The 57,671-nt window shown below is 30.4% G+C and carries 51 protein-coding genes, 19 tRNA genes and 1 riboswitch (2 of these 71 cut by a window edge); of the genes, 5 read left to right on the top strand and 65 right to left on the bottom strand.

What is annotated here, in order from left to right; translation table 11 throughout:
• The 13 genes from KEC93_RS02060 to KEC93_RS02000 all read right to left on the bottom strand — a co-directional run.
• Positions 1–414 carry the 5' portion of a hypothetical protein gene (locus KEC93_RS02060; protein WP_039771125.1) on the bottom strand. Its footprint begins 216 nt before the window's first position, so the window shows 414 of its 630 coding nt (coding positions 1–414); the start codon lies at positions 412–414; its stop codon lies beyond the left edge, outside the window.
• A gap of 6 nt (positions 415–420) precedes the next feature.
• The gene (locus KEC93_RS02055; RefSeq protein WP_077303980.1) at positions 421–804 is read right to left on the bottom strand and encodes a hypothetical protein; all 384 of its coding nucleotides are present in this window, start codon (positions 802–804) and stop codon (positions 421–423) included.
• 102 nt (positions 805–906) lie between these two features.
• Positions 907–2,955: an MASE3 domain-containing sensor histidine kinase gene (locus KEC93_RS02050; RefSeq protein WP_077868546.1), complete on the bottom strand. Its 2,049-nt coding sequence runs from the start codon at positions 2,953–2,955 to the stop codon at positions 907–909.
• Between the two features lie 297 nt (positions 2,956–3,252).
• A complete protein-coding gene (locus KEC93_RS02045) occupies positions 3,253–4,365 on the bottom strand; it encodes a glycoside hydrolase family 113 (RefSeq protein WP_077868545.1) in 1,113 nt (370 codons plus the stop codon).
• A gap of 1,236 nt (positions 4,366–5,601) precedes the next feature.
• The gene (locus KEC93_RS02040; protein ID WP_077868544.1) at positions 5,602–5,934 is read right to left on the bottom strand and encodes a hypothetical protein; all 333 of its coding nucleotides are present in this window, start codon (positions 5,932–5,934) and stop codon (positions 5,602–5,604) included.
• Positions 5,935–5,977: 43 nt separating this feature from the next.
• Positions 5,978–6,310: a hypothetical protein gene (locus KEC93_RS02035; protein ID WP_077868543.1), complete on the bottom strand. Its 333-nt coding sequence runs from the start codon at positions 6,308–6,310 to the stop codon at positions 5,978–5,980.
• Between the two features lie 195 nt (positions 6,311–6,505).
• Positions 6,506–7,318 carry a hypothetical protein gene (locus tag KEC93_RS02030; RefSeq protein ID WP_077868542.1) on the bottom strand — a complete coding sequence of 271 codons (813 nt, stop codon included), beginning with the start codon at positions 7,316–7,318 and terminating at the stop codon, positions 6,506–6,508.
• Between the two features lie 253 nt (positions 7,319–7,571).
• On the bottom strand, positions 7,572–8,765 hold the full coding sequence (locus KEC93_RS02025) for a phage major capsid protein (RefSeq protein ID WP_077868541.1): 1,194 nt from the start codon (positions 8,763–8,765) through the stop codon (positions 7,572–7,574).
• 16 nt (positions 8,766–8,781) lie between these two features.
• Positions 8,782–9,066: a hypothetical protein gene (locus tag KEC93_RS02020; protein WP_077868540.1), complete on the bottom strand. Its 285-nt coding sequence runs from the start codon at positions 9,064–9,066 to the stop codon at positions 8,782–8,784.
• 179 nt (positions 9,067–9,245) lie between these two features.
• Positions 9,246–9,770 carry a DUF722 domain-containing protein gene (locus KEC93_RS02015; protein WP_172462781.1) on the bottom strand — a complete coding sequence of 175 codons (525 nt, stop codon included), beginning with the start codon at positions 9,768–9,770 and terminating at the stop codon, positions 9,246–9,248.
• Positions 9,771–9,894: 124 nt separating this feature from the next.
• Positions 9,895–12,042 (bottom strand): phage/plasmid primase, P4 family, encoded by a 2,148-nt coding sequence (locus KEC93_RS02010; protein ID WP_077868538.1) that lies wholly within the window; start codon positions 12,040–12,042, stop codon positions 9,895–9,897.
• Between the two features lie 15 nt (positions 12,043–12,057).
• Complete coding sequence (locus KEC93_RS02005) at positions 12,058–12,243, bottom strand: helix-turn-helix domain-containing protein (protein ID WP_077868537.1); 186 nt, start codon at positions 12,241–12,243, stop codon at positions 12,058–12,060.
• A 45-nt stretch (positions 12,244–12,288) separates the two neighbouring features.
• Complete coding sequence (locus KEC93_RS02000) at positions 12,289–12,468, bottom strand: helix-turn-helix domain-containing protein (RefSeq protein WP_077868536.1); 180 nt, start codon at positions 12,466–12,468, stop codon at positions 12,289–12,291.
• Positions 12,469–12,600: 132 nt separating this feature from the next.
• Here KEC93_RS02000 and KEC93_RS01995 point away from each other — a divergent pair, with 132 nt between their 5' ends.
• Positions 12,601–12,933, top strand: a complete 333-nt coding sequence (locus KEC93_RS01995) for a helix-turn-helix domain-containing protein (protein ID WP_077868535.1) — start codon at positions 12,601–12,603, stop codon at positions 12,931–12,933.
• 21 nt (positions 12,934–12,954) lie between these two features.
• Positions 12,955–14,154, top strand: a complete 1,200-nt coding sequence (locus tag KEC93_RS01990; RefSeq protein ID WP_077868534.1) for a tyrosine-type recombinase/integrase — start codon at positions 12,955–12,957, stop codon at positions 14,152–14,154.
• 254 nt (positions 14,155–14,408) lie between these two features.
• On the opposite strand, the gene KEC93_RS01985 is transcribed toward KEC93_RS01990, so the two are convergent.
• The 22 genes from KEC93_RS01985 to KEC93_RS01880 form a co-directional block, all read right to left on the bottom strand.
• Positions 14,409–14,485: transfer RNA gene (locus KEC93_RS01985), tRNA-Arg, on the bottom strand.
• Positions 14,486–14,531: 46 nt separating this feature from the next.
• Positions 14,532–14,605, bottom strand: a tRNA-Gly gene (locus KEC93_RS01980).
• 23 nt (positions 14,606–14,628) lie between these two features.
• Positions 14,629–14,703, bottom strand: a tRNA-Gly gene (locus KEC93_RS01975).
• A 5-nt stretch (positions 14,704–14,708) separates the two neighbouring features.
• A tRNA-Leu gene (locus KEC93_RS01970) sits at positions 14,709–14,793 on the bottom strand.
• Between the two features lie 19 nt (positions 14,794–14,812).
• Positions 14,813–14,888, bottom strand: a tRNA-Lys gene (locus KEC93_RS01965).
• Positions 14,889–14,895: 7 nt separating this feature from the next.
• Positions 14,896–14,970: transfer RNA gene (locus tag KEC93_RS01960), tRNA-Gln, on the bottom strand.
• 57 nt (positions 14,971–15,027) lie between these two features.
• Positions 15,028–15,103: transfer RNA gene (locus tag KEC93_RS01955), tRNA-Lys, on the bottom strand.
• A gap of 5 nt (positions 15,104–15,108) precedes the next feature.
• Positions 15,109–15,182, bottom strand: a tRNA-Gly gene (locus KEC93_RS01950).
• Between the two features lie 23 nt (positions 15,183–15,205).
• Positions 15,206–15,280: transfer RNA gene (locus KEC93_RS01945), tRNA-Gly, on the bottom strand.
• Positions 15,281–15,285: 5 nt separating this feature from the next.
• Positions 15,286–15,370: transfer RNA gene (locus KEC93_RS01940), tRNA-Leu, on the bottom strand.
• A 17-nt stretch (positions 15,371–15,387) separates the two neighbouring features.
• Positions 15,388–15,463 (bottom strand) — tRNA-Lys (locus tag KEC93_RS01935).
• Between the two features lie 7 nt (positions 15,464–15,470).
• A tRNA-Gln gene (locus tag KEC93_RS01930) sits at positions 15,471–15,545 on the bottom strand.
• A gap of 3 nt (positions 15,546–15,548) precedes the next feature.
• A tRNA-His gene (locus tag KEC93_RS01925) sits at positions 15,549–15,624 on the bottom strand.
• A gap of 5 nt (positions 15,625–15,629) precedes the next feature.
• Positions 15,630–15,706, bottom strand: a tRNA-Arg gene (locus tag KEC93_RS01920).
• A 35-nt stretch (positions 15,707–15,741) separates the two neighbouring features.
• A tRNA-Gly gene (locus tag KEC93_RS01915) sits at positions 15,742–15,815 on the bottom strand.
• Between the two features lie 16 nt (positions 15,816–15,831).
• Positions 15,832–15,907 (bottom strand) — tRNA-Pro (locus KEC93_RS01910).
• A gap of 6 nt (positions 15,908–15,913) precedes the next feature.
• Positions 15,914–15,990 (bottom strand) — tRNA-Arg (locus KEC93_RS01905).
• Positions 15,991–16,140: 150 nt separating this feature from the next.
• Positions 16,141–16,214 (bottom strand) — tRNA-Gly (locus KEC93_RS01900).
• A gap of 17 nt (positions 16,215–16,231) precedes the next feature.
• A tRNA-Pro gene (locus tag KEC93_RS01895) sits at positions 16,232–16,307 on the bottom strand.
• A gap of 125 nt (positions 16,308–16,432) precedes the next feature.
• Positions 16,433–16,912 (bottom strand): metallophosphoesterase, encoded by a 480-nt coding sequence (locus KEC93_RS01890; protein WP_017209853.1) that lies wholly within the window; start codon positions 16,910–16,912, stop codon positions 16,433–16,435.
• A 76-nt stretch (positions 16,913–16,988) separates the two neighbouring features.
• The gene (locus KEC93_RS01885) at positions 16,989–17,603 is read right to left on the bottom strand and encodes an XTP/dITP diphosphatase (RefSeq protein ID WP_077868533.1); all 615 of its coding nucleotides are present in this window, start codon (positions 17,601–17,603) and stop codon (positions 16,989–16,991) included.
• A gap of 216 nt (positions 17,604–17,819) precedes the next feature.
• Positions 17,820–18,794, bottom strand: a complete 975-nt coding sequence (locus tag KEC93_RS01880; RefSeq protein ID WP_023976007.1) for an AIR synthase family protein — start codon at positions 18,792–18,794, stop codon at positions 17,820–17,822.
• 96 nt (positions 18,795–18,890) lie between these two features.
• On the opposite strand from KEC93_RS01880, the gene KEC93_RS01875 reads away from it, so the two are divergent.
• Positions 18,891–20,630: a hypothetical protein gene (locus tag KEC93_RS01875; RefSeq protein ID WP_077868532.1), complete on the top strand. Its 1,740-nt coding sequence runs from the start codon at positions 18,891–18,893 to the stop codon at positions 20,628–20,630.
• A 140-nt stretch (positions 20,631–20,770) separates the two neighbouring features.
• On the opposite strand, the gene KEC93_RS01870 is transcribed toward KEC93_RS01875, so the two are convergent.
• The 8 genes from KEC93_RS01870 to KEC93_RS01835 form a co-directional block, all read right to left on the bottom strand.
• Positions 20,771–22,267: an ABC transporter substrate-binding protein gene (locus KEC93_RS01870; protein WP_077868531.1), complete on the bottom strand. Its 1,497-nt coding sequence runs from the start codon at positions 22,265–22,267 to the stop codon at positions 20,771–20,773.
• 165 nt (positions 22,268–22,432) lie between these two features.
• Positions 22,433–22,705, bottom strand: a complete 273-nt coding sequence (locus KEC93_RS01865; RefSeq protein ID WP_017209848.1) for a hypothetical protein — start codon at positions 22,703–22,705, stop codon at positions 22,433–22,435.
• 3 nt (positions 22,706–22,708) lie between these two features.
• Positions 22,709–24,700, bottom strand: coding sequence for an NAD-dependent DNA ligase LigA (gene ligA, locus KEC93_RS01860; protein WP_077868530.1), 1,992 nt, complete (start codon positions 24,698–24,700; stop codon positions 22,709–22,711).
• A 19-nt stretch (positions 24,701–24,719) separates the two neighbouring features.
• Positions 24,720–26,987, bottom strand: a complete 2,268-nt coding sequence (gene pcrA, locus KEC93_RS01855; RefSeq protein ID WP_023976010.1) for a DNA helicase PcrA — start codon at positions 26,985–26,987, stop codon at positions 24,720–24,722.
• Between the two features lie 270 nt (positions 26,988–27,257).
• The gene (locus KEC93_RS01850; RefSeq protein ID WP_077868529.1) at positions 27,258–28,895 is read right to left on the bottom strand and encodes a methyl-accepting chemotaxis protein; all 1,638 of its coding nucleotides are present in this window, start codon (positions 28,893–28,895) and stop codon (positions 27,258–27,260) included.
• A gap of 179 nt (positions 28,896–29,074) precedes the next feature.
• On the bottom strand, positions 29,075–29,296 hold the full coding sequence (locus KEC93_RS01845) for a NifU family protein (RefSeq protein WP_077868528.1): 222 nt from the start codon (positions 29,294–29,296) through the stop codon (positions 29,075–29,077).
• A 64-nt stretch (positions 29,297–29,360) separates the two neighbouring features.
• On the bottom strand, positions 29,361–29,795 hold the full coding sequence (locus tag KEC93_RS01840; protein WP_017209844.1) for a helix-turn-helix domain-containing protein: 435 nt from the start codon (positions 29,793–29,795) through the stop codon (positions 29,361–29,363).
• A 135-nt stretch (positions 29,796–29,930) separates the two neighbouring features.
• Complete coding sequence (locus KEC93_RS01835; protein ID WP_023976012.1) at positions 29,931–30,275, bottom strand: winged helix-turn-helix transcriptional regulator; 345 nt, start codon at positions 30,273–30,275, stop codon at positions 29,931–29,933.
• A 134-nt stretch (positions 30,276–30,409) separates the two neighbouring features.
• Between KEC93_RS01835 and KEC93_RS01830 the strand changes: the two genes are divergently transcribed.
• Together KEC93_RS01830 and KEC93_RS01825 are read left to right on the top strand one after the other, a co-directional pair.
• Entirely contained in the window at positions 30,410–31,075 is a 666-nt protein-coding gene (locus KEC93_RS01830; RefSeq protein ID WP_077868527.1) for an NAD(P)H-dependent oxidoreductase, read from the top strand.
• A gap of 216 nt (positions 31,076–31,291) precedes the next feature.
• Positions 31,292–32,008, top strand: coding sequence for a pseudouridine synthase (locus KEC93_RS01825; protein ID WP_017209841.1), 717 nt, complete (start codon positions 31,292–31,294; stop codon positions 32,006–32,008).
• Between the two features lie 411 nt (positions 32,009–32,419).
• On the opposite strand, the gene KEC93_RS01820 is transcribed toward KEC93_RS01825, so the two are convergent.
• The 22 genes from KEC93_RS01820 to KEC93_RS01715 all read right to left on the bottom strand — a co-directional run.
• Complete coding sequence (locus KEC93_RS01820) at positions 32,420–33,232, bottom strand: lytic transglycosylase domain-containing protein (RefSeq protein ID WP_077868526.1); 813 nt, start codon at positions 33,230–33,232, stop codon at positions 32,420–32,422.
• A 46-nt stretch (positions 33,233–33,278) separates the two neighbouring features.
• Positions 33,279–35,684, bottom strand: a complete 2,406-nt coding sequence (locus KEC93_RS01815) for a triple tyrosine motif-containing protein (RefSeq protein ID WP_077868525.1) — start codon at positions 35,682–35,684, stop codon at positions 33,279–33,281.
• Positions 35,685–35,935: 251 nt separating this feature from the next.
• Positions 35,936–36,367: a YaiI/YqxD family protein gene (locus tag KEC93_RS01810; protein ID WP_017209838.1), complete on the bottom strand. Its 432-nt coding sequence runs from the start codon at positions 36,365–36,367 to the stop codon at positions 35,936–35,938.
• 7 nt (positions 36,368–36,374) lie between these two features.
• Entirely contained in the window at positions 36,375–37,724 is a 1,350-nt protein-coding gene (locus KEC93_RS01805; RefSeq protein WP_017209837.1) for a glucose-6-phosphate isomerase, read from the bottom strand.
• A gap of 413 nt (positions 37,725–38,137) precedes the next feature.
• Positions 38,138–38,953, bottom strand: coding sequence for an SDR family oxidoreductase (locus tag KEC93_RS01800; RefSeq protein WP_011967689.1), 816 nt, complete (start codon positions 38,951–38,953; stop codon positions 38,138–38,140).
• A gap of 81 nt (positions 38,954–39,034) precedes the next feature.
• Positions 39,035–39,403 carry a glucitol/sorbitol-specific PTS transporter subunit IIA gene (locus KEC93_RS01795; RefSeq protein WP_031276098.1) on the bottom strand — a complete coding sequence of 123 codons (369 nt, stop codon included), beginning with the start codon at positions 39,401–39,403 and terminating at the stop codon, positions 39,035–39,037.
• Between the two features lie 64 nt (positions 39,404–39,467).
• Positions 39,468–40,148, bottom strand: coding sequence for a fructose-6-phosphate aldolase (locus KEC93_RS01790; protein ID WP_077868523.1), 681 nt, complete (start codon positions 40,146–40,148; stop codon positions 39,468–39,470).
• 116 nt (positions 40,149–40,264) lie between these two features.
• Complete coding sequence (gene srlE / locus KEC93_RS01785) at positions 40,265–41,275, bottom strand: PTS glucitol/sorbitol transporter subunit IIB (protein ID WP_077830911.1); 1,011 nt, start codon at positions 41,273–41,275, stop codon at positions 40,265–40,267.
• A 17-nt stretch (positions 41,276–41,292) separates the two neighbouring features.
• On the bottom strand, positions 41,293–41,841 hold the full coding sequence (gene srlA, locus KEC93_RS01780) for a PTS glucitol/sorbitol transporter subunit IIC (RefSeq protein WP_011967685.1): 549 nt from the start codon (positions 41,839–41,841) through the stop codon (positions 41,293–41,295).
• 15 nt (positions 41,842–41,856) lie between these two features.
• Positions 41,857–42,309, bottom strand: a complete 453-nt coding sequence (locus KEC93_RS01775) for a transcriptional regulator GutM (protein WP_077868522.1) — start codon at positions 42,307–42,309, stop codon at positions 41,857–41,859.
• Positions 42,310–42,323: 14 nt separating this feature from the next.
• The gene (locus tag KEC93_RS01770) at positions 42,324–44,249 is read right to left on the bottom strand and encodes a BglG family transcription antiterminator (protein WP_077868521.1); all 1,926 of its coding nucleotides are present in this window, start codon (positions 44,247–44,249) and stop codon (positions 42,324–42,326) included.
• A 442-nt stretch (positions 44,250–44,691) separates the two neighbouring features.
• A complete protein-coding gene (locus KEC93_RS01765) occupies positions 44,692–45,015 on the bottom strand; it encodes a FliH/SctL family protein (protein WP_023976021.1) in 324 nt (107 codons plus the stop codon).
• Positions 45,016–45,410: 395 nt separating this feature from the next.
• Entirely contained in the window at positions 45,411–46,943 is a 1,533-nt protein-coding gene (gene guaA / locus KEC93_RS01760; RefSeq protein WP_023976022.1) for a glutamine-hydrolyzing GMP synthase, read from the bottom strand.
• 187 nt (positions 46,944–47,130) lie between these two features.
• Positions 47,131–48,588 (bottom strand): IMP dehydrogenase, encoded by a 1,458-nt coding sequence (guaB, locus tag KEC93_RS01755; protein ID WP_011967680.1) that lies wholly within the window; start codon positions 48,586–48,588, stop codon positions 47,131–47,133.
• A gap of 146 nt (positions 48,589–48,734) precedes the next feature.
• A riboswitch (purine riboswitch) is annotated at positions 48,735–48,832 on the bottom strand.
• Positions 48,833–48,944: 112 nt separating this feature from the next.
• A complete protein-coding gene (locus KEC93_RS01750) occupies positions 48,945–49,376 on the bottom strand; it encodes a type II secretion system protein (protein ID WP_031276100.1) in 432 nt (143 codons plus the stop codon).
• Positions 49,377–49,745: 369 nt separating this feature from the next.
• On the bottom strand, positions 49,746–51,371 hold the full coding sequence (gene groL / locus KEC93_RS01745; protein ID WP_011967678.1) for a chaperonin GroEL: 1,626 nt from the start codon (positions 51,369–51,371) through the stop codon (positions 49,746–49,748).
• Between the two features lie 91 nt (positions 51,372–51,462).
• Positions 51,463–51,747 carry a co-chaperone GroES gene (gene groES, locus KEC93_RS01740; protein WP_008427174.1) on the bottom strand — a complete coding sequence of 95 codons (285 nt, stop codon included), beginning with the start codon at positions 51,745–51,747 and terminating at the stop codon, positions 51,463–51,465.
• 406 nt (positions 51,748–52,153) lie between these two features.
• Entirely contained in the window at positions 52,154–53,644 is a 1,491-nt protein-coding gene (locus KEC93_RS01735; RefSeq protein ID WP_017209826.1) for a 4Fe-4S dicluster domain-containing protein, read from the bottom strand.
• Between the two features lie 382 nt (positions 53,645–54,026).
• Positions 54,027–54,953 carry a DNA-3-methyladenine glycosylase family protein gene (locus tag KEC93_RS01730; protein WP_077870036.1) on the bottom strand — a complete coding sequence of 309 codons (927 nt, stop codon included), beginning with the start codon at positions 54,951–54,953 and terminating at the stop codon, positions 54,027–54,029.
• Between the two features lie 522 nt (positions 54,954–55,475).
• A complete protein-coding gene (locus tag KEC93_RS01725; protein WP_011967675.1) occupies positions 55,476–56,324 on the bottom strand; it encodes a 3-hydroxybutyryl-CoA dehydrogenase in 849 nt (282 codons plus the stop codon).
• Between the two features lie 191 nt (positions 56,325–56,515).
• Positions 56,516–57,523 (bottom strand): electron transfer flavoprotein subunit alpha/FixB family protein, encoded by a 1,008-nt coding sequence (locus tag KEC93_RS01720; RefSeq protein WP_012058265.1) that lies wholly within the window; start codon positions 57,521–57,523, stop codon positions 56,516–56,518.
• 22 nt (positions 57,524–57,545) lie between these two features.
• Positions 57,546–57,671, bottom strand: the 3' end of a protein-coding gene (locus tag KEC93_RS01715; RefSeq protein WP_011967673.1) for an electron transfer flavoprotein subunit beta/FixA family protein. 654 nt of this gene lie beyond the right edge of the window; only the last 126 of its 780 coding nucleotides appear in the window; its start codon lies beyond the right edge, outside the window — the gene reads right to left on this strand; the stop codon is at positions 57,546–57,548.

The following is a 57,671-nucleotide window of genomic DNA, read 5'->3' as shown; positions in this document are numbered from 1 at the left end:
CCTATCATACGGTATCAGCATAATAAACTTTTCAGTACTTATTTTCTTTAAATTCAAACCATTATTTATCAATTTATTAATATTCTCTTTTGTCCCTATTATTCCAAATGGATGGAATAATAAATTAATATTTAGAATCGGTTTTATAAAATATTCATTATTTAATAAAAATGCTAAATTTAAAATCTCATCAATAGGCAAATCAACAATCAAAAAATTATTCTCGCTGCAGTTTTCCACTATTATATTCAATGCACCTTGATTGCATTGACATGTATTTTCTTCTTTTAATATGAAATTATCATAGGTTTGAAGGGAAACAAACGGTGTACTTCTGAAGAACCCTTGAAATGGCCCTAAATTTGACTTCCATATTCTATACACCTTTCTTAAATCTATATCTTGTAGATACATATAATCCTACCTTTCATATGTTACTGCATAAATTCCACATAAAGATATGCACTGCTTAAACCCCTCTTGAGTTATAAAGACTAAGTGACTATCTGTGGATTCACTTTCACATACTTCTCCCATAATAGTAATTTCCGGATTAGAGTTTTGCCAAGAATTAAAATTTGAATAAATATTGATTTCTCTAGCATACGATAAAAAACCATATGAAAGTTTATAAACAATTGCAAAGTTGTTTCTCAACGAAAGTATTTGCCTATACTTCTTGAAGTCTTCCAATGTATCAATAACTAAAACTCCATTGTATATAGAATTCACCTCGCCCTCCAAGGTCTCAGTTGGTTTATCATCAAACCACTCATTATAAGTCCTATAAATAAAAATCTCCATTATTTACTCCTCATTTACTTTATAATACTAAATAAATATTACTCATATCTATCATCACTTACATGTCGTGCTCTGCACAGATCATTACGCAAATTTACAAATTTAATAATATATATCTGAAAACTCAATACTTATCTTTTCTACTTTGCTTTCATATAAACGTCCATCTGATGATAGTTTATCTTCGACAGATCTAACAGGCAGCTTGACTACAAATTCGCTTCCTTTTCCAAGTTCACTAAAAGCCTTAATATCGCCATTATGCATATCTACAATAGATTTTACAAGGGATAGTCCTATACCACTGCCCTGGCTATTGCGCGCAAGCGTTTTGTCTACTTGCCCGAATCTTTCAAAAATAATATTTAGTTTATCCTTAGGCATTCCAACGCCATTATCTTTAACAGATATTACAATATTATCTTTTTTATCATACATATTAACTAATATTTTTCCTCCTTTATCAGTAAATTTAATAGCATTAGATAGTAAGTTTAACATTATCCTTTCAATTTTATCCAAATCGATTGCCATATCCTTTTCTTCCACATCTGTATCAAATATTAAGTCAATCCCCTTATTATTTGCATAATCTGCAATTGATAATGTTATATCTTCAATGACACTTACAACATTGTAGTTTTGGAGATTCATTTTAAAGTATCCAGAATCAAATTTTGATATGTCAATAAGGTTATTTACAAGTCTTACAAGCCTATAACAATTTTGTTTCATTGTTTTTAAGTATTTACCTGATTCTAACTTATTTTTATCATTGCCTGACAATGATAAGATCTGAACAGCACCCAGAAGTACATTCAATGGTGTTTTAAGTTCATGGGATATATTAGAAAAGAATTCTGTCATCATCTTATTAAGTTCTGTAGCCTTACTTATCAATTTTTTATTTTCCTCAATATTGTTTTCCAAAAGTTGTATTTGTTTTCTTGAGGTAATATCCCTAAGCATAACCATAGCCGAAGGCTGTCCTTTATAAATACAAAAGCTATTTGTAACTTCAATATCCACTTGTTTACCATCAAGTCTCAATAACTTGCTTTCAACAAATGGTGTACTTAATCTATTACATATAGCATTATCTATTCTTTTATAAACTTCATTTTTAACTTCATCTGTAATTATTTTCTTAATATCTATACCTATTATTTCTTCAACCTTTTCCGCTCCCAAGAGTTCAGCCATTTTCTTGTTCGCAAATATAAACTTATTATCACTAATAACAAATATTGCATTATCCGAGTTGTTTATTATCATATTAAGACATTCTTCATTATTAAATATTATTTCTTCAAATAATTTTACTTTATTATCAGCCGTATATAAATCGCTATTCATAAGATTATAGGGTTTTCTAAGTCCTGTCTCTACAACTCCTTTGTACAAAAAATATGCAGCTAAAATCATTACAGTATGTCCTATTATAGTGGTAAATTCTGACGGAACTACATAACTTACAAAAAACATTTCGCATACTCCAGATAATATAAGAAAACATTCAAAACATACAAATAAATACTTATCAATATTTTTTCCGAATATAAAAAATACAGTAGCAATTATTAAAAATGCAGTGCACAATACATATTCACTAACTATTTTAAAGGAGGTCAACCCCACATTTTCCACATAACAATCTGGAAAAACTTTAAATATACATATTGACGATATCAAAAATATTGTTATGCAAAAATAAGCTATGAATAGCGCGTACGGATTTATATTCCTTTGTAGGCTTATTTTAAATATTATTGCAATCAAACATGTAAAAGCACTCATGTATCTTGAAGCAATCCAAAATTGAGTTGCTATCTTTAATCCATCCATACTGCTTAAAAAAGGCATTCCAGTATAAGTAAACGTATGGAATATTCCCAGTACTGCTACAAAAAAGTATCCAATCCCCAATATTAATAAAAAGTTGTTCTTATTAATTCTATAAGTATTAAAAGAAAATACAAATACTACTGCAAAAATAAAATTAATAAATAACTCAATTCCAGTATGAAAAAATAAATTACTGTAGTTGTTCATAATGACCAGGAACCCCATAAAAATAAAAAAAAAGCTCCATTCTATCAACAACTCAAATTTGATAGATTTTGAAAGCCTTCTAATTCCTCCTGTACTCACAATGTGTACCTCCTTATAAACGTTTCTTAATAAAATTATCTTTAGATTTGTTTAATCATCTCACTATTCTTTATTTTACTACTTATACATAAATATGTAAATGTATTCGTTGCTATAGGAAAACTCTAAAAGCTTTATAACTTCTTTTAGAAAGTTATATATAGGCTCTAAAAAAATACTAATCATAAAAACATCTCATGAATATCATATTCTTCACAATAACTCTATATACTGTAAACTTTATAAGTTAGAGCCTATATACATTTTTATTAAACTTCCTATAAACATATCCTTTTATTAGCTTTCATTTTTTGTATACCATTTTCTTATAATTTCAGCACTTTCCTCACTTGGATAATACTTTTTATCGTCACTAGTTTCACCTATTGCAAATATAGAGAATCCAAGGTTCCAAGGTTCATTCTCAAACACGCTTCTATATGCCTCAAAGCAATTTGCCTGTTCCTTATTATTTACAATATCAGAAATCAACGGATTATGTGGCTGAACAGAAGCCTTATTAGTTCTTGGAAAACCTAATTCTCCAAAGAAAATTGGCTTATTCCATTTATCATAGAAGTTTTTTACTTCCTGTTTTATATTTTGTTTTCTATCATATATTTGGCTACGCTCTAATGAACTTATTAAATTTTCTACCGTATTCGTGTCATTAGAAGTAAGTTCAAAATAAGCTGCTATAGAAATGAAATCTACCTTTGAAAATATCCTATTATTTAATTTTTCATTATACTTATCTGTAAATTCTGGTGAGAAATCTTTCGCTGTAACCCAAAAATTTGTTCTATAAGTTAATAGACCTTTATATCGATCTCTAACATAATCAACCATATCACACATTTTCTGCTCATTAGATTCCATATACACAAAACTAGTCCCTATGTTTAATGCGTCAACATGATATGGTATAGCTATATCTTTAATTAAATTTCTCAAAACATTATTAGTCCAGTTATTAAAAAACTCATCTATATTATCTGGTTTCCAATCTGTTTCTCCCACACTTCCGTTTTCAATCCATGGATAAGGTTCTAATATTATGTTTATTTTCTTCCATCTTAATTTTTTAAGTAATTCAATAGCCCTCTTTTCACTTCCTTTATCTATTATCATATTACTAGAAGTTCTACTATCTATATTTATAACTACTGGAACATTTAAAGTATTCAACTGCAATTTATCTATATCTTTAAGCACTTGATCTATATTATAGTCAGTTGATAAATTCCCAGATTTAATTTTTGTTTGAAATTTTGAATTTAATGTTTTTCCCTCTATTTTATTAATCATCTCATTAATAAATCCTCTTGACTCTACGTTAATGTTATAAGCATAAAAAGCAAATGTAATCATACTTAAAGTAATAAATATTAATACTCCTCTTTTAGTCATTTTATCACCTACCACCTACTCTATCAGTTAATTGTATATTATTTCCATACACCTTCATTACTCAGTTTGCGTATTTCTCAAATTACTTTTTCAAAAATCTCAATAACTAGGAAAATCCTACATTATATTAATAACATTAAGCCTTCAAGCTCTAAATATAGCAACTTAATATTCAACACGACTTACAGTAAGTACTTCAGAAAACAAACTCTTTTACAATATAGGCGCGTTTATATTAGATATTTTTTCATTCCCTCTTACAAATATTATACCTAAATTCTTACTGTCTACTATTAGTCCTTTCTCTGAATTTCCTCAAAATAACTCTTTATCAGACTAGATAGAATTTTAGTTCCACCATCACATATTTTATCGAGCAAAATAGAAATAACAAAGATTTACATAGTTCTTCTAAATAACCTTATTATTACTTCTCATCAATATATCATCTTCTAATATATTACTATATAACGAAAAATTAGGCAAAAATGTAATGACAGCCCAACCCTGATTTTTATTTTTTATGCTCTATAAATAGAAAACGCCAACAATTTAGAAAAACTCTAAATTGTTGGCATCACCATTATTAATGGTGCACTTGGTGAGATTCGAACTCACGACTTCTGGAAATAAGAGAATTACACCCATATACTTTTATATTGTTGTCAAAGCCTTTTATACTGTCATTTCCTTTTTATTTGAGTACTTTTTCTTTTATCTTTTCCCCTTCTATACGGTGTAAAAAACGGTGTAAAACCTATTCCAGTATAAAATCTTCTTTTTTTCATTAATATATTTTTTCTTATTTCCTGTAAATATTCATTTTTAGTGTACTTAATGTACTATAATAAATAAACCTAGATATATAGCTACTTCAAAGCCATAGTACACAAAATTCTTTCTGTACTATTAGTGTACTTATTGTACTGACATTATTCCCCCCGCATTTCCTATAAAATCTTATTAAGCATCTCAACACCACAACGCCCTCAACTATATACAAAAAATCTGTAAAATAAAATTTTAGAAATTATTTTATAATCAACGCTTTTGCTTGGTCTCACCAAATGATCCGCCCTCCTTTCTTAAATTTCATTTAGTGAAAAATTTATAAATAAATGTTGGGTAGTATAAATTTTCTCAAAAATACCGCAAATTCATTTGAATAATGCGATATTTTAACTAGTTATTTATTCTTACTAATACACTATATTAGAAGTTAAACAAAATCACTATTTAGGGTGATTTTGGAGTGATAGTTACTTCACCACCACCAGTTACTACAAATATGTACTCAGACGTCATCGGTATTGTATCGACATTTAATGAACCAGGGTCTAACTTTATATCTTGAATTGGAATATAATCTTTATCGAAAATGAATACACGAACACTATCGGTCTTTGAAATATTACTAACACTATAAATATTACCTGATGAAATATTAAAATCAGACAAGTTGTAAATACCTTGCTTAAATGTGCCAGAAACTGCAAATGTAGATTTTAGTCCGATTATATTAAAGAATAAGCATAAAAAAATTAAGAATAAGATAGTAAACTTCTTCATAAATACATCCCCTTTAAATTAAAGCGTTAAACAAAATCACTATTTAAGATGATTTTGGATTAAGATATACTTCTCCTTTACCAATTATTAAAACGATATAGTTAGGCTTGATAGGTACTGTATCGAGTTTTTGTGTACTTGGTCTTAATCGTATTGATTCCATTACAACTTGATTTTCATCTAAAATATATAGATACATACCCTCGGTATTAGAAATATTTTGAATAGTAAAAATACCAGTCTTTGAAAAATTAAAATCAGATAATTTATAGATACCTTGGGTAAATATATTTCCAACTGCAAATGCAGGTATTAATCTAATTACACTAAAGGTTAAACATAAAAAAATTAAGAATAGGATAGTAAATCTTTTCATTGTTCACCCACCTTTCGGTTTTATTTTACGTAATAAGCATATTAATATTCGTTCATATGCTTTTTTTAATACTTCCTTTTTCTTAAAATTTCATTTAGGGAAAATTGTGTGTCTAAATGGGGGCTGTGTGGTGTCAGCATCTTTATGAAGAAATAAGCAAAAATAGGGGGGATATAAATTAAATAATACATATTATTAAACTTTTTCTATTAACCTCGTATTTCCAATTTTACTTAATCTAAATGTAGGTCTATAACAATTTAATATCAACTCATTTCCAGCACACTCATATCTATAATTCACATTCATAGATATTGCTATATCTTGTTCATATTGATTATCAATTAAATCCTTATACCCAATTGTAAATGACAATACTCCTTCTTTTCTACTTGGAGACGTATTCATATCATCATTTGAATTTGTTATTTCATCTAGTCTTAATTCTAAAACTATTCTCATAAGCCATTTATTATTCTTTTCCAAAATATCAATTGATCCTAAACTATAATCTAATCCTACATTATTATATTTTATATTATGCGTTCTTAAATATAGCAGTGGTCCCATTCCAATGTTTTTCAATTCTATTGTAGCACGTATGATCTGATTAGGATCTCTGTCTACTGTATGAATGATTGCTGTATTATGTTTCTCTGACGATTCTCTTTCATAAACAGTATATTTCAAATATGGTGCTAGTGATAATCTTCTATCTTCATTAGCTTGTTCCCTTTGAAATTCTCTATCTTTTCTTGCTTGGTCTAGTTGAAATTGTCTATCTTCTTTAGCCTGTTCTCTAGTAAATCCTATAGTTATCCAGACTCCAACAAGTGTAATTATTCCTCCCATTATCGCTCCGATATAACTTCCATTGAAGCTTGCCCATTCTGAACTAGTTAAATGTGACACATATATACGTGTAGAATACAACTCATCTAATATAAAAGGCATTAAAATAATTCCTATACCTATAAAAAACCACTTCCACATAGATTTCTTACTCATACCATTTCCTCCAATACCACATAATGTAACTATATAGTATTGTACCATAATTATGAAATAGCTATGTAATACTTGATTTAAACGTCTCACATATGATATATTTAACATAATAATTCTAAGCCATTTTTGCAACGGCTAGGAATTTGCCTATTTGAAGTGCGAGATTGGTTAGAGCGTCGAAAACTTACCCAATCTCTTTTTAATTTAAAATGAAAAAGGTGTATAGATAACCCATACACCGATTAATATAATATTAAGTTGTTGAAGTAACTAAGCTTATACCTTTTTCATTTACTATTCCTAAATCACATCTTATATAAATCCTTAATGCCTTAATCATTCTTTGGAATCCATCTTGAGTGTAACCCCATTCCATTTGTATATCCTTATTAACTCCTAATAACATACATTCTCTATGATAAACTAGCGCTTGATTATCTGCTATGTTATTACTTTCAGATATTGTGTAATTATCTATTGCTCTTGGAGGAACTATATATTGACCGTTAGCATCCGTAAGCATCGATAACTCAGTTCCTACGGTTGTATTATATACTATGTCACTAGGCACTATATTAGCCCCCTTAGTTGCTCCTATACCCTTAATAAGCATATTATAATCAACATTACCAGTATGAGCGACTTTATTTATATTTTCATGTGCTGTAATACCTTTGATCTCCGCTCCTGTTCCAGTACCATATAATAAATTCTTATCTAATGCAACGGCAATAGCCTTTGAACAAGCATTCATTAATACATCTGATATATTAGCACTTGCAAGTAATTGCTCTGTTACTGGTACATACATAGCTAAAGTTTTACCCTCTAATTTAACTCCTATGAATTCCGTTGAACTCTCGGGGATCAAATCACCCTCGGCTACGAATGACGCTGACGCATCTTTTGAAATTCTAGCAACTGTTAAATTATTATTCTCCATTACTGTAACTGGTATCTTACCAAATATCGCTGATTGTTCCCTTGCTTTATCTAATATCTGATTAGCTAATTTTTGTGGAATTACAACCGATCCTGTGGCTGAACTCATATCTCTAAGATATTGTGCCCCTTCGCCTGTCTTTTCAATTCCGCTCATGGCTCTGACTAATTTACCTATGCTTAAATTAACATCCTTACCTCTAGTTTCAATATCGATCTTTTCGCCCTCTTTAAATACTCGTAATTCCTTATCATCTGTAGTGTACCCTTCTTTTTTCTTACCGGGTACCCACTCAATATGGCTTCTTTGCTCTTCCTCGATCTTTAATGTTTCGTCAATGGATTTTATTTCTCCTTTAATAGCATTAAATCTATTTATTTCATTTACATTCAACGCCCTTTTTTCTTGTTTCGCTTTATCGGTTAAAGCCTCCATTTCTTCAATTAAATCATTTCTCTTTTCTATTAATGGTGGTAATGCTCTTGTTTCTAATACTTTCATCATTGGTATAAAGTCCTCCCTAATTATTACTTTCTATTTCTTCGACTATTTCTGAATCTAGATCTTCAACGTAAAATGATATTGTTTCCCCATCTATCATGTTTTCTAGCTTTTCTGTTAATTTTTCAGTTCTTAACTCTTTCATAGTTGTACTATCCTCCTTTAATTCTGTTTTAAATTCTTCTTCTTGTCCTAAAGCCTTACGTTCCCAGTATTTTTCTTGAATTTCTTTAATTTTTTCTTTATTATTCTTTCTATACTCACGCATATATGCGTTTCTTTTTTGCTTTGCCAATTCAGTCATGCTATCACACTCCTAATAAATATATAAATTTAAGCCTATAGGGAAAATCCCCTATAGGCTTATGATTGAAAAAGGAAAACACCATATGTTAAATGTTGTGAAAGATCAAGGAAACATTCCTTAAAAGATCTCATAAAGATTTATTATCATAATCTTTATATTAATATATTACCATCTTTTCAACCTATAAAAGCGGCAGAAAAGTCGCAAGAAAGTGACGAAAAACTGATCAAAAATTGATCTAGTTTATTTAGTATTCTTCGATTGAATCTACAACATGTAGATTTATCAATCCCAAGTGTCATTCCTATTTCAATCCATGACTTTTTTGGCTTTGAAAAATATCTTAATTCGACTAACTTTAATTCTTCGGGTTCTAAACTAGTTAAGGCAACTTTAATTAATCGATCTAATTCAATTAACCTTTGTTTTTTACTTTGCAATATTTCTAATAGTTTCTCTCTTTTAATTACTTCACTCTCAACACTACTCGAAAATGCATTTGTAGGGCTTGATCTTTCTCCATATGATACTCCCGCTATACCTACGTCATTTATAATTGAATTAATATGTATATCTAAGCTTTCTATTTCTAACCCAAAATTTTTGTAGTTATATAGTGTCTTTTCAACTTCTTTCATTCTTACCTTATGTGATATTTTAAATCCAATCATATTCTTTTGTCTATTTATTGTTATTGTCATCTTTTGTATTCCCCTTGCTATTTTAATTCCGTTAGTTATAATTTCTTGACATAGCATTTCATACAAGGTAAACTTATATTGTCAGATATAAGTAGTGTTTCAATGTTTTTGAAATGCTATTTTTTTATTTAAAATATTTTTCTGTATTTCTTACTAATTCTAAATCGTCAACTTCAATGCTTAGATAATATCTAATACTATTACTTACTTTTGAATTGATTCCAAAGCTTTTAAATTGCCTTCCTAAATGAGTCGGATTCATTGGCATTATGCTATTTAATATACACCAATCTTTATAATTCTTGTAGACCTCACCTATAGGGATTCTAATGTTTTTATTGTGAATTTTTTTTATCTTTGCTTTAAAAAATGCGTATGCCGAATCGACTTCTTCTCTATATTCTTCCATCTCCTGTTCTGCTAATTTACTTACTGTTACTTTCCAATTATTTTTTTTCACTCTATCTAAGCCGTAATATGCCCAAGTAAACACTATATCTAATTCATTTTTAATTATCTTATCTGCAATCTGAGGGTCTTTTATTTTATCTCTAATACCATTTATAACCTCTCGTTCAGTTCCAAATGAATTATTAAATGGAATTATAATAGGTCTTCTGAAAAAACCTGTTGATTTATCTGAGGCACTAGGCATCCTGTTAAGTCCAAAAAACATGGTCATATTAAAGCCTAATCTAACTAAATCTTTATTTTTTCTATTAACTGTAATTGGTTCTCCACAACACATTGACTTAAAAGCCTTATTAACAGTTTTTCCGCTAAGTTCATCATCACGAACTATATTAACATGCTTTCCTTCTGCTACTGATATTGCAAACGTTTCTCCAAAATCACCCAATCCAATGCTACATACATGTTTGTTATCATCAATTAAAGCTTCTTGAATATCAAATGCAACGCTTTTTCCATTACTACCTTCTCCCTTATATATAAAACAATTTTGAACTTCTTTTGCGTGAGGTGATAACATAAGCCCCCAACTCTCTTGAAGTGTTTCTAAGCTATCTTCATCCAACGTACTATATAAAAATTTTTTAAAATCTGATTTATCAAATAGTTCTTTCCATCTTTCATAGTCTTCAATAAAATTAGCTTTGAACTGAACTTCTGTTTTATATCTATGGTTATGCTCTAATAACTCACCATTATTAATATGAATAATCCCATTCAAACAATTAATATAATTCTTTTCATCATATATTTCTTTTGCGTCTTCACTAATTAACATTAATGATTCTGCAAAGTTTTTTGCTTTCCCAGGCGTCATATCCTCATCATTTACTGCATAATCAAAATACATTCTTTGCACTTCTCTAAATTCCATATATTTATAAAAACCTTCTTCATTATCATACATAAACCATAAATTACCCTTTAGATAGCTTGGCCGTTCTTGAATTATGTATTTAGCTAACGAATGACAAATTACATTACCTTTTTCATTACAATAAGATGGATGCAATCTTTGTGCTATACTTCCAATAATACTTTGAACTTCATTATCATCCAAAGGCGGATTACATTTAAGCAAGTTTAGCCCTTTTGCAATTGACATTATTGTTGTAATATCTCTTATACTTGATTTACTTACTATTCCAATAACTTCTTTAAAAAGTTCTTGATTTCTAGTCCCCTCTTTATATGTATAACCAGTACTTAAAGTTATTGATTCAACTGTTTTAATTTTAACTGAATTATCCAATTGCATGAACCTATCAAACAATCCTTTTGGCATTTCATTTATATTAGTATCATTTATTATTGTATATTCTCTGACTTTTCCGCTTTTTATCTTTGCTTTACTACCAGGTAATACAATCAATCCTCCGTCAGTTCTAATATCAATACCACTTGCATAATTAGGCCTATTTTTTAGCCCTTCTTGATATTTAAAATATAAATGCTTTCCACCGTTAGGTGTTCCAACTGTAAATGTACTCTTTATTTGTTGCTTATCATCTTCAGTAAAGTCTTTTATTAAATTTTCAAATACTTCTATACCGTCAATTGAGTTTTCGCCATGGTTTCTATCTAAATCCACAACCATAATATTGCTATTCTTTCCTGTTAGAATAGAAAATCCAGTGACACTTTTACTTGATGAAATTTGAAAATCTTCGAGTGATTGTGCATCTTTTATCCAATTTTCCTCATTGCCCCATTTTACTATCGGTCTTTTAGAATAGTTGTTCAATTGAACCATTGGAAATAAATTTTTATTCTCTATAGTTTTAAAAATAACTTTATCCATCAATTCCCCCACTTTTTATCTACATTGTTTATCTGCCCATTCTTGGAGCTTATCTTTATTAATATAAAATTTAGTCCCGATTTTAAATGCCGGAAAGTTCCTATCTTTTAATAAGACTTCATACATTGTATTTCTTCCAACGCCTAAGATCGGCATTGCCTCCTTTGGTGATATTACTATTTTATCTTCTGTTTTATTCATTAGCATACCTCTCCTTAATCTAACTTAAAATTTATAGTCTTCTTTTTATAACAAATAAGAAACTTCAATATCCAAAGCTAATGCAAGTTTCTTTAATAAGCCAACTTGTACTGTGTCAATATGACCGTTCTCTATTTTAGATATTACAGACGTGCATACCCCTGACTTACTGGATAAATCACACTGAGACCACTTTTTTCTAGTCCTAAATAATTTTAAATTCACTTTACCACCTCCATTTCGACCGTATTGTTATTTATAATATACACCGCCATTGTGAACGTGTCAATAATTTTCCTGTATTTTTATATAGCCATTTTGAATGTGCTGTTATATAATGTATTCGAGGTGATTATTATGGACTTTGGAAAGAATATAGGAGATCTAAGACGCGACAAGGGATTAACTCAAGAAGAATTAGCTAATGCAATAGGTGTTGCAACTAGCTCTATTCAAAATTATGAACTTAACAAAAGAAAACCTAACTATGAAACATTAAATATGATTGCACAAATTCTTGAAGTATCTATAGATGAATTAATAAATGGTCAATCTTCCGCATACATTAACAAATTAAACCGTGAGGGTGCAACAATCAAAAGAGATTTATCCGAATTATCAACCTGGCAGTTAATAACTGAGTTAAATAGTCGTGAAGACTTTCCAATTAAAATAGAAATTAAAAAATAGATTTTAAGAAAAGGTGAGTATATGGCAAAAACTAATTATCTTAAAAGAACTATCAATGGTAAAGAATATTATTACTTTAGATTGAGACATAATAACTTAAATAAACCCAAAGATGTATATGCAACAACTGTCAAAGAACTTGATCAAAAAATACGAAAAATTAGAAATGAACTTGAGAATAACATTATTAATAATAAGGAGGTCTTTGAAACTTTTTTTGCTAACTGGCTCTTTGATGTAAAGTTTTTAACTTTAAAGCCTTCTACTAAGGAAAGGTATGAAATAATTTATAGAAACTATATAAAAAATAGTCCTTTATCTAAAATTAAGATTAAAGATATAACCTTAACCGATATCCAGGAGTATTATAATGCACTAATTAAAAGAGGTTCAACTGTAAGTTGTATATTAGCATTAAACAAACTAATAGCTCCATGCATCCGATATGCTTATAATAATAGCATTTTAATTAGAGATTTCACTGGAGCCATTGTACTCCCTAAAGAGAGCGAAGAAACTAAATTGAATAAGGCAAACAAAGTTCAACCATTTTCTTTAGATGAACATCGACGGTTTATTACAACTATCAAGGGGCATGAATTAGAAATGTTATTTCTCACTGCTCTAAATACTGGTATGCGTCAAGGTGAATTATTTGCTCTTACATGGAATGATATCAATTTTCAAGGATGCTATGTCAGTGTTAATAAAACTGCAAAGAACGTAGCTGAAGTATCGAGAGAAGGGCGTGAACCTTCAAAAGTAATAATACAAACGCCTAAAACAGTAAAGAGTAATAGACGTGTATCGATTCCTAACGCATTATCAGAACAACTTAAGCAGTACAAATTAAAGCAGTCAGAATATAAATTAAAACTTGCTAATTTATACGAAAATAATAACCTAGTATTTTGCACTATTGATGGTAAATATTTGGATAGCAGTAATGTAAGAAAAAGATTTAAGAAAATAATTGATACTATTAATTCTAATAAAAGTGACGATTCTAAAATAATAAAAACTAGAACATTCCATGATTTACGACATACTTATGCAACACGTCTTTTTGAACTTGGAGAATCTCCAAAAACAGTTCAAGAATTATTAGGACATAGTGATATCTCTATTACTTTAGATACTTATACTCATGTGCTCGAAAATATAAAAGTTATGGCTACATCAAAATTAAATGACCTATATATATCCATGAAGGCTAAATAAGCCTTCTTTTTTTATTCTTTTAAAAAAGTACACTAAATTTTATAATTATTTAGTGCACTTAATTCATCTATACCAGTATTAGCAATGCTTTGCATCTTTCAGTACGCTAAGTACACTATTTTTAGAATAGTATGAGTTTATGATACTACTATTTTAGATAAAAGGTGTAAAAATTTTTATACGGTGTAAAAAGTGGTGTAAAATCAAAATACCAACGATTTAAATTTCTCTAAACCGTTGGTATTTCTCATGTTTGGTACACTTGGTGGGATTCGAACCCACGACTTCTGGATTCGAAGTCCAACGCTCTATCCAACTGAACTACAAGTGCATATTAATTTTTATATAAATAAAAACAACTGAAATCAGTTGTTTTTTGGAGCGGGTAGTGGGAATCGAACCCACCTTTCCAGCTTGGAAGGCTGGAGTATTACCGATATACGATACCCGCATATTTATTTATTTTTATATAAATGGAGCGGAAAACGGGATTCGAACCCGCAGCCTCCACCTTGGCAAGGTGGCACTCTACCGTTGAGTCATTTCCGCTCATTTGGTGCAGATGAAGAGAGTCGAACTCTTACACCGTTAGGCGCTAGATCCTAAGTCTAGTGCGTCTGCCAATTCCGCCACACCTGCATAAGTTTTTTTATAAATTTGGTGGCTCACCCGGGAATCGAACCCGGGACACCATGATTAAAAGTCATGTGCTCTACCGACTGAGCTAGTGAACCAAAATAATGGCAGGGATAGCAGGATTTGAACCTACGAATAATGGAGTCAAAGTCCATTGCCTTACCGCTTGGCGATATCCCTGTAATGGAATGAACTACATGTTATCCCAAATTTTTAAGTAAATAATAAGTTTACTATTGGTGCGTCATCAGGGATTCGAACCCTGGACACCCTGATTAAGAGTCAGGTGCTCTACCAACTGAGCTAATCACGCATAATTGGAGCGGGTAGTGGGAATCGAACCCACCTTTCCAGCTTGGAAGGCTGGAGTATTACCGATATACGATACCCGCATATTCATTTATTCTTATATAAATGGAGCGGAAAACGGGATTCGAACCCGCAGCCTCCACCTTGGCAAGGTGGCACTCTACCGTTGAGTCATTTCCGCTCATTTGGTGCAGATGAAGAGAGTCGAACTCTTACACCGTTAGGCGCTAGATCCTAAGTCTAGTGCGTCTGCCAATTCCGCCACACCTGCATAAATTTTTATGAATTTGGTGGCTCACCCGGGAATCGAACCCGGGACACCATGATTAAAAGTCATGTGCTCTACCGACTGAGCTAGTGAACCAAAATAATGGCAGGGATAGCAGGATTTGAACCTACGAATAATGGAGTCAAAGTCCATTGCCTTACCGCTTGGCGATATCCCTGTATGGGGTGAACGATGGGACTCGAACCCACGACAACCAGTGCCACAAACTGGCGCTCTACCAACTGAACTACGTTCACCATAATGGTGCGTTTTAAGGGATTCGAACCCCTGGCCCACGCCTTAGAAGGGCGTTGCTCTATCCAGCTGAGCTAAAAACGCATATCTTTTATTATGTTACAAATATTAAATTTGTATGGAGCGGGTAGTGGGAATCGAACCCACCTTTCCAGCTTGGAAGGCTGGAGTATTACCGATATACGATACCCGCATATTTATTTTTTAAATGGTCGGGGTGACAGGGATTGAACCTGCGACCTCATGGTCCCAAACCACGCGCGCTCCCATCTGCGCCACACCCCGATTTAATGGTGCGTTTTAAGGGATTCGAACCCCTGGCCCACGCCTTAGAAGGGCGTTGCTCTATCCAGCTGAGCTAAAAACGCATATTTAATTGCTTTTCAGACTTTTTCATTTTACTCTATTCAAGCAATCTTGTCAAGAACTTTTTCTTCGGAACGTTTTTTATTTTACATGTTCCTTCAAACTTTGTCAAGGCTTTTTTTAACCACTTTGATTAATATCATAATTTTTAATGGAGCGGGTAGTGGGAATCGAACCCACCTTTCCAGCTTGGAAGGCTGGAGTATTACCGATATACGATACCCGCAAATATTAATCTTTAAATGGTCGGGGTGACAGGGATTGAACCTGCGACCTCATGGTCCCAAACCACGCGCGCTCCCATCTGCGCCACACCCCGAGAATCTTAACTAGTTTTTCAACTTGTCACTCATCTCTCAGCGACAATGATTATTCTACAATATCAAATCTGTTTCGTCAATACCTTTTTTATAATTTTTCATAATAAATTTAAATATTTAATCATTATTCCCTAATTTCTTTTAAATATGCATCTACTTCCCCATTATTATCGATGTTTATAAAACCTATACATCTCCCTTTAAATTTAGGTAATGATATACTTCCTGGATTCATTAATATCATATCATCTTCTTTCTCTACTAATTGCTGATGTGTATGACCGAATAACACAATGTCAGCATTTAATTCTCTTCCCCTATAATAGATATTATTCATAGAACTCTTTACCCCATATAGGTCACCATGTGTAAAAAATATCTTTTTTCCATTCACTTCTATAACAGATTCCTTTGGATACTTAGTTGAATAATCGCAATTACCTGCAACAGCATATACTTTTCCTTTAAAAGTATTTTCCAATAATTCTGCATCATCAATGTTATCTCCTAAATGTATCAAAATATCAGCATCCTTTATTAGCCTCTTAGCCAAATTAATATATTTAGTCATCCTATGTGTATCACTTACAACTGCAATTAACATAATTTAATTTCTCCTCCTGCATTATTATTTATTTAACTCTTATATAGTAAAGAGCCTATTTACCTGGAATAACTTTCTAATAAATTAATTTATTAATTACCTTTTTTAATTCCTTTAATGCCTTTCCTCTGTGACTTATTTCATTTTTCTCCTCTGAAGTTAACTCTGCAAAAGTTTTATCTAATGGCTCGTAGAAAAATAATGGATCATATCCAAATCCCCCATCTCCATGTAGTTCTTCTATAATATATCCTTCTACTTCACCTGTAACTTTAAAATACTCCCCCTTATCTGTGAACATAGCTAATTGACAAATAAACTTAGCTCCTCTATTGCTTTTTAAAACTCCTTTTAACTTGTTTAAAAGCTTTTCATTATTTTTTGAATCATTTCCATGTTCCCCTGCATATCTAGCAGAATAAATTCCAGGCTCCCCATTTAAGTAATTTACTTCTAATCCCGAATCATCTGCTAATACAATAAAATTACTATCTTTTCTTTCCACCAGATATTCATATATTTCCTTTGCTTTCTTTTTTGCATTCTCTTCAAATGTTTTTCCATCTTCAACTACATCTATGTTTATACGCTCATCTTCCAATGATCTAACTTCTATATCTATCTCTTTTAATATTTCTTTCATTTCTTTAATCTTTTTCTTATTATTACTAGCTAATATTAATTTTTTCATTATATATCTCCTTTTGCTCATTTACAATAAAAATTTCAAATTTCATAATTACTCTATAAAGTGCTTTAAACCCACTGGTTCTTTTGCTTTTCTATCACTAATAATATTATCACTTTTTCATTTTTAAGTAACCTAATTAACACTATATATTCCTAAATAACCTTTATATGATTCCAACTAATTTACTTGAAACACATTAATCTTTTAGCATTCTTACTATATATTAAATAATTCATCTCTTTTAGGTGCTTCAACCTCTATTTCAATATCATCATCTATTAATAATGCTCCACTCTCACATATCTTTCCTATTATACTAGCCTCAATTCCACTTTCATTTAGAAGTTTTATAAGCCCTCCACCATTTTTAGTAGTAATAAGCATACTCCCAGATGATATGAGCCTAAGTGGATCTATTTTGAATTCTTCGCAAACCTTTTTAGTTATATCCAACATTGGTATTTTCTCTTTAAATATTTTAAAGCCTTTATTTGATGCCATAGCAACCTCAAAAAGTCCTCCAAGTAGTCCTCCTTCTGTTATATCATGCATTGAATTAACGCCAAATTCTCCGCCTATTTTTCCTTCTCTAAGAACACTTAGCTTATTGATTAAATTACTTCCAAATTCTATCTCTTCTTTTGATAAAATTTTCTCGATTCTTGCTTTATGGTCATTTATTAAGATATATGTGCCCTCTAACCCTAATGTTTTAGTTACTATTATGTCATCTCCTAATTGCGCTCCTGCAGTTTTTACAGATTTACCTTTTAAATTCTTTCCTATCACTGTTACGGATATAACCATCTTATTTACTGCACTTGTTACTTCTGTATGTCCTCCTATAATCTCTACATTAATCTTAGCTGCTTCTTCATTAATTTCCTTCATGATTTCGTTTATCTCTTGTAATGTTGATGATGTTGGCGCCAATATTGTAACTAAAATACCTATAGGCTCTCCACCTGCTGATGCTATATCATTACAATTAATATGTACTGCTAGTTTCCCAACATTCTCACTTGCTCCTGTTATCGGATCTGTAGAAAATATTCCTTCATATTCTCCAAAATCAATAATAGAGCAATCTTCTCCAACATCATTTCTAATTTTTACCTCCTTTCTCTTAATTGTTTTATTATTTAATATGATATTTCTCAAATCCTCGAAATCTAATTTTCCTTCCTTCATTATAAAAAATCTCCTTTTATTTTTATTTTATGTACTTTTTGTTTACAAATTTCATATTAATGAATAAGATGAGAATTTTATGAGAGGTGTTATACATTGAGATATATAGGACCATTTTTTAGGATGAACAGTCTTTCCCAAAAAGAAATTAGTGGTCAACTTTTTTACTTATCCAAAGAATCAATAAAGACTTTGGTTCTAAACTCTAAATGCGGAATTTTAGCTCAAACTAGAGCTTCAAAAAAATCTCCTATAGAAGATATTAGCATATTAAATAATTTTTCTCCACTATTATGCTTATATAGAAAAGCTTCACCGTTATTTATTCATAGTAAAAGCAGCCCTAGTTTTGATGAGGCAAGTTTTAAAAAGGAAATAAGCCCTTCTACTAGTGCTCTTATGACTTTATGTTTACTTGAATTAAGCGAATATTATTCACATTATAGTGATGGAAAAAGAAATATAGTATCTCTTGAGAAACCATTTAAATTCCTTGCTAGAGAGCAGTTACAATTCTATTCTGAAAACTTACGAAATAATGAAGGCTTATTTGTAGATAAAAAAAATATATCTGATGGAAATTCTAAGGGATTTTCTTTAATAGATAAAGATGATAAATTTAAATTTTCAGATCAAGCTTTTATGATGGCTGCTTACTTACTATACTCACATTATAATGATAGTGATGAACTTAGCAAAGATTATGCTGCATTTTCAAACGAAATTCTAGATATGTTTAAAACTTATAATTCTGTATTATATGATTTATCGTTTAGTGAATGTATACAAATTTTTCTCGCTCTAAATATTCATTATAAATATTCGTGTTCACAAAATGCGAAAGAATTAATTTTAGACTTGGGTGACTTTTTGATTTCTAAATTTCAAGAAAAAGATTACTATATTGATTCTATAGATGATTGTGCATTATTTTCTATCTGTCTAATGGAAGCTTATAAACATACAGAAATAATTTCTTTTAAAGAATTCTCTAAAGAGATTACTGAAAAACTGATTAGTTTATATGATACAGATAAAAATATATTTATAAAATTGTCTGATAAGAAAGATAGTAAATACTCTTGCATTGAAATTAATCTATATCTTTTATGTTTACTTATGTATTCATTTCAAGAAGACAGGATTTCAGAACTACGACCTATTATTTCTGGTCTTTATAGAAAATTCTTCGTAAACGGCGGACTTTTAACGAGTTGGCCTGAAGCTCCAACCTTAGATGAGGTAGAACGATATAAGAAATTAAGCCTACGTTCTAATGATATGTTAGATGAAATATATTTTAGAATGCCAGTATTACCTACTCCTAAAAGCACAGGTTTAGCTCCTGTATTTGTTAAGAGCTTAAGTTATTCAAAGAAAAAAGATTCATTAAATACTAAAAGGACTTCTTTTGATAGTAATAAAAATATGTTCAACTTCTTTATGATTATCTACCTTCTTAAAGATATGGTTGAAGACTTTATGGAATTTATCCCACCATTAGGATTAGAAAGACTCTCTGATTTAGATAACTCTGTTGACGCAAATACTGATTCTGCAATAACTGACACAAAAGAAGATAACTCTAAAAATCCATTAGCTACATCTAATCCAGAGAGTAATGTAAGTAACTTAAAGACACAATTAAACTTATCAAAATCAGAAGACCCTGTTAACTTTAAACAACCTGTACTTAATAGTTTTAATACTTTCAAAAAAAATACTAATATAGCTTCATTAAACAATGATAGTACGACTAAAATTAATCATTCTTCTAAAAATAAAAAACTAAAGAAAAATAAAGCACAACATCCACACAGTAAGAAAAAGTTTTAAGATTCATAGATATGGATATTACAAAAAACTATCCTTATATGTAAATCAAAATATAAGATTTACATATAAGGATAGTTATAATACGTTGTATTGAAAACATATGCTCTAGACAATTATTAATCTTAGCCATAAGACTATTCCTATTGGATTGTAGCAAAATTTATATTACCATTTCCATCTAATTTTAGATCTGATATCTTATCAGAAATTGCTATATTTTCATTATAAAACACCAACGGAAGAATATCGTAGTTATCAAATAGATTTTCTTCTAAGTTTGAATAATCTCCACTATTCTTAGTGCTTAATAACTTTTCCAACAATTTATTCTGGTCTTCAGTTAGATATTTTTTAAAGTTATTATAAAAATCTGTTTTGTCAGATGAATTGGCATTATTATTAACCAAAATCATATCGTATCTTTTTTTCAATTCTTCATCTTCGAATTCTTCTTTTACTAAACTATATTTTATTGTTATATTTGTATTATTTTTAAACCAGTCTTCGATTGTTCTACATAAGATTCTATTCTCATCAGTATCTTCACATAGTAATGTTAATATCTTAGGTTTGTTCCATTCACCTTCTTTATTGCTAATAACTTTCCTTGCTTGCAATTTTGTTAGGTCCTGTTTATCCTCCCTAAAAAAACTTCCCTCTGCAAGTTCAAATTCTTTATTATTTGAATTTTGATACGATTCTGTAGCTTTACATACATCATTATAAATATCTCTTCTTCCTTGAAGAGGAATAGAGTTACTTTTACTGTTAATGACTAAATATGTTCCTTTTGTTTCTGGAAGTGTTATTAATTTTTTCTGCTCTGATAATTTATTAAGTTCACTTTCTGGTGGATTTATTACAATATCCCTTTCTTTGACTTCATATGATGCCATAGATGTTTCTACACTATCATCATTTAATATTTTAATAGTATCTATACCACTTTTATTATTATTCTCATTTCTTTTTAAGACAACCTGATCTTTGTTAAATGAATCAATCTTATAATCACCAGAGTAAATTAATGTACTATAACTATTTTTCATATTACGCCACATGATTAAATATTTTCTTAGTGTATACTGTGGTTTGGTCAATTCACTTAAGAAATTATCATCCGCTTTATTCAATCTAATGATAACAGAATTCTCATTTCCTTTTATTGCAACTCCAGTTTCATATACAACTTTCCCATCTCTGAATTCTTTTGCTCCATAAACATTAAGCAATGCTTGTATATTCTCTTCATCTTCTTCTTTAAGTAGCTCTTTAAAAAAAGTAGCTATATCATTGGGAGTTATTTTACTTCCGTCACTCCAAAAAATATCATCTCTAATTTTAAACTCATATTGAATGCCATCCTTGCTTTTTGTAATTTCACTTGCCAAAGATGGTACTATTTTATTATCCACATCTTTAGAAACCAGCCCTTTGCTTACTGCACATATAATATCCTCATGACGTTTAGATAAATTAGTAACCTTTTCTAAATCTTCTGGGATTTCATTTATACCATAACTTATCGTTTCTTGTGAATCATCACTAGATGCATTGTTAATTTCTTTGTTCACAAATCCTAAACAAAATAATATTATAAAACTTAACATAATTGCATAGAAAAAAATTTTTTTCATAATTACACCCTTTGCCTTAATTTATATTAAGAATTATTTCCACAATTTACTTTATCTAATCAAAAAACTGACTCAAATGTTTTGAAATAACTTTGAGTCAGTTTCTTAATTAAAAACTTCTGACGCAAATCAACAGCTGCTAAGTTGATTTTAATCAATATTTTATTACTTAATTAAATTTATCATAAAGAAAATTAAAGAAATTGATATTAAAAAGCTTAAGATACAATATACTATTCTCTTTTTTCCTGTCTCGTTAATAAGAAACCTAATTGCTAAAATTGCCATAGTGATACAGACTCCAAGTTGTATCGGTAAGTATGAATTAAAAATCTGGCCAACATAATAAAATTGATATGTTGTCAAAAAAGTACAAATTATTAAGATGCTTGTTATAAAAGCTGATATAAATTCAAGCAAATTTATTAATTTTTTCATACTCTACCTCCTTAGCATTTCTTCAAACTCATCTTCTGAAAGGATCTTTACTCCTAATTCCTCTGCTTTGGTTAATTTTGACCCTGCAGCTTCTCCTGCTATTACATAATCCGTTTTTTTACTAACACTTCCCGCAACCTTTGCTCCTAAGCTTTCAAGTTTATCTTTTATCTCAGTTCTAGAATAATTCTTAAGTGAACCAGTTGCAACAACAGTCTTTCCTTCAAAAGCACTTGCTATCACTTCTTTTTCTTCATATTTAGGACTGACACCTAAAGCTAATAATTCTTCAATTGTTTGTAAGACCTTTTCCTCTTTAAAGAAAGCCACAACCCCTTGAGCAACTATATCTCCGACATCCTGAACTCCAACGAGTTCTTCAAATGTTGCATTTTTCAAGCCTTCTATAGATTTAAATCTGCTAACTAAATCTTTTGCAGTCTTTACTCCTACATTTGGAATTCCTAAGGCATATATAAATGCGTATAACTCACAATCTTTACTTTTTTCGATAGCTTCCAGAAGATTTTGTGCTTTCTTAGCTGCAAACTTTTCTAATCCTATTAAATCCTCTTCTTTCAGTTTATACAAATCAGAAATAGATTTAATATTAAGTTTTTCAAATAATTGTTCCGCTGTTCTTTCTGAAAAACCAGCTATATTCATTGCTTCTCTTGAAGCATAATGAACTATAGTTTTAACTAATTGAGGCTTACAAGATAAAGTATTTTCACAAAAATAATGAGCCCCATTTAACACTAAATGACTGCCACAAGCGGGACAAACTTCTGGAACTGTTATTTCCTCTGAACCTTCTAAAGATTCTGGTACTATCCCCATTATCTCTGGTATAACATCGTTACTTCTTCTTACGAAGACTTCTGCACCTATTCTAACGCCTTTTCTCGCAATATCATCCATATTATTTAAAGTCGCTCTTTTAACAGTAACGCCTGCAAGTTCCACTGGCTCTAATATTGCTGTTGGCCCAACTCTACCACTTCTTCCAACATTCCATTCAACATCTAAAAGTTTAGTTGTTGCTTCTTGGGCTTCAAATTTAAATGCAATCGCCCATTTAGGGAACTTTACTGTATATCCTATTAATTCTCTTGTTCTAATATCATCTATTGCAATTACTAATCCATCTATATCATAATTTAAATCAAATCTAATATCTCTTACATAATTTATCTCTTTCTCAATTTCTTCTATAGAAGTACATACCCTTATATAATCATCAACAGGGAGCCCTTGCTGTTTTATAAACTCCATCATTTCCATATAAGTTTTAAATGGAGTTCCTTCTTTATAGCCTACATCATAAAAGAAAGCCGAAAGATTCCTTCGTGCAGTTTCCTTTACATTTAAGTTTCTTAAAGCACCTGCAGCCCCATTTCTTAAGTTCTTTAGTGGTGTATCAGAAGTCTCATTATATTTATTAAACGCTTCTTGCGTCATAATAGCTTCTCCATGAACTTCTAAAATATCATTGCTATTAATTTTAAGTGGAATTGATTTTATTGTTTTGACCTGTGCTGTAACTTCTTCACCGACACTTCCTGTTCCTCTTGTTGCAGCTATTTCAAGTATACCTTCAGTATTATATGTTAAGTTAATTGTTAACCCATCGAATTTCTTTGTAACAACATACTTTAGATCAGGCAGATTTTCTCCTCTACCCCGAGCCTCTTCTACAAACTTAACATTTCTATTATGCCAATCTATAATTTCTTGCAAACTTTGCGCTTTATCTAAGCTCCAAAGCCTTGCTTTATGTGTATACTTCCTAAATCCTTCTAGCACTATATCCCCAACTCTTAATGTAGGCGAATAAGGAAGTACATATCCCGTTTCTCTTTCTAGTTCTTGAAGTTCGTAGTATTTTTCATCATAGTCCTTGTCGCTTACAGATGGACTATCTAAAGAATAATATTCATATGAATATCTATTTAACTTTTCAACAAGTTCTTTTATTCTTTCAATCTTATCCATATTGGCCTCCAAATCTCCACTAAATCATTTTAAGTTTTGCAAAAGATAATAATAATGACTTAACCCCTTGTTTATCGAACGCAACCGTTAATTTCTTATCGTTACCTGAATCCTGGATAGCCACAATTGTTCCTTTTCCAAACTTTTCATGAATTACTTTTCTTCCAAGGGTTGCTTCACTAACAGATATATATTCTTTAGCCATTTCATTCATAGTACTTCTATCAATTACATTATTAATACCGCCATTATTAAGAGTATATGCTCTATTGCCTGTAACACTATTTCTTAAACTGTGTGGATTAGTGTAGGAATTACTTTGCATAAGCTTTTCCCTGCTTTTAGCACTTTCCTTTTTAACTCCAACATATTCTTTTAAGTCTGGCTTTATTTCATTAATAAAGTCAGATTGAGGATATGCTACTGTTTTACCAAATACTCTCCTAACCTCTGCCGAAGTCATAAACAATGTCTGTTTTGCTCTAGTTATACCAACATAACATAATCTTCTTGACTCTTCCATCTCTGATTCTTTTTCAAATGACGCATTCCCTGGAAAAATACCATTTTCCATACCAACCATAAATACAACGGGGAACTCCAACCCCTTTGCACTATGGATTGTCATTAATACTACTGCATCATCTTCCTCTTCAATCTTATCCGTATCCTGAACTAGAGAAACTCTCTCTAAATAAGCAGATAACGATTTGTCTTCATTGTTCTTTTCAAAATCAGCTGCATCTGAAACAAGCTCTTTTAAATTTTCAATTCTACTCTTGTCTTCAATTTCATTTGATTCCTGTAATTGTTTTAGATATCCAGTATCTTTTAATATTGATTCAATAAGTACTGAAACAGGGACTGTCTCACTGAGTTCCATGAAATTTTCCATGAGCGCAACAAAAGGTTCAATTGTTGAAACATTTCTTGACGTTAATGTCGGAATGCTCCTTACTTCAGCTAATGCGTCCCATAAATCAAACTCAAAGCTGCTTGCAAATTCTTGAACCTTTGCAACAGTTGCATCACCAATGCTCCTCTTAGGTACATTTATTATTCTTCTAATGCTAATATCATCTTGAGGATTAACAATAACTTTTAAATATGCTAATACATCTTTTATCTCTTTTCTGTCATAGAATCTTGTGCCTCCTACTATTTTATAAGGGACTCCCTTCCTTCTAAAACTTTCTTCAAAAATTCTCGACTGAGCATTTGTTCTGTATAGTATAGCAAAGTCATTGTAATTTTTATCTTCTTTATTCTTTATATCTAAGATTTGTTTACTAACAAAGTCTCCTTCATCACTATCAGCATAGGCCCTATATATTTTAATTTTATTTCCTGGCTCTTGTTCTGTCCTTAATACTTTACTTTTTCTATTTGCATTATTAACAATTACTACATTAGCTGCACTTAGTATATTTCCTTTTGATCTATAATTTTGTTCTAGCTTAATTACTTTAGCTCCTGGATAATCTTTTTCAAAATCTAATATATTTTGAATATCCGCACCTCTCCACTGATAAATACACTGATCGTCATCTCCAACAACACATATGTTCTTATATTTTGAAGCAAGTAACTTAACCAACTCATACTGAGCACCATTAGTATCCTGATACTCATCAACCATGATATATTTAAATTTATTTTGATAAAACTCCAATACTTCAGGATTATTTTTGAAAAGCTCAACTGTTTTGAAAATTAAATCATCAAAATCCAACGCGTTGTTTTCTTTTAATCTCTTTTGGTACATTTCATAAACATCTGCAATTTTCTTTTCCCTAAAGTTAGCTTCATTTTCTAACATAAAGCTTCTAACACTTTGCATTCTATCTTTGGCTTTTCCTATCTTTCCCATTATCTCTTGTTCTGTTATATCTTTATCATTAATATTAAGTGTTTTCATGCACTCTTTAACTAATGTCTTTTGATCTGAGCTATCGTATATAGTAAAACTGCTCTTGTAGCCTATCTTATCTATCTCTCTTCTTAGTATCCTAACACAAGTTGAATGGAAAGTGGATATCCACATATTTTCTGCTCTTTCACCAATAAGTGCCTTAACTCTATCCTTCATTTCCTTTGCTGCCTTATTTGTAAAAGTAATAGCTAATATACTGTAAGGTGCAATATCTAAATCTTCAATCATATGTGCCATTCTATGTGTCAAAACTCTTGTTTTACCTGAACCAGCTCCAGCTAAAATAAGTACCTGCCCATCAATTGTAGTTGCCCCTTCATATTGTTCTTTATTAAGTAATGATTTTAAATCCATTTACTTATTCCTCCTTTCCCAATCCTTAAATATTATACCATATGTGCTTATGTTTAAATCATTAACCTAACTAAAATATTATTTTAATTGCATATATTCAAACTTATATTCTAGGTTAGTCTATATCTACTTAGAAAAATTATAAATTTTTAGGAATAAAAAACACTTGATATTTTAATCAAGTGTTACTCACGCATTACTTAGTAATTTAATACTTTTACTCATCATATATTAATCACTCTAACTTTTGTAATTCACCAATATAAGGAACTATATTCTAAAGTTTAAGATGTCTTTTTCTAATACCGATGAAATATTAACTAGTTTTTTTGCTGTGATAGAAAATTCATTTGTTATAGCTGCTTGCTCTTCTGTAGCGGCTGTAACCTCTTCTGAAAGGGCTGATATTTCTTGCGATTTTGAAGCTATATTTTCAACTGTATTTAAGATCTTATTTCTTCCTTTCATAGTTTCTTGAAGTACCACATGAACCATATTAATATCACTAGGAATATTATTAACCTTGCTAATAACTCCTTTAAATGAGGTTGTTACAGTATTAATATCACTTTTACTTTCTTCTACTATTTTAGTTACGACTTCTGTAGTATTAGAAACATCGTGAGTCTCTTTCATAACTGTATTTATTAATTGAGTTATGCTTTTTGATGAATTTAATACTTCTTCTGCAAGCTTTCGTATTTCTTCTGCCACTACTGAAAATCCTTTTCCAGCCTCCCCTGCTCTTGCTGCCTCAATGGATGCATTTAATGCTAAAAGATTAGTTTGTTTTGCAACTCCATTTATAACATCAACTATGGAATTAATCTGAGATATAGTGCTATCTAAATTTTCAACCTTTGCTCTTGATACTGAAAATGAATTTAACATATCATCGATAGTGTTCGCTAGCTTATTTATAGTTTCTACTCCCTTATTTGTATCCTCTCTTATTACCTTTCCACCATCAGCTAATAATGTCAATTTATTATCCACATTATCTAAATCTACTGAAAAACTTTCTAATAAGCTAACAGCATCTTCTAACGCTTCTGCTTGCTTTATACCTTCTTGAGATACGCTAGTTACTGAAGTTGCGATTTCTTCACTAGAGGATGCTACAGTGCTGCCGCCAATTTCAATATCCTTTGATAGTTTAGCCAAACTTTCTGATATTACTTTTGTTTTTCTAACAAGCTCCCTCATGCTCTTTCTAGTTTTACTACTTGCAGCTGCTAATTTTCCTATTTCGTCTTTACCTGTAATTTTATATTCTGCTGTAAAATCTCCATTTCCTGCTTTTTCAATAACATCCTTAATAATTTCTATAGGTTTCGCAATCCGCTTTCCTATATATACTCCTGCAACAGCTGCTAATATCAATACTACTATTGCATAAATTATACTTTTTATAATAGTGCTTCTAATAGACTTTTGCATGTTATCAACAGAAATTCCAATTGAAAGAGCGTATCCTATATCATCTCCGTCTTTGACAGGAACTGTTACATTATATGCAGGAGTCCCCTTCCATTCGTACATATATGCTCCTGTATCACCTTTAAATACTGCATCTAATCCTGTTGAATCAATCTTCTCTCCAATTGATTCCTTCGATGTTCCTGCAACAAGAGTTTTATCACTTGATATTACACCTATGTAGCATAATTCTCCATCTGAATATTTATATGTTTGATCTATTATTCCCTGTATTTTATCTGTATTTGTAACTCCTACACTTTCTATATTTGCTTTTATATTATTAACTAAAATTATTCCATCTGCTTTCATTTGGTTTTGTATTCCATTTACCATTTGGTATGAAAAGAAAGTTATACAAATTAAAGTTATTATTGCTGCTATTAAAACAAAATTAAAGATTAATCTTTTTCTTATTGAATTAAACATATTACCCCTCCCTAATATTTTAGTATCTACCTTAATATCTTAATTATAATTTCTATATGTTTTTTATATTTCATTTAGTACCCGAAACGAATCTTTTCAGCACATACTTCGTTCGCGTACGAAGTATGTGCCAACTTTAAAAACATTTTATTTACATTAACTTATAAAACTCTTTAGTTTTACACTCCTATGACTTCTGTAACTCCAGGAACCTCTTCCTTTAATTTTTGCTCAATAATCATTTTTATTGTCATCATTGCTCCTGGACAATTTCCACAAGCCCCTTGCATTTTTACACTTACAACTCCATCGTTGCTCACATCCACTAATTCAACGTCTCCTCCGTCTCTTTGTAGCATTGGTCTAATTTTATCTAGTGATTTCATTATTAATTCTTCCATATTCTACACTCCTTCTCTTATATCCTTCGTACGCGTACGAATTATCTATTTTTAAAAAATGCCTTTAGAGCATTTTTATTATATTTTTAAGAGCTTTATCTATATTATCTTCAAAGACCTTTTTTTCATCTTCACCAAAATCTTTTAATATTATATCTAGAAATTCTCTTTCCATAACTTGAAGTTTTTGCTTTATAACTACAGCTTCAGGAGTCAAACTTATATATACACTTCTCTTATCTTCGCTACACATGCACTTGTTTATTAACCCCTGACTCTCATACTTATTTATAATGTCAGATAAAGATGATTTTGATATTTTCCATGTGCTTGCTATTTCATTAAAAAGCAACTTCGAACCATCTTCAGGTAATATATCAAATAGTGCTGCGTGATTTTGCAATATAGGTAGTCGCTCATCCTTTATTTTTTTTGTCAAAAATTTGTTGGATGCTTCAACAATTATACTCATTCTTCCAACGATACATTTGTTTTTCATTTTTACCACCTCGTTCGTTCGGGTACGAATTAATTATAGAATCCTTATATTTTTTTGTCAATGCTTTTTTTATTTTATTATAGATTTAAATTTTTATTCTCATTAAAACGCTAATTAAATATCTAATTTCTTTTTTCAAGACCTTAATTCCGATTGATAATTCAGCCCCCAATCATACATAGATTTAATTATCGGTGACATAGACTGGCCAAGAACCGTCAACTCATATTCGACTCTTGGAGGAACTTCCGCATAAACTGTACGTTTTAATATTTTATCTCTTTCAAGTTCACGCAATTGAAGTGTTAATGTTCTGTGTGTAACATTTGGAATCAATTTCTTTAATTCATTAAATCGTTTCTTGCCACCTAATAAACGATATAAAATAATCCCCTTCCACTTACCACTAATTATATTTAGTGTTGTCTCTACTGGGCATGGATGGTTAGGACAATCTGGATATATAACTTGTTCATGCATACTTTTCGCTCCTTTAGTATAAAATAGATACTTAGGTAAGTTCATTTATATTATATATCAAATTTGTGCGTACTTCAATGAAGTATCCAAGTGTGTTAGACTTAACTTATACTTAGATAAGAGGTGATTTTTAAATGAATAACAAAAATAAAGAAATTATAGATGCATTTCAATTTCGTCATGCTTGTAAGCAATTCGACCCCACAAAAACAGTATCTGAAGAAGATTTTAATACTATATTAGAAGCTGGGCGCCTTTCTCCAAGTTCATTCGGTTTTGAACCTTGGAAGTTCCTTGTCATTCAAAATAAATCTCTTAAAGAAAATTTATTTCCTGTATCTTGGGGAGCTCAGAATAGCTTTAATGGAGCTAGTCACTTTGTAATTCTTCTTGCTCGTAAAAAAGTTGATACAATTTATAATTCTGAATATATAACTAAAATTATGTCTGAAGTTCAAAATCTTCCTGAAGATGTAGCCAATCAAAGAAAATCGGCTTTTGAAAGCTTTGAGAAGAATGATTTCAATTTACTTGAAAGTGACCGTACAATTTTTGACTGGGCAAGTAAACAAACTTACATTGCTCTAGCAAACATGCTAACTGTTGCAGCTTTCTTACAAATTGATTCATGCCCAATTGAAGGATTTAATATTGAAAAAGTTGAAGAAATTCTTAAGAATGAAGGTATTTTAGATACTGAACACTTTGGTGTTTCAGTTATGGCTAGCTTTGGATACCGCACTAAAGAACCACATGAAAAAACAAGGCAGCCATTAAATTCTATTGTACAGTGGATATAAATCCATTGAAAGAAAACCATGCATATGAAATAATTTCATTTATGTATGGTTTTCTTTTATAAATATTATAATTTGTATAAATCCTACTAATTTTATTAAAAATAAAAATGAAGTAGATAAATTACAAGTTATATATCCATGTGTTAAGATATTTATTATTATGGTACAATAAATCAATGTATAAATTAAAGCAAACAAACGATTGGAGTGAATAATTTGGAAAGATTAGATAAAATAATTTCTAATTTAGGATACGGAAGCAGAAAAGATGTTAAATCTTTTGCCAAAAAAGGAATTATAGAAGTTGATGGTCTAATAGTAAAAGATAGTGCCATGCTTGTTGATCCTGAAAAATCTGTTATAAAAATTAATGGCGAAGAGGTACTATATCGTAAATACATATATCTAATGATGAATAAACCAGATGGAGTTATATCAGCTACCCATGATAATAGAGATGAAACCGTTATTGATTTATTAAACCTAGAACATCAGGTTTTTGACCCATTTCCTATTGGTAGATTAGATAAAGATACTGTTGGATTATTGTTATTAACCAATGATGGTGAATTAAACCATAGATTGATTTCACCTAAATGGCATGTCGATAAAGTATATTATGCTGAAATAGATAAAAGCGTTGATGAAAAAGATATAAAAGCTTTTAAGGATGGAATTACCTTAGATGATGGGTACAAATGTTTAGAAGCTAAGCTTGAGATATTATCGAGCAATAACGATGGATCCGAAATAAGACTTACAATTCAAGAAGGTAAATTCCACCAAGTAAAAAGAATGTTTGAAGCGGTTGGGAAAAAGGTAACTTATCTTAAACGAGAAGAGTTCGGTGGGTTATTATTAGATCCAGATTTAGAAGAAGGCGAATATAGAGAATTAACAGATGAAGAATTAAGCCTTTTAAAGAGCTATTAACGAATATTAAATAATTTTGCAATAAAATAATTCATTTCTTTCAAAAATATTCACATTTTTTATTAAATCACTTGCATTATTAATAATAATACCCTATAATATTCTTGCAAGGATAAATAAAAGGAATATATAGCCCCCTTTTTATTTATTGCTTATTGCTTATTGCTAAAGCGCAACCTAGCCCCAAGGGTTGCGTTTTTTATTATGGTCTTTTGAAAACATTTACCTAACATTTGAATACGATAACAAAATAAATTTAACTTAAAAATGTACATATTGTTAACAATATTAACAAACAGCAAAGAAACTGCATGAAAAAAGTCATCTAAATGTTACTGATGGTTTTTTTGATGCAGTTTTTATATGATTATAATTATTTTATTCCTTAAAAAATCTAGAATGTAAAACATCCTAGATTCCATTTCTATAGTACCCCATTACCTTCGGAACATAGTTCTGAGTTTCTTGTGGCATTTTATATAAGTCAGAAGCTGATGATACGCCTCTTCTTTGCATAGTTCCAGGCCCTCCATTGTATGCCATAAGAGCCAACTCTGAACTTCCATTGTATTTATCTAAATATTCTTTAAGTAACTTAGTTCCACCGCTAACATTTTGCTCAACATCATATCCATCAGTTATCCCTAAATGTGAAAAATTTTCTGGCATTATCTGCATTAATCCAGCAGCTCCGACACCAGATGTTGAATTAGGATCAAAATCAGACTCCTGCTTAATTACAGCTAATATTAGATTAGGATCTACTCCATATTTTTTAGCTGCATCATCTACAGCCGAATATATTTTCTTAATATCAACTCCACTTTTATTAGATAATGCAGATTCAGAATTTCTTGTAAAACCTATATAATTATTAGTTAAAACCATTGGTATTTCCTCTAAGTTTTGTCCTGTTACATATGTTTGTCCTACTCTAGCTGCATTATTTAAATTTATATTCTCTTTTGAATTTACTTTCTCACTGTTGGTTGTTTCACTTTTTACTTCCTTTGTATTCCCATTTGATTCAGCATTACCATTTTCTTTAGATTTTTTTGATGATTCCAAAAGATTTTTCATAACTAGCTGAAATGCTAAATCTTTTTCACCACTCGTACTATTGCTAGAATCAGAATCTGAATCATTTGTTACTTGTCCATTGCTTAGCATATTCATTGCTAATAATTGCTCATTTGACATTTTATCTAAACCGTCTATCGCCATACTTAAACAACCTTTCTCTAAAATTTATCCTATGTTTATTTTCGAGTTATCCTTTTAAACCTTTAACATAAAATGTTACTTCAGCATAATCCTCATAACTAACTTTTTTATAATAACTTTTGGCTAAAGCTAAAATTTTATATTTCCCTTGAGTAAACGGCATAAAACTATAATAATGCTTTCTACTATATGCTTGCACCTTTCTCCACTCATTATTCTCCATTAAATAAAATTCATAGCAAACATTTTTCCCTCCTCTGCTTATAGCTTCAAATGTAAGCTCCTCATTTACATGGCCTTCTAGTGTATTTGCTATTATATTAGTTTCTATTACAGGGGACGCCTCACTTACATACAAGTTTATCTGCTTCTTAGAATCATACTCACTAGTACATCTAACATTCTTAGCATAAACTTCTATAGTGTATTTACCAGCAGTTTTAGGTATAAATCTCAACTTTTTATTTTTTGAGAACTCTGTTTTCTCAATAGAATGTCCATTAATTTTAGTTTCATATTTCAATAGAGTATTCTGTGTATTTTGAACAATGCATTCAAACTCCACAGCTTCCCCAATCAAATGTGTTTCCTTATAAGGTAATATTATATAATCTATTTCACCCGGTAGATATTCTAGTGCCTTCAAATATATAACTGTTTGGGCATCATAAGATTTATCTGAGTACTTATCCTTAAGTCTTATTTCTACTTCATACTCTCCTGCCTGGTTAGGAATAAAATTTATCCAGTTAGATTTATTATAATCTACTCCCTCTAACCTTCTTCCATCCTTTCTAATTGTGAATGCATATTGGAGCTTTACTCCACCTTCAGCATTCACCGTTATACCAACTGGCTCCCCAACAATAATCTTCTTTTCTTTATCAACTACAATATCTAAAATCTTTACTGGCTTTTCACTCTTTTTCTCTATATTAAATGTAATTCTTTTTAAATCCTCATATTCACCTTTATAAGTAATATCCTTAACATAAAGTATAATGTCATATTCTCCAGCTTCAGATGGTTTCCATACAAATTCACTCTTTTCTATAAAGCCTGTGTCCTCTTTAATGGGTCCATTAACCTGATATCTATATATAACTTTGTTTCCACCTTCTATTTCTGAAGCAAACTTTATACTACTTCCACTTATATTAGGAGAATTCGAATCAGCTACAAAATTATTAATCTTAATCGTTTTATATGGTTTAACACCGTATACCAAAATAGCTCTATCATCATATTCTTTATTTGAAAATATACTTTTTACAAGACATAAAATTCTGTAGCTACCCGCTTCTGTTTCCTTATAATACACATTATTTTTGGTTGAATAATCTTGTATACAAATTGATTTTCCATCTTTATATATTTTATAAAATTTATATAGTAATACGATATCTTCATTACTAACAGATTCTTCAATATTTGTTTCTACTATAAAACCAAGCTTTTCTCCAGCTATTAATGAGTTATTTAAACATTTAAAATTGGTTATTTCTACTTTATCAATTTCTCTTACTTTTAGTGTGATAATTCTATGGTCTTCAAAGGTTTCAGTGGAATCCATTCTTTTACACTGAATTAAAAATTCTTTATTTCCAGACTCGTTTGCTGTATATTTTAAAATATTACTTTTATCATAATCCTTAATTATATCCCATTCATTATTCTTTTTTATATAATATCTATATAAATATACATTCTCATCATCTGTCTTTACCTCAACACAACATTTTTCTCCAACTTTTATTTCCTCTTTATCTATACGGATATCTTTTATAAAACTTGGTTCTATTTGAGCATTGTTTTCAATTAATATTTTATTTAAAACCTCTTCATTATATTGAGTATTATCTACTATATCTTCAACTTCTTTGGTATCATTAGAAGATGATATTTCTTCACCAGCATAGCTATTTGATATTACAACTTCTTTTTCTGCTCTAGAAATTTCTTTAACTTCAAGAAACACCACATTGTCTTCTATACTATTCATTGCCTCTTTAAATTCAATATTGCATAAAATAGGATCTTCTTTTTCAGACGCTAGCAAATTACTTTCTTTATCATTGCAAGCGCTTTTAATTTCTTCATCATTAGTAACATATTGAATACTAGTCTCTTTATCCACAGTATTACTCACTTCCTCTGTCACTATAGAATAGTCCTCTTTGGCTAAATAGTCTAAAGGTTTTTTTCCATCCCTCTCTCTGGCTTGTACCATAACCATATACTCCCCTTCTCTTTTAGGCTTCCATATGCAATAATTTTTTTCTGAAAATTCTTGTATAGTATTCCAAACCCCACCTTTGCCAACAATAAATTTATATTCTAAGTTTTCTATTTCCCCATCTATTTTACCAGATATATTTATCTCCGTGCCAATTTTTTGCGGTGTTTGCTTATCAAAAGCTATCTCAACATACTTTAACTGAAGTTCCTCCATAAATTCATACTCCTCTCATACCAATTCTCAAAATGACCCTTATTATTATATTATACATTTATACCATTTTTTGTAAATAACTTCAGTTTATTTTTTATTTGATTATATCATAAATGCTTATATAAACTCATATATTAGTAAGATTGTTTTTAACAAAACCCTCCAGTCACACTTAAAATAATATCCAAAATATAAATTTATAATTTTTTACCGCATAAAAATAGAAGCTCTTATCTAAGCTTCTAAAATTATCAACTAGTTATAAGTTTTAATAAGTTTTTTTCCAGTCTAATATTATCTTCGTCAGTTCTTTTTTTGGGGTTAGAGGTCTTTCCTCCACTCCTTCTTATTTTCTGCGATATATGTCTTTCTTCCAATAATCTATCTATGTTTTTCTCATCATATATATATCCCTTAGGGTTTATTACTTTCGCTTTCTTAGATAGACATATCGCAGCCACACCATAGTCCTGAGACACAATTATGTCACCTTCTTTAGTTTCATTCATTACATACATATCTACACTTTGAAATCCACTATCAACAACTTTAACTACAGAATAATTGCTCTGTATAAAATGATGAATATCACAATAAATTATCACTGGAATATTGTGTTCTTTTGCCGCTTTTTCAATAATGGAGATGCCTGGACAGGCATCTCCATCAATAATAATCTTCATAATTAAACTAAAGTCTCTTTTCTAGTTCAGCCTTCATATCTTCATATCCTGGCTTTCCTAGTAAAGCAAACATATTCTTTTTATAAGCTTCAACACCTGGTTGATTAAATGGATTTATTGCTAAAAGATATCCACTTATTCCACAAGCCTTTTCAAAGAAATAAACCATGTATCCAAAATAATATGCTGAAATTTCTGGTACACTTAATACCATATTAGGAACTCCACCGTCATTGTGAGCTAATAGTGTTCCTTCAAATGCTTTCTTATTAACGAAATCCATGGTCTTTCCAGCTAAGAAATTTAATCCATCTAAGTCATTATCAGCTTCTTCTATATTTATTTCATATTTTGGTTTTTCAATATTTACAACTGTTTCAAACATTATTCTTCTTCCATCTTGGATATATTGACCCATTGAGTGAAGATCTGTTGAAAAATCTACTGCTGCTGGGAATAATCCTTTATGATCTTTACCTTCTGATTCTCCGTATAATTGTTTCCACCATTCGTTGAAATAATGAAGTGATGGTTCGTAATTTACTAATACTTCAATTGATGCTCCTTTATTATATAAAGCATTTCTAGCTGCTGCATATTTATAAGCGTCATTTTCTTTAATTGATGGTACTGAATAAGCTGTTCTTGCATCTGCAGCACCTTTCATCATTTCATCAATATCGATTCCAGCCGCAGCTATAGGCAATAATCCAACCGCTGTTAATACTGTAAATCTTCCTCCAACATCATCTGGAACTACAAAAGTTTCATATCCTTCTGAATCAGCTAATGTCTTTAAAGCACCTCTAGCTTTATCAGTTGTTGCATATATTCTCTTTCTTGCTTCTTCTACACCATATTTCTTTTCTAAATATGATTTTAAAATTCTAAATGCAATTGCTGGTTCTGTAGTTGTACCTGATTTTGAAATTACATTTAAACTTACATCTTTTCCTTCAATTACTTGTAGAAGTTCTGCCATATATGTTGAACTTATATTATTTCCAGCAAAAAATATTTGTGGAACTTTTCTCTTATCACTTCCTAATACATTATGGAAATTATTTGTCAACATTTCAATAGCTGCTCTAGCTCCAAGATATGATCCACCTATTCCAATAACTATTAAAACATCAGAGTCTGATTTAATCTTTTCTGCTGCCTTTTTAATTCTTGCAAATTCTTCTTTATCATAATTTACAGGAAGGTCTACCCAACCTAAAAAATCATTACCTGCGCCTGTTTTATTGTGTAAATCTTCATGAACAGCTTTAACCATGCTTTCCATATTTTCAAGTTCTGCTTCTTCTAAATAAGGAGAAACTTTTGATAAGTCTAGTGATATACCTTTATTCATTCTTCTATCCTACCTCCATATATAACTAAAAATAATTTTATTATTCAATTATATCATAAATTCTCAATATCTCATCTTTGCTTTTAACTTTTTTACAAATAATATATCAAATAATAACCTGAAATTAATCTTATTTAATCTTTACTCGGTTCTATTTTTTCTAATTGTATGAATTAATATTCATCTTATCCTTATTGATATCAACTTATTTTTAATGCTTGCCATAACATATTGTTTATTAAATATCAATCATTTTTAAAATTTTAAAAGAGAAAACTAAGTTTTCTCTTCATAAAATGTAAATTATATATTTTTCAATTATTAAAATCTAGATAACTTTGTTAATTTTTTAACTTTGTTCTATGCTAATTGGCCAGATAATTAAACTTATTCTGTACTAATATCGTTTTTATTTAACCTCTTGTTTTTCCCCCAGCAATATTGTAAGTAACTCCATGAATATAACTTGCTCTATCACTAGCTAAATAGCAAACTAAATCTGCAACTTCTGAAAGCTTTCCTGATCTTCCTAATGGAGTTGTTGAAGTTTTACTATATCCTGCTCTTAATTCTTCTACAGTAATTCCTCTAGTATAAGCTAACGCTGTCTCATATTCTAAAGTTCTGAGTCCTGTAGCTTCTAAAATCCCTGGCGCAACTCCGATAACTCTTATACCTAATTTCCCCAGCTCCTTTGCCCATGAGCGAGTTAAAGAATTTACTGCATTCTTACTTGCTGCATAAACACTTTGCCCCTCAGATCCTTCCAATCCGCTTTCAGAAGACATATTTATAATAACCCCTTTTCCTTGACTTGCCATCTCTCTTGCAGCTACTTGAGCACATAGAAATACACCTTTTACATTTACATTCATAACTTTATCCCAAACATTTTCATCTAACTCAAATTTTCCTTTTGGTTCTTTTTTATCAACTAGTAATCTAGGAATATTAATACCTGCATTATTTACAATTATATCAATAGTTCCAGTAATCTCTTTAGCCTTCTCAATCATTTTTTCTACGCTATCTCTATCTGCAACATTAGTAACTATATATTCCATATGTCCATTATGATCATCAAATTCAGGTTTGTTTGGATTCATATCACAAACAACTACATTTGCACCATTATTTAAAAACTCTTGTGCAACTGCCTTACCAATACCAGATGCTCCCCCTGTTACAATTGCTGTTTTTCCTTCTAAATTAAGCCATGTATTTTTCATAAAAATTCCTCCTGATTATTTAACTTCATTATTTAATGCCATTTTATTATCATTTCGATTTCATATAAATTTTAGATATAATTATGCTAATATAAATATTTCACTTCCTATTTTGAGTTTAGGAATTTCTTTTTTCTCCACACAAATTGTCCCTGATAAAGTAGGTACTTTAGAACCATTAAACGCAACAGTTATATGTCCTAAACTCACTAGATTCTTCTCAGCCACATCTCCAACAGCTGTTATTTCAAAAGCCATTCCATCAATCATAAATACTTGTCCAGGTTTAATTGTTTCTTTAACTTCCTTTATATTAATAGAGTAACAGTAATCTGCTAGTGTATCTGGTGCATTATCTCCAAAAAATATTATCATTCCTTCTTCTAAGAATGTTTCTGCTAAATCTCCTAAGGCTTTTACTTTATTTTCATAGATTATCTTACTACTCATAGATGCTTTCATCCCTTCAAATATATTTCTTTGTAAAATTATTATTTATTCTAAGCTACTTAGATTATCGGCAATTTAACATGGTATTACCTTGACCACATAATATTTCAAAATCTTTTTTAAAGTTCTCTACAGCTACATCCACGCAAGCGTTTTTAATTAAACCTTCGATTACATCAGGTGAAATTGTAGCCGCTCCAATTCCATACTTGCATAATTCTAATACTTGTTGTGAATTCTTAAAACTAGCTGCTAATACTTCTGTTTTTAAATTGTTTTTCTCAAAAATATCGTGAATGTCTTTTGCCACTTGAACACCATTTGCTCCCAAATTATCAATTCGGTTTACATATGGAGCAGCATATTGAGCACCTGCTTTTCCAGCTAGATATGCTTGCATTTGAGTATATATAGCGGTAGCAGTAACATTAATTTCTTCTTTTCTAAGAATTTTTATAACCTTTAACCCCTCTCTAGTTACAGGTATCTTTACATAAGTATTTTTACCTAGCTCTTTAATAATTTTATGTGCTTCTTTAAGCATACCTTCTGAACTTTCAGAAATCACCTGTACATGTAATTCCGAGTTTTCTCCAATAAATTCACGTATTTCTCTTAATATTTCATACGGCTGTTTTCCATACTTATACAAAATACTCGGATTACTAGTTACACCATCAATTGGGAATATGCTGAAAACATCTTTTATTTTTTCAATATTTACATCATCAATAATTAATTTCACTATGGATAACCCTCCTTTTATTCCACTCCTTGCATCTAAATCAGCAATGTATTTTCCTTGGTGCAATTGAGCAATTCATAAGAACCACTCAATCGCAATTAAATAAATTTTATAGTTTATTGATACAATCCTATACTTGCAACCCATGCAACTGCTACTCTAGGTACACCAATCATGAAACGTGAATACAATACAGATGGAACACCAACCTCTACTGTTTCTGGTTCTGCTTCAGCTAGACCTAAACCTACTGGAATAAAGTCACATGCACATTGTGTATTAATAGCGAATAATGCTGGTAATGCTAAGCTTGGAGGAATAGTCCCTTTACCTATTTCAACACCAATTAAAGTACCTACGATTTGTGCTATAACTGCACCTGGTCCAAGTAATGCTGATAATAGAGGAATAGAGCATATGAATCCAAGAATCATAAGTCCAATTCCGTTTCCTGCTAATGGTACTAATATTTTAGCGAACCAATTACCAAATCCCGAACCTTGTATAATTCCTATTAACATCGCAACAAATGCCATGAATGGTAATATTGTTGTAATCATCGATTGAACTGCATCACGGCCTGCTTGGTATAGTGTATTTACAACTTTACCTGCTCCCATACCAATTTTTTGAACAATGCTTGATTTACTGTTTTCAGCCAAACTTTGTGATACTTTCTTATCCGCACTATATTTAAATTCTCTTTTTCCTTCTTCAGGCGCTTTTGTGCTCTTTATAGGTTCTGCACTTGAATCAGCTAAAGAAATTTGATTTAAACCAACTGCAGATACATAGATGTCTTCTGTAATGAATTTTGCTAAAGGCCCACTTTTACCTACTGGCATAACATTTATTGTCGGAATTCTCTTTTGTGGGTATATTCCACAGCGAAGTGTTCCACCACAATCAATAATAACTAAGAAAATTTGTTCCTCTGGTACAGATGTTTTAAATCCATTTACCGCTTTACATCCTGTTAAGTTAACAATCTTTTCTACAATTTCAGGTTCAGCTCCACCACCTGTAATATATAATAATGTATCTTTTCCTTCTTCAGGTTTTACTGTAAGTGGACCGCCAAAGCCTCCACTACCTTTTACAATTTTAATTGCATTATATTTTTCCATATGAATACCCTCCTAAACTAATTTGCCTTAAGTTGATTACTTAATTCAATACCTTGTTGTCTCATAACAATCTTTGTAGTAAAATCAGTTACCCATCCTGCAAAGAAATTCATTACTAAACCTACTAATAAATAACGAAGTCCTAAAGCTGTTGGATCAAGGCCAAGAGTTGTAATACCATTTGCAATACCTAGGTAAATGAATATTTCACCTACGTTAATGTGAGGAAAAATACCGCTGTTTGTATGACAATGATACGATGCTGATGCATAGTAGCTTGGTTTCATTCTTTCAGGAAGAAATTTTCCCATTGATAATGCCATTGGATTACCTAACATAAAGGCTGATAGGAATGGTAAAACTCCATAAGCTAATATAACATTTCTAGATGCAAACTTTGCAAATCTATCAACTTTATCTTGTCCAATAAAAGCAATTATTGAATTCATAAAAACTAAAAGTAATAATACCTTTGGGATAATTCCTGTTACCCAACTAACAAATGTATTTCCACCAACTTCAAATAAATACATAAATCCTTTTGCAAAATAAACAATTGCGTCCATATTAATATCTCCTTTCTAATTGTGAGCTTTTAATTTTTTAGCTGTAAAAATATTACCTAATCTTTGTAATGGACTTTGAGGTTCTACAACTTCGCCACCGCCCATAATAACGTTATAATTGGAAGAGGCTTCTAGTACTGCTTTGGTTAATGGTTTAGCTAAGTTCTTACAATCTGCTTGAGTTAATCTACCAACATCTTTTCCTTCAAATCCGTTTAGTTTCTTAACCCTTGCAAGTACTGTTATTCCTTGCATATAACCGCCTTCAAGTATAATTCCATTTTGATCGATAGCAAACATTGCAATACATCCAGCACGGAAACCACCTTTTACTTTACCAATGGCAACTCTTCCTCTTCTTCGCAATTTACTATAGTAAGCCGTGAAACTTTTCATTTGAGCAAATGTTAGTATATATTGGAGTATAAATGCAATTCCAAAGCATATAATCAAAAACCAAAAATTCATCATAAACCTCCTACTTATAAATCAAATATATCGTTTTCTTTTGTAAAATGTAGAATTAATTCTTTATAACTTTTTACCTTTGAAAGAGCTTCAATGGTATTCTTATCATTGGCAATAGCTATAATTTCATCATAAATTTTAACTAAGAGTGTATCATCCTTAGTTTGTTCTGGAAGTCCTACCAAGAATACTAGTTTTCTTTGATTGTTTTCTCCAGCCTTTTCTGAAATTATTCCTAGACTGACTACTATTTCATCATTTTCATAATTGATAGTATGAGGAAATGCTATAGATTCATTAAAAACCATCGTAGATTTTTCTTCTCTTTTTCTTATTCTTTCCTTAAATCCATCGTCTACATAACCTTTTGAGTATAGATTATCAATCATATGATCAACATTTTCTAAATAACTCAATTGATTATCCAAAATAAAGAAGGTATCTTCATCTAAAATACTTAGTAATATAGAATCCATTCCCTGCATGGATGGCATGTCTAATTTATCTATATACTTAATACTTTTTATTCTTTTCTTCAGCGCTTCTTCATCAAATATTTTCTCTAAATATATTACAGTGGCTGTTGTCTTAAAGTTAGCTTGGACAGTAGATAGAACCAAATTGTACTTATCTAGTATTTCGCTAGTAACTGTGCTATCTGAATACAAATCTATAACTGTGTTCGCATCAAAAATACCTTTTAATTGACTAGCAACCAACCTAGCTGTAACTCTTCCAGTTCCGCATATAACTGCTACTTTGTATATTTTACTTTTTTCTATTTGCTGTTCTGAAATAAAAACTCCAAAGTATGCTGCTATAAATCCAACTTCATCTTGCGTCATTTTTACATCAAGACTTTTCTCAATAACATCTCGCGCTAACTCTGCCATTTTGTACGCTACTTTATATTTTTTCCTGATCTCATCTACTATAGGATTATGAATATGGACCCCATACTTTAAACGATTTACCAAGAAGGCCATATGGTATACAAAATCTTTCAAGATATCATCTAGCGTAATATTTAAACCCATGTCATATTTAATGCGCTCTAATATATGATTTACTAAATTTGATACTTCTTCTGTAATTTCAACATGCGGTGAAATCCCTTCTATGTTAGTCGGAGTATTCATTCCTATAATAGGCAATGCTAGGAAAATTCTTTCTTTAATTGGAATACTTATAGTAAGCCTTTTTTCAACTGCATCTGATATAGTATTTACCAATGTAAATTCCCAACTTCTTAATAATTCACCATATTTCTCGCTTAATGTATTGATTGTATGTCCATTTAAAAGGCGATCTAAAGTTACAACTAGGGAATGTATGAAAGATTCAAATGTCGTTGTATCGAACTGATATTGATCCGTTATCTCTTTTACTAAATCAATAACATCTTCATCTAATTCGTATTCTCCATAAATCATTTCATAAAGGTTCTCAAGTACAAGAAACCTTATATTTAATTCTGTACCTTTTAAGGCTAGTCCATTATTTGTTTTCCCTATAATTTTTAAATCGTAGTTATTAAGTATCTCTCTCATTTTCTTTAAATCACTTATTACTGTGGTTCTTCCGACATTCATCTCACACGCTAGGTCATCAGTTAAATATGGCTCTTCACTATTCATAAGCTTATATAAAATAAATGCCATTCTTCTTTGAGGTGAATTAAGAAATTCTTTTTGGTTATATATATTAGTCTTAATCTCCTCAAATTTGCTATTATCAATAATATAAATTTTATATATTCCTTGCTTATTATCAATTAGCGCAGATCCTTTTAATAAACTATTCAACTCTTTTACATCATTTTTAACGGTTTTTGAGCTAACCTCAAATTTTTCAGCAATGGCGTCAACAGAAATGGAATGTCTTCGTTCAATTAATTTTAGAATTCTTGTCGAACGGTTTTCAGTATAAAAATACTTCATTTTTGCCTCCTTGAAAAGAATCAATACTTATTAATTCATTTAAATTAAAATAAAATTATTGCTATTAATCTTACTTTAACTTGTTGTTCTTTGATTTTAGAAGTCTTTAAAAATTATACTCATAGTATAATCTTATGACTATCTTATATTCAAAGGTTGATTTTTTCAAGCGTTTTCGATGCCCCCTTTCTTTAATGTAATTATACTTTATAAAATGATAACGATTAATGCCGTCTTTTTCCTCTATAGAGAAAATGTTTGCACAATTGTATTCAATTAGTATTAAAAGTAACTTTTTTAATTAACTCTTATCTAATATGGACTATTTAAATTATCACTATAACCATATTTATATTAAATAAAAAAGGTGTTTAACAATGATTTTTCAATCATTTATAAACACCTTTTTTATATAACTACTTATTATATAATTTAGTTCTGCTTAACAGCATCTACAACATCTATTTCTTCTAATATAATCTAAGACCTCTTGTTTTGCTTTTTCATACCCAGCGCAATATCCTTGCTTGTATCCAGCTGTCTCTCCTGCTGTTTCTCCTGCTGTATTTCCATCCTCATACCCATCACGATATCCATCTTTATAGCCATCATTATATGCATCTTCCAACGCATCAGCTAAACAGTCATTATTTACGTTAGCTCCAAGAGTTCCATTGCCACAAGGATTACAATTTCTACTATCCATCTCTCCACGTTCTTCTTCACAATTACAACGTCTGCAATTTCTATTATTTCTGTTTTCCATTATTTCCTCTCCTTCGTAATCAGCATTAATTTTCGTTTAATCATTGCTAAAGCGCTTAGTTAAAGTATTACTAGTATCAAATTATTATTTATTTGACTATAAAATTTAATACCTATCTAATAATATATTATGCTGTTATGTTTTATTTGCTATCAGTTAGAGAAAATATGTATTTACTGCTTTAAAAAGATTATTCAGAAAATCTAACGTTAGTAGTATTGTCATTGTAAATTTCTTTCCTACCGTTTTTTACTCCTTTTCTCATTTATCACATCTTCAAAAAATCAACAAAAAAGTAGCTTAAATGTTACCTTTTTTAGATAATATCTAAGCCACTAAATTTTTTATTATATTTTCTTTAAGTGTCTATCCACCTTATTTAATAAGCCTCAATCCTATTCCCACTCTATAGTAGCTGGTGGTTTTGAAGTTATGTCATAAACAATTCTGTTTACTCCCTTAACTTCATTTACAATTCTTCTGCTTACTAAATCTAAAATTTCGTATGGAATCCTTGCCCATTCAGAAGTCATTGCATCACTTGATGTAACTGCTCTTAAAGCTATTGTATGAGAATATGTTCTTTCATCTCCCATAACTCCAACAGAACGGATATTAGGTAAACATGCAAAGTATTGCCAAATAGATTCATCAAGATTTGCATTTGCAATTTCTTCTCTGAATATTGCATCCGCTTCTCTAACTATTTCAAGTTTTTCTTCTGTAATCTCACCTAAAACTCTAATAGCAAGACCTGGTCCTGGGAAAGGCTGTCTCCAAACTAATTTGTGAGGAATTCCAAGCTCTTCTCCTACTGCTCTAACTTCATCTTTAAATAATTCTCTTAATGGTTCTATAAGTTCAAATTGCATATCTTCTGGAAGTCCACCAACATTATGATGAGATTTTATAGTTGCTGATGTCTTAGTTCCACTTTCTACGATATCTGGATAAATTGTTCCTTGAACAAGATAATCAATTTGACCAAGTTTTTTAGCTTCTTCTTCAAAAACTCTTATAAATTCTTCGCCGATTATCTTTCTCTTAGTTTCTGGATCTGATACTCCTGCAAGTTTTCCAAGGAATCTATCTGAAACATTAACTCTCTTAATGTTCATATCAAATTCCTTCTTAAATACTCTTTCAACAGTATCGCCTTCATCTTTTCTTAGTAAACCATGGTCAACAAATATACAAGTTAGGTTGTGACCAATAGCCTTATGTACAATCATTGCTGCTACTGAAGAGTCAACTCCACCAGATAAAGCACATAACACTTTCTTATCTCCAACTAATTCTTTTATTTCTTTTATTTTTTCTTCTGCAAAAGATCCCATAGACCAGCTGTTTTCTAACCCACAAATATTGTGTATAAAGTTTTCTAGCATTTTTTGCCCAAATTGAGTGTGTTCAACTTCTGCATGGAATTGAACTCCATAAAGTCTTTTTTCTTCATTTTCCATAGCTGCAACAGGACAAACTTCTGTAGTTGCTATTACCTTAAATCCTTTTGGAGCTTCTTCAATATAATCAGTATGACTCATCCAAGCTATACCATCAGTTTCAATTCCTTCAAATAATTTAGATGATTTATCTAATTTTACATTTGTTTTTCCATATTCTCTTACTGGTGCTGTCGCAACTTTTCCACCTAGCAAATGTGCCATTAGTTGATCACCATAGCATATTCCAAGTACTGGCACGCCTAATTCAAATACTTCTTTTTCTACAGTTGGAGTATCTTCTCCATAAACACTGTTAGGACCGCCTGTAAATATTATACCTTTTGGATTTTTAGCTTTTATCTTTTCTATAGTATAGTCATATGGAATAATCTCGCAATAAACGCCACATTCTCTTACTCTTCTTGCTATTAGTTGGTTATACTGTCCACCAAAATCAACAACTAAAACTAAATCTCTTTTCATGTTCTCCTCCTAAACTCTTCTTATAAATTCTATTATCAACTAAATAAATCTTTTTATCAATAAATTGAGACAATTTTCACCGAAAATTATAAATACTAATTTAAATAATCTCTATAATTATAAATTAATCAAATAATGCACAGTTCACATAAGTGGTATATTTTATGATTGTGAACTGTGCATTTTACTATTGTCCTACACTATAATTAGGTGCTTCCTTAGTAATGTTAATATCATGTGGATGGCTTTCTCTTTGACCTGAAGCTGTCTGAACCACAAAATTAGCTGTTTCATATAAAATTTCAAAATTCTTTGCTCCTAAATATCCCATTCCTGATTTAATTCCACCCAATAATTGGAATATAGTATCTGAGACAAAGCCTTTATAAGCTACTCTACCTTCAACACCTTCTGGTACTAATTTCTTATTTCCTTCTTGGAAATATCTATCTTTAGATCCACATTCCATAGCAGCTAAAGATCCCATTCCTCTATAAACTTTATAGCTTCTTCCTTGATATATTTCCATTTCTCCTGGTGCTTCTTCACATCCTGCAAATAATGATCCCATCATTGCTGCAGAAGCTCCTGCTGCTAGTGCTTTCACTATATCCCCTGAATACTTAAGTCCACCATCAGCAATTATAGGAACTCCATACTTCTTACCTACTTCTGCACAATCCATAACTGCAGTTAATTGAGGGACTCCAACCCCAGCTACTACTCTCGTAGTACAGATTGATCCCGGTCCAATACCAACCTTAACACAATCTGCTCCAGCCTTTATTAGATCCTCTGTTGCTTCCGCTGTAGCAACATTCCCAGCTATAACTTGAAGATCAGGATATACTTTCTTTATTTGTGAAACAGCATCTAAAACTCCTTTTGAATGTCCATGTGCTGTATCAAGAGTTATAACATCAACTTGTGCTTTAACTAATGCATCAACTCTTTCCATCATGTTTCCAGTTACACCTACTGCTGCTCCACATAATAATCTACCCTTCTTATCCTTTGCAGCATTTGGAAACTTTCTAACTTTTTCAATATCTTTCATTGTAATTAATCCCTTCAGACGGCCTTCACTATCAACTAAAGGTAACTTTTCTACTTTATGCTTTTTTAATATTTCTTTTGCTTCCTCTACAGTAGTATTTTCTGAAGCAGTTATTAAATTATCTTTTGTCATCACTTCTGAAATTTTTCTTTGGTAATTTGTTTCAAATATTATATCTCTGTTTGTAATTATTCCAATTAATTTTCCATCTTGAGTTGTTATTGGAACTCCTGATATTCTGTATTGTGCCATTAAGTTCTCTGCATCCTGAATAAGATGATCTTGAGATAAAAATATAGGATCTGTAATTACTCCATTTTCTTGTCTCTTAACTCTATCTACTTCTTTTGCTTGCTCTTCAATAGTCATATTTTTATGTATTATTCCGATTCCGCCTTCTCTTGCAACAGCAATTGCCATCTTCGACTCAGTTACAGTATCCATTCCTGCACTCATTAAAGGAATATTTAATTCTATAGTCTTTGTTATTTTTGTTTTTGTGCTCACTTCTCTTGGTAATATATCCGATTTATTAGGTACCAATAATACATCATCAAAAGTATATGCAGTCTTAATTATTTTTCCCATTATAGTTCCTCCTATTTTTTGAATTATTTATTTCATTTTCAGTATTTTATGATTTTTTGCTTGCATTGCTTGTACTATTTTTTTGTACAAAAAAAGCACATTAACCTCAAAAGTGATGTTAATATGCTAATAAATCTATAGATTTAGCCTATACTAATATCACTTATAGTCGGAAATTTACGGCTCCCGGTAGATACTCCTTGCCATATTCAAGGTATATATAAGTTTTCAAATGTGCTATATTTTAAATTAAAATTATTATAATGTATGTACAATCTAAAGTCAATAAATTTGAAGCTAAAATTGCAAATTTACTTCAATAATGTAAGTTAAATTTTTTGTTATCGATATCTTTTCTATTTTTTTACATCATCTTTGGTAGATCCATTATCAATCGTCGTCGGATTTAAAATATCTGTATTTTCTGTGAAATCAAATTCTGCACCATTTACTACATCATAACAATTTTTTAAACTTGTGCTACTAGTATTTAAATTACCAAATTCAACTCCATCTAAATACTTACTAATCCCTTTGTTGCTTATAGCCGAACTTACACTAGTGCTTTCACTTAGAGGCGAATCATTTTTCAAATTATATGATTCAACGGCCATTATTACTTTTCTGCACTGATCTACAACTTTAACTTTTTTCGCTTCATTTATATAGCCATTTACTTTAGGTAAAATAGCAACAGCTAAAATACCAATAATTGCAATTACTGCAATCATTTCAATTAAAGTAAAAGCTTCTCTCTTTCTCTTCTTACAGAATCTTTTCTTTGACATACTATCTTTGAATCTAAATTTACATTTAATGTATAAAGAAATCATTATTCATTATCCATCTCCTATTAATGTTTTTATTTAAATTATGTCTAATAGGAAATCTTTTATACAATAAATGGAAAATATTCTCTAATAATTTATACTATTGACTTCTAGTATATAAATTTTGTATAAAGTTGCATTGCTATGATTTTCATAAGCTTAAACGTTAAACATATAATATAAAATACTTTTTAAAATTGCATAGATATGTTAATGGCTATTAAGCACTTTATTTTTTTAATACTAAAAAGCAAAATAGAGAAAGTACTTATAAGCACTTTCTCTATTTATTAAATTAAATATTTATAATTCTTTAATTTATATATTTTAGTACATTCCGTCCATTCCCATTCCTGGAGCACCTGGCATTGGTGTTTCCTTTGCTGGAATATCAGCAACTGCTGCTTCTGTTGTTAAGAATGTTGAAGCAACTGAAGCTGCGTTTTGAAGCGCAGATCTAGTAACCTTAGTTGGGTCTACTATTCCACCTTTTATCATATTGATATATTCTCCATGTAATGCATCATATCCTATTCCTGGTTCACTATTCTTAACTTTTTCAATTATTACTGAACCTTCTACACCTGCATTAGTAGCTATTTGTCTTACTGGTTCTTCTAATGATTTAACTATTATATTGATACCAATTTGTGTATCAGCAACATCTGAAGTTAATTTTGCAACTTCGTTTATTACATTAACATAAGCAGTTCCACCACCTGCTACTATTCCTTCTTCAACAGCAGCCTTAGTTGCAGCTAATGCGTCTTCTATTCTAAGTTTCTTTTCTTTTAATTCTGTTTCAGTTGCTGCACCAACTTTAATTACTGCAACACCTCCAGCTAATTTAGCCAATCTTTCTTGTAATTTTTCTTTATCAAATTCTGAAGAAGTTTCTTCTATTTGAGCTTTAATTTGGTTAATTCTTTCTTTTATTGCATTAGAATCACCTTTACCATTAACTATAACAGTGTTTTCTTTACTTACTTTAACACTATCAGCTGTACCTAGCATATCGATAGTAACATCCTTTAATTCTCTGCCTAATTCTTCAGCTATTACTGTTCCACCAGTTAATGTTGCAATATCTTGTAACATTTCTTTTCTTCTATCTCCAAATCCTGGTGCCTTAACAGCTACGCAAGTAAATGTTCCTCTTAATTTATTAACTACTAATGTAGCCATTGCTTCTCCTTCAATGTCTTCAGCAATAATTAATAACTTTTTACCAGATTGAACTATTTGTTCAAGCACTGGTAATATTTCTTGTATGTTAGAAATTTTCTTATCAGTTATTAATATATATGGATTTTCTAAAACAGCTTCCATTTTTTCAGTATCTGTAGCCATGTAAGGTGATACGTATCCTCTATCGAATTGCATACCTTCTACAACATCTAATTCTGTTCCCATTGATTTAGATTCTTCTATAGTAATAACACCTTCGTTACCAACCTTCTCCATAGCATCTGCTATTAACTTACCAACTTCTTCATCAGCAGCTGAGATTGCAGCAACTCTAGCTATATCTTCTTTTCCATCTACTTGCTTAGAAATCTTTTGGATTTCTTCAACAGCTTTATCTACAGCCATTTTAATACCTGTTCTAATTAGAATTGGATTAGCTCCAGCTGTAACATTCTTTAGACCTTCTCTAATTATTGCTTGAGCAAGTAATGTTGCAGTTGTAGTTCCATCTCCTGCTACATCATTAGTCTTTGTTGCAACTTCTTTAACTAATTGAGCACCCATGTTTTCATATGGATCTTCTAATTCTATTTCTCTTGCAATTGAAACACCGTCATTTGTAATTAATGGTGCACCAAATTTTTTATCTAAAACAACATTTCTTCCCTTAGGTCCTAAAGTCACTTTAACTGTATCTGCTAATTTATCCACACCTATTTGCATAGATCTTCTTGCATCTTCTCCGAATTTTAACATCTTAGCCATTTATATTACACGCTCCTTATATATGTTATTTATTATCGTTTCTAATTGAATTTCTTTTTTATATTTAAATATCGAGTTATGAACACTTTAACTATTCAACTATTGCTAGAATATCATCTTGCTTTAATATAGTATATTCTTCGCCATCAACCTTTACTTCTGTTCCAGCATATTTTGAATATAATACTTTATCTCCAACTTTTACTTCCATAGCCACTCTATTTCCGTCTACAACAGCTCCAGGTCCTACTGCAACCACTTCTGCTTCTTGTGGTCTTTCCTTTGCAGTACCAGTTAAGACTATTCCACTCTTAGTCTTTTCTTCTGCCTCTAATTTTTTAATTACTACTCTTTCACCAAGTGGTTTAATGTTCATGAAAAAACCCTCCTTAAAATATATATTATCATTTCATTTATTTTCTGTTAGCACTCATCATTGTCGAGTGCTAACATAATTATAATATCCTTTATATCCATATAATTCAAACATTGCTTCTAATATTATATCCCATTTTTCAGCGAATATTACTCCTTATCTCAAAATATATCGCATTTACTTAAATTTTCTCCATATTATTATTAATATTATGAATTTTTAAAATAATAAAAAAACTCTAACCAAATAAACATATTACTGATTAGAGTTTTTATGACATTATATAGAGAATAAAGCTCTTAAATTTCATAAATAATTTTAAATTCTAAATACCTCATTGCCTAGAGCACCTATATAATAATAGAATTTTTAATTACTTAATTATATTTCAAAATCAAGATTCATATTATCTTTCTAAGTTTATTTCATTGTATTCGTCTAATGTCGTATTAGCTAATACACTCTTAGTACTTGTTTGCTGATTTAATTTTGTAAATGGCGCTTTAGCCTTCATTACTGATACAATTTTAGCTGCCCCATTTATACAGCCACCTTCGCACATCATTCCTTCAATAAAGTTTCCTTGTAACTTTCCAACCTTAGCCATTGTCATAGTCTTTTTAATTTCTACTCCGCCTGAGATCTTTACTGGCTTAAAGTCAATATTAACACCTTTTTCTTGCACATAGTTCTCTATAGCAGCAGTTAATCCACCACCTACAGCAAAATTTCTACCAAATATTGAAGCTCCATCAACTACTATATCTTCACAAGTTGTAGGATCAACTCCAAACGCATCAAATAAGGCTACTAATTCTTCAAACGTTAATGCATAATCTATAGCATCTTTTATTGATTCTATCAGAACCTCGCTTTTTTTAGCTGTGCAAGGCCCTATAAATATCACTTTTGCATCTTTATCTTTAGATTTTATATATCTACCCGTTGCTACCATCGGTGAAACTGTCCCTGAAATTTTATTAGCTTGATCTGGCATCATTTTTTCAATATAGCTTAGGAATCCTGGACAACATGAATTTGTCATGTAGCTATCCCCATTTTCCATTCTCTCAACAAACTCATTACTTTCATGTACAGTAACTGCATCTGCTCCACATGCAGCTTCTACCATATCTTCAAAGCCTAATGCCTTAATTGCATTCTTAACTTGTCCATAAGTTGTTTTAGGCCCAAATTGCCCTGTTATTGCTGGTGCAACTACAGCATAAATTTTTTCTTCTTTATCCATCAATCTATTAATAACTTTAACTAATGAGCTTTTGTCTTCTATAGCTCCAAATGGACATGCTGACATGCATGCACCACAGTTTACACATTTACTTTCTGTAATTTCAGCACTCAAATCTTCTGCATTATAGCTTAATGCACCTGTTGGACATGACTTCTTACAAGGTCTCATGTCTTCTGCAACCGCATCATACGGACATGCCTTTTTACACATTCCACATTCCTTACATTTATCTGGATCTATATAAGCTCTTCCATCAACATATGTAATTGCTCCAAAATTACACGCACTTTGACACTTATGAGCTATACAATTTCTACATGCATCAGTAACTTGAAACTTCTTTGTTGGGCATCTATCACATGCTTCTTTTATAACATATAATATTTGTTTTTCTTCTTCTATATCAACTAAATCTTGTCCATGTTTGCCTGTTGGTTTAAATCCTGCTGCAAGTTTTGCTCTCTCTAATACTACATTTCTTTCTCGTTCAACTGAATCTCTATACTTAGGTTCTTCTCCTACAATCATAGCATAAGGAATTTTTTCTATTTCCTCTTTACTAATATTATTTTCTTTTGCTAATACAGCAACTCTAGTAAGAACCTCGTGTTTTAAAGCTAGAAGTTGATTCTCAAACTGAAACATTACACACACTCTCCCATGAATAATTTTTATCTTACATTTATAATACAAAATAATTATAGCATACTCTTGTTAAAATTATAACAAATATTATATAATTTAAATTTTCTAAATTTTCTTAATATACGTTCTATTTTCATATGTATATAGTGATATTTCTTAACTAGTTTAGTTAAAATTTTTTCTTGTATTTCCACTTCTTTTCGAATATGTTTATTTACCTTATATTAGTTATATCAAGGGATTTATATTATATTTATATTATTGCATCAATGATAAATTATTAACATTATTGAATATATTAATCTGACATTTTTGACGAAATAAAAAGTCTAGGAAATAAAATCCTAGACTTTTCATTATATATTAACCTTTTTAATCCACTCTATACATTTATCTTATTTTCCCTCGCATAATAAAATAAATATTGCTGTGCAAAACCTGCTAATTTACCAAACTTGTTCCTTCCAAAAATTCTAATCTTATTTAGAGATGCATCCTCTGCCCCATAAAAATGAATCATCGCACGTTTAACCCATACATCTACTGGAAATGCTGAAGTCTTTTCCATTGAAAATAACATTATACAGTCAGCTACCTTTGAACCAACACCTTTAAATTCTTGAAGTGCATTATGACATTCATCATCATCTAAATTTTTAATATAATCCAGATCATACTTTATATATTCATTTGCATCATTTGTTTTTAAGTTCCCTTTTCCACTCTTAGAATTATACACATTTTTTATTGTATCAAATATGTATTTACTTCTGAAAGATGCTCCTGTCTCCTGTATTTCTTCTAATGTAGCATCTTTTATTTCATCTATATTGGGAAACGCATAGTAAGTTTTATCCTTATAAATAATTTCTTTTCCCCATTTATTAGATATTTTATTTACAGTCTTCTTTATTGATGGTATATTATTTCGAGCTGAAATAATAAAGCTAAGCAACATTTCAAATGGGTCTTGATTCAAGACTCTAACACCATATCCAAATTCAATACTTTGTTTAAGCAAAACATCTTTTGAAAGTTCATCTTTTATAACTGAGTAATCTCTATCTAAATCAAAATACTTAAGCCAAATATTTTGAAAATCTTCCTTTGTAGAATTATAAATTATTACGTCATTTCCCTCTTCTTTAACTTCAATTAATCTTCCAAACGCAATTACAATAAAATCATTTTCTGCTACCTCTTCAAACCTAAAAATTTGTCCGCACTCAAATATATGTTTTAATTTAAAATTTCTTAATTCTTTTATTATTAAATAATTATCATAAAATTCTACAGATTTATAATCCATTTTATTATCCGTCTCCCTTACAGTATAAAATTATTTAGTTTGCATCATCTCATAATCTAATATGCATATTGATGAACCCTACTCTTTGATTATGAATATTCAAAATATATTTTTATCTTTTTAGTAAAATCATTGATAAACATAATATCATATCAACCTTAGTTTTAACTTATTTCATTCATATATTCTTCTTTAAATAATATATTCTACACTAAAGTTTTTTTCTAAAGATTATGTCACAGTTTATATTGCCCATTTTCTGATGTGTACCACCTATATCATATTTTTTAACTATTTATTTTTTTAATATCCAATATTCAATTAAATTATACAATTAATCTTAAGAAAATAGTTATTATTTAATATATTATATCACTTACTTAACAGTAATAAAATGTTTTGTTGAATTTTACAATATTCTTTAGTTTAAACTTATTTATGTAATCTAGTAGTTATTTATATATTTCCCTAAAAATAAAAAAACCCAAGCATAAACTTGAGTTTTTCCATATATTCATGATATTATTTAGAATAATCATAGAATCCTTTTCCTGATTTTCTTCCAAGCCATCCAGCTCTAACATATTTTCTTAATATGCTACTAGCTCTGTACTTGTTATCACCTGTTTCAGTGAATAAAACATCCATGATAGCTAAGCAAACGTCTAATCCAATAAGATCTCCTAAAGCTAAAGGTCCCATTGGATGGTTAGCACCATATTTCATAGCTGTATCAATATCTTCAACTGAAGCTATTCCTTCTTGTAGGATAAATGAAGCTTCGTTAATCATTGGGATTAATATTCTGTTTACAACGAATCCTGGAGCTTCTGCAACTTCTACTGGTTCTTTTCCAATAGCAACTGATAATTCCTTAACAGCATCAAAAGTTTCTTGAGAAGTAGCTATTCCTTTAATAATTTCAACAAGCTTCATTACTGGAGCTGGATTAAAGAAATGCATTCCGATAACTTTATCAGGTCTCTTTGTAGCTGAAGCAACTTCAGTAATTGATAAAGATGAAGTGTTTGAAGCTAAAATCGCTTCTGGCTTACAAATTCCATCTAATTCAGCGAAGATTTCCTTCTTAATTTTCATGTTTTCGATTGCAGCTTCAACTACTAAATCACAGTCAGCAGCTAATTTCATATCAGTTGTTCCTGAAATTCTTGAAAGTATAGCTTCTTTATCTTCTTCAGACATTTTTCCTTTAGCAACTTGCTTTTCTAATCCTTTAGTGATTCCAGCTATTCCTCTGTCAACAAATTCTTCCTTTATGTCTCTTACAATTACTTCACAACCTTTTTGAGCGAATGCTTGAACGATACCAGCACCCATTGTTCCTGCTCCAAGTACAAAAATCTTTTTCATAAATTATTCCTCCTCTAAATCTTTTCATTATAGATATCCTTAGCTAAAATATATATTTTAACTAAGGATTAACTTCATAATTATCTAATTGTTACTTATTGAATAATATTGTTAATTAATTATCTTTAATGTTACATTATTAACTTTCAATAGTACAATCTAACAAAAACATATCTAAATTAACCGAATAATTATTCAGCGCTCTTTATTTCTTTAACTTGAGCTATTAATTCTGGTACTACTTTAGTAAGATCACCAACTATTGCATAGTCAGCAATTTTCATTATTGGAGCTGAATCATCTTTATTTACAGCAATGATTAAATCTGAATCTTGCATACCAGCAACGTGTTGGATAGCTCCAGAAATACCACAAGCTATATATATTTGAGGTCTAACAGTCTTACCAGTTTGACCTACTTGATATGCTCCATCAATCCATCCTTTTTCTACAGCTGCTCTTGATCCAGCCACAGTTCCGCCTAGAGCTTCTGCTAATTCTTTAAGTAATTGGAAGTTTTCTTTGTTTCCAACTCCTCTACCACCTGATACAATGAAATCTGCTTCAGCTATATCAACGATATCTTTCTTAGCTTTTATAGTTTCTAAAACTTTAGTTCTTACATCGCTATCTTCTAATTTAACATCAACTTTTTCAATTTTACATTTAGATGGATCAGTTGTAATCTTTGCAAATACTCCTGGTCTTACTGTTGCCATTTGTGGTCTATGTTCTGGACAAGCAATTGTAGCCATTAGGTTACCACCAAATGCTGGTCTTGTAGCTAAAAGATCGCCATTTGTGACATCAACGTCAATTGATGTACAGTCTGCTGTTAATCCTGTTGATAATCTAGCAGCTATTCTTGGACCTAAATCTCTTCCGATGAAAGTAGCTCCTACGAATAATATTCCTGGTTTTCTTTCATTTGCTAAATCACAAATAACTTTTGTGTAAGCATCAGTTGTATAGTGTTCTAAGTTTTTATCATCAGCAACTAAAACTTCATCTGCACCGTGCTCTGCTAAAGTTTTTGCTAATCCTTCTATGTTGCTACCTAATAATAAAGCTGTAAGATTTACTCCTAATTCATCAGCAATTCTTCTACCTTCACCAAGTAGTTCTAAAGATACTTTTTGTAATTCGCCTTCTCTTTGTTCAGCAAAGACCCAAACGCCTTTGTAATCTGCTATATTCATAATAAATTACCCTCCTATTATCTTAGATGTAGTGTTTTTCTTTTAATTTTCCTACAACATAGTATGCTGCATTTTTAGGTGCTTCTCTTACTATTTCTCCTGCACCTTTAACTTCCTTAGTCATTGACTTCTTAACCTTTGTAGGTGA

It is taken from the genome of Clostridium beijerinckii (assembly GCF_018223745.1).
Lineage (GTDB): Bacteria > Bacillota > Clostridia > Clostridiales > Clostridiaceae > Clostridium > Clostridium beijerinckii.
The sequence above is the reverse complement of the archived record's forward strand: the minus strand, read 5'-3'. Positions and strand labels throughout refer to the sequence as shown.

What these genes read in the sequence shown, in the direction of transcription:
- guaA (WP_023976022.1), bottom strand. Translation starts at nt 46,943, where the DNA reads ATGAAAAGAGATTTAGTTTTAGTTGTTGATTTTGGTGGACAGTATAAC.
- KEC93_RS02020 (WP_077868540.1), bottom strand. Translation starts at nt 9,066, where the DNA reads ATGACTGAATTGGCAAAGCAAAAAAGAAACGCATATATGCGTGAGTAT.
- KEC93_RS01765 (WP_023976021.1), bottom strand. Translation starts at nt 45,015, where the DNA reads ATGGAAAACAGAAATAATAGAAATTGCAGACGTTGTAATTGTGAAGAA.
- KEC93_RS02045 (WP_077868545.1), bottom strand. Translation starts at nt 4,365, where the DNA reads ATGACTAAAAGAGGAGTATTAATATTTATTACTTTAAGTATGATTACA.
- groL (WP_011967678.1), bottom strand. Translation starts at nt 51,371, where the DNA reads ATGGCTAAGATGTTAAAATTCGGAGAAGATGCAAGAAGATCTATGCAA.
- KEC93_RS01865 (WP_017209848.1), bottom strand. Translation starts at nt 22,705, where the DNA reads ATGAAAAAATTAATAAATTTGCTTGAATTTATATCAGCTTTTATAACA.
- KEC93_RS01835 (WP_023976012.1), bottom strand. Translation starts at nt 30,275, where the DNA reads ATGCATGAACAAGTTATATATCCAGATTGTCCTAACCATCCATGCCCA.
- guaB (WP_011967680.1), bottom strand. Translation starts at nt 48,588, where the DNA reads ATGGGAAAAATAATTAAGACTGCATATACTTTTGATGATGTATTATTG.
- KEC93_RS01800 (WP_011967689.1), bottom strand. Translation starts at nt 38,953, where the DNA reads ATGAAAAATACATGGCTTAATTTAGAAGGAAAAACAGCAATTGTAACA.
- KEC93_RS01720 (WP_012058265.1), bottom strand. Translation starts at nt 57,523, where the DNA reads ATGAATATAGCAGATTACAAAGGCGTTTGGGTCTTTGCTGAACAAAGA.
- KEC93_RS01750 (WP_031276100.1), bottom strand. Translation starts at nt 49,376, where the DNA reads ATGTCAAAGAAAAGATTCTGTAAGAAGAGAAAGAGAGAAGCTTTTACT.
- KEC93_RS01840 (WP_017209844.1), bottom strand. Translation starts at nt 29,795, where the DNA reads ATGAAAAACAAATGTATCGTTGGAAGAATGAGTATAATTGTTGAAGCA.
- KEC93_RS01995 (WP_077868535.1), top strand. Translation starts at nt 12,601, where the DNA reads ATGGACTTTGGAAAGAATATAGGAGATCTAAGACGCGACAAGGGATTA.
- KEC93_RS01870 (WP_077868531.1), bottom strand. Translation starts at nt 22,267, where the DNA reads ATGAAAAAAATTTTTTTCTATGCAATTATGTTAAGTTTTATAATATTA.
- KEC93_RS01775 (WP_077868522.1), bottom strand. Translation starts at nt 42,309, where the DNA reads ATGAATTTTTGGTTTTTGATTATATGCTTTGGAATTGCATTTATACTC.
- KEC93_RS01885 (WP_077868533.1), bottom strand. Translation starts at nt 17,603, where the DNA reads ATGAAAAAATTAATATTAGCTAGTAATAATAAGAAAAAGATTAAAGAA.
- KEC93_RS02025 (WP_077868541.1), bottom strand. Translation starts at nt 8,765, where the DNA reads ATGATGAAAGTATTAGAAACAAGAGCATTACCACCATTAATAGAAAAG.
- KEC93_RS01890 (WP_017209853.1), bottom strand. Translation starts at nt 16,912, where the DNA reads ATGTTAATTGCAGTTGTAAGTGATACACATAGGATGACTAAATATATT.
- pcrA (WP_023976010.1), bottom strand. Translation starts at nt 26,987, where the DNA reads ATGGATTTAAAATCATTACTTAATAAAGAACAATATGAAGGGGCAACT.
- KEC93_RS02005 (WP_077868537.1), bottom strand. Translation starts at nt 12,243, where the DNA reads ATGAATAAAACAGAAGATAAAATAGTAATATCACCAAAGGAGGCAATG.
- KEC93_RS01850 (WP_077868529.1), bottom strand. Translation starts at nt 28,895, where the DNA reads ATGTTTAATTCAATAAGAAAAAGATTAATCTTTAATTTTGTTTTAATA.
- KEC93_RS01805 (WP_017209837.1), bottom strand. Translation starts at nt 37,724, where the DNA reads ATGAATAAAGGTATATCACTAGACTTATCAAAAGTTTCTCCTTATTTA.
- KEC93_RS01770 (WP_077868521.1), bottom strand. Translation starts at nt 44,249, where the DNA reads ATGAAGTATTTTTATACTGAAAACCGTTCGACAAGAATTCTAAAATTA.
- KEC93_RS02040 (WP_077868544.1), bottom strand. Translation starts at nt 5,934, where the DNA reads ATGAAGAAGTTTACTATCTTATTCTTAATTTTTTTATGCTTATTCTTT.
- KEC93_RS02015 (WP_172462781.1), bottom strand. Translation starts at nt 9,770, where the DNA reads ATGACAATAACAATAAATAGACAAAAGAATATGATTGGATTTAAAATA.
- groES (WP_008427174.1), bottom strand. Translation starts at nt 51,747, where the DNA reads ATGAACATTAAACCACTTGGTGAAAGAGTAGTAATTAAAAAATTAGAG.
- KEC93_RS01795 (WP_031276098.1), bottom strand. Translation starts at nt 39,403, where the DNA reads ATGAGTAGTAAGATAATCTATGAAAATAAAGTAAAAGCCTTAGGAGAT.
- KEC93_RS01730 (WP_077870036.1), bottom strand. Translation starts at nt 54,953, where the DNA reads ATGGATTATAAATCTGTAGAATTTTATGATAATTATTTAATAATAAAA.
- KEC93_RS01810 (WP_017209838.1), bottom strand. Translation starts at nt 36,367, where the DNA reads ATGAAGATTATTATTGATGGAGATGCCTGTCCAGGCATCTCCATTATT.
- KEC93_RS02035 (WP_077868543.1), bottom strand. Translation starts at nt 6,310, where the DNA reads ATGAAAAGATTTACTATCCTATTCTTAATTTTTTTATGTTTAACCTTT.
- KEC93_RS01735 (WP_017209826.1), bottom strand. Translation starts at nt 53,644, where the DNA reads ATGTTTCAGTTTGAGAATCAACTTCTAGCTTTAAAACACGAGGTTCTT.
- KEC93_RS02030 (WP_077868542.1), bottom strand. Translation starts at nt 7,318, where the DNA reads ATGAGTAAGAAATCTATGTGGAAGTGGTTTTTTATAGGTATAGGAATT.
- KEC93_RS02055 (WP_077303980.1), bottom strand. Translation starts at nt 804, where the DNA reads ATGGAGATTTTTATTTATAGGACTTATAATGAGTGGTTTGATGATAAA.
- KEC93_RS01845 (WP_077868528.1), bottom strand. Translation starts at nt 29,296, where the DNA reads ATGGAAGAATTAATAATGAAATCACTAGATAAAATTAGACCAATGCTA.
- ligA (WP_077868530.1), bottom strand. Translation starts at nt 24,700, where the DNA reads ATGGATAAGATTGAAAGAATAAAAGAACTTGTTGAAAAGTTAAATAGA.
- srlE (WP_077830911.1), bottom strand. Translation starts at nt 41,275, where the DNA reads ATGGAAAAATATAATGCAATTAAAATTGTAAAAGGTAGTGGAGGCTTT.
- KEC93_RS02010 (WP_077868538.1), bottom strand. Translation starts at nt 12,042, where the DNA reads ATGGATAAAGTTATTTTTAAAACTATAGAGAATAAAAATTTATTTCCA.
- KEC93_RS01820 (WP_077868526.1), bottom strand. Translation starts at nt 33,232, where the DNA reads ATGGCGATAGACGGTTTAGATAAAATGTCAAATGAGCAATTATTAGCA.
- KEC93_RS01815 (WP_077868525.1), bottom strand. Translation starts at nt 35,684, where the DNA reads ATGGAGGAACTTCAGTTAAAGTATGTTGAGATAGCTTTTGATAAGCAA.
- srlA (WP_011967685.1), bottom strand. Translation starts at nt 41,841, where the DNA reads ATGGACGCAATTGTTTATTTTGCAAAAGGATTTATGTATTTATTTGAA.
- KEC93_RS01725 (WP_011967675.1), bottom strand. Translation starts at nt 56,324, where the DNA reads ATGAAAAAGATTTTTGTACTTGGAGCAGGAACAATGGGTGCTGGTATC.
- KEC93_RS01830 (WP_077868527.1), top strand. Translation starts at nt 30,410, where the DNA reads ATGAATAACAAAAATAAAGAAATTATAGATGCATTTCAATTTCGTCAT.
- KEC93_RS01990 (WP_077868534.1), top strand. Translation starts at nt 12,955, where the DNA reads ATGGCAAAAACTAATTATCTTAAAAGAACTATCAATGGTAAAGAATAT.
- KEC93_RS01880 (WP_023976007.1), bottom strand. Translation starts at nt 18,794, where the DNA reads ATGAAGGAAGGAAAATTAGATTTCGAGGATTTGAGAAATATCATATTA.